This is a genomic window from Rhizobium sp. PL01 (assembly GCF_033447125.1).
Taxonomy (GTDB): domain Bacteria; phylum Pseudomonadota; class Alphaproteobacteria; order Rhizobiales; family Rhizobiaceae; genus Pararhizobium.
The window spans coordinates 170317-226913 of sequence record NZ_JAWQUM010000010.1; the positions used below are offsets into that span (position 1 = coordinate 170317).

The 56597-nt window shown below is 58.7% G+C and carries 52 protein-coding genes and 8 pseudogenes (2 of these 60 only partly in view); 21 read left to right on the top strand and 39 right to left on the bottom strand.

Annotation, left to right across the window (positions count from 1 at the left end; translation table 11 throughout):
- The 14 genes and pseudogenes from R6X40_RS22700 to R6X40_RS22765 form a co-directional block, all read right to left on the bottom strand.
- A protein-coding gene (locus R6X40_RS22700; RefSeq protein WP_318416284.1) for a sugar ABC transporter permease crosses the window boundary here: on the bottom strand, nt 1-421 show its start. It extends 461 nt beyond the left edge of the window; the window shows 421 of its 882 coding nt (coding positions 1-421); the start codon lies at nt 419-421; its stop codon lies beyond the left edge, outside the window.
- A gap of 145 nt (nt 422-566) precedes the next feature.
- A complete protein-coding gene (locus tag R6X40_RS22705) occupies nt 567-1895 on the bottom strand; it encodes an ABC transporter substrate-binding protein (protein WP_318416286.1) in 1329 nt (442 codons plus the stop codon).
- A pseudogene (locus R6X40_RS22710) lies at nt 1892-3393 on the bottom strand (putative N-acetylmannosamine-6-phosphate 2-epimerase). The gene R6X40_RS22705 and the pseudogene R6X40_RS22710 overlap by 4 nt, the downstream one beginning before the upstream one ends.
- A gap of 138 nt (nt 3394-3531) precedes the next feature.
- A complete protein-coding gene (locus R6X40_RS22715) occupies nt 3532-4425 on the bottom strand; it encodes a GntR family transcriptional regulator (protein WP_318416288.1) in 894 nt (297 codons plus the stop codon).
- A 386-nt stretch (nt 4426-4811) separates the two neighbouring features.
- Nucleotides 4812-6248, bottom strand: a complete 1437-nt coding sequence (locus R6X40_RS22720; RefSeq protein ID WP_318416289.1) for a DHA2 family efflux MFS transporter permease subunit — start codon at nt 6246-6248, stop codon at nt 4812-4814.
- A complete protein-coding gene (locus R6X40_RS22725) occupies nt 6245-7372 on the bottom strand; it encodes an MFS transporter (RefSeq protein WP_318416291.1) in 1128 nt (375 codons plus the stop codon). Before R6X40_RS22725 ends, R6X40_RS22720 begins: the two co-directional genes overlap by 4 nt.
- 12 nt (nt 7373-7384) lie before the next feature.
- Nucleotides 7385-7510, bottom strand: coding sequence for a hypothetical protein (locus tag R6X40_RS22730; RefSeq protein ID WP_318416292.1), 126 nt, complete (start codon nt 7508-7510; stop codon nt 7385-7387).
- A gap of 87 nt (nt 7511-7597) precedes the next feature.
- Nucleotides 7598-8626, bottom strand: a complete 1029-nt coding sequence (locus tag R6X40_RS22735) for an aliphatic sulfonate ABC transporter substrate-binding protein (protein WP_412178445.1) — start codon at nt 8624-8626, stop codon at nt 7598-7600.
- A 34-nt stretch (nt 8627-8660) separates the two neighbouring features.
- The gene (locus tag R6X40_RS22740; RefSeq protein ID WP_318416296.1) at nt 8661-9530 is read right to left on the bottom strand and encodes an ABC transporter permease; all 870 of its coding nucleotides are present in this window, start codon (nt 9528-9530) and stop codon (nt 8661-8663) included.
- Between the two features lie 36 nt (nt 9531-9566).
- Nucleotides 9567-10403, bottom strand: coding sequence for an ABC transporter ATP-binding protein (locus R6X40_RS22745; protein ID WP_318416298.1), 837 nt, complete (start codon nt 10401-10403; stop codon nt 9567-9569).
- Nucleotides 10404-10423: 20 nt separating this feature from the next.
- Complete coding sequence (locus R6X40_RS22750; RefSeq protein WP_318416299.1) at nt 10424-10750, bottom strand: ferredoxin family protein; 327 nt, start codon at nt 10748-10750, stop codon at nt 10424-10426.
- Nucleotides 10747-12387, bottom strand: coding sequence for an FAD-binding protein (locus R6X40_RS22755; RefSeq protein WP_318416301.1), 1641 nt, complete (start codon nt 12385-12387; stop codon nt 10747-10749). The genes R6X40_RS22750 and R6X40_RS22755 overlap by 4 nt, the downstream gene beginning before the upstream one ends.
- Before the next feature lie 63 nt (nt 12388-12450).
- The gene (locus tag R6X40_RS22760) at nt 12451-13038 is read right to left on the bottom strand and encodes a thioredoxin family protein (protein ID WP_318416303.1); all 588 of its coding nucleotides are present in this window, start codon (nt 13036-13038) and stop codon (nt 12451-12453) included.
- A gap of 407 nt (nt 13039-13445) precedes the next feature.
- Nucleotides 13446-13561, bottom strand: a pseudogene (locus R6X40_RS22765) (DDE-type integrase/transposase/recombinase); the annotation flags it as partial.
- 154 nt (nt 13562-13715) lie between these two features.
- On the opposite strand from R6X40_RS22765, the gene R6X40_RS22770 reads away from it, so the two are divergent.
- Complete coding sequence (locus R6X40_RS22770; protein WP_318416305.1) at nt 13716-14039, top strand: hypothetical protein; 324 nt, start codon at nt 13716-13718, stop codon at nt 14037-14039.
- A 609-nt stretch (nt 14040-14648) separates the two neighbouring features.
- Here R6X40_RS22770 and dhaL read toward each other — a convergent pair.
- Nucleotides 14649-15269: pseudogene (gene dhaL, locus R6X40_RS22775) on the bottom strand (dihydroxyacetone kinase subunit DhaL); the annotation flags it as partial.
- A 235-nt stretch (nt 15270-15504) separates the two neighbouring features.
- Between dhaL and R6X40_RS22780 the strand changes: the two are divergent.
- Together R6X40_RS22780 and R6X40_RS22785 are read left to right on the top strand one after the other, a co-directional pair.
- Nucleotides 15505-16551: an NAD(P)-dependent alcohol dehydrogenase gene (locus R6X40_RS22780; protein WP_318416307.1), complete on the top strand. Its 1047-nt coding sequence runs from the start codon at nt 15505-15507 to the stop codon at nt 16549-16551.
- Nucleotides 16552-16790: 239 nt separating this feature from the next.
- A pseudogene (locus R6X40_RS22785) lies at nt 16791-17132 on the top strand (hypothetical protein).
- Here the strand turns inward: R6X40_RS22785 and R6X40_RS22790 are convergent.
- Nucleotides 17129-17447 (bottom strand): annotated as a pseudogene (locus tag R6X40_RS22790) (ThuA domain-containing protein); the annotation flags it as partial. The pseudogenes R6X40_RS22785 and R6X40_RS22790 sit on opposite strands and share 4 nt — an antisense overlap.
- Nucleotides 17448-17559: 112 nt before the next feature.
- Complete coding sequence (locus tag R6X40_RS22795; RefSeq protein WP_318416511.1) at nt 17560-18579, bottom strand: LacI family DNA-binding transcriptional regulator; 1020 nt, start codon at nt 18577-18579, stop codon at nt 17560-17562.
- Between the two features lie 267 nt (nt 18580-18846).
- Here R6X40_RS22795 and R6X40_RS22800 point away from each other — a divergent pair, with 267 nt between their 5' ends.
- From R6X40_RS22800 to R6X40_RS22830, 7 genes are all read left to right on the top strand, one after another.
- Nucleotides 18847-20184 carry an ABC transporter substrate-binding protein gene (locus R6X40_RS22800; RefSeq protein WP_318416309.1) on the top strand — a complete coding sequence of 446 codons (1338 nt, stop codon included), beginning with the start codon at nt 18847-18849 and terminating at the stop codon, nt 20182-20184.
- Nucleotides 20185-20287: 103 nt separating this feature from the next.
- Complete coding sequence (locus R6X40_RS22805) at nt 20288-21235, top strand: sugar ABC transporter permease (RefSeq protein ID WP_318416311.1); 948 nt, start codon at nt 20288-20290, stop codon at nt 21233-21235.
- Nucleotides 21232-22173 carry a carbohydrate ABC transporter permease gene (locus R6X40_RS22810; RefSeq protein WP_318416313.1) on the top strand — a complete coding sequence of 314 codons (942 nt, stop codon included), beginning with the start codon at nt 21232-21234 and terminating at the stop codon, nt 22171-22173. Before R6X40_RS22805 ends, R6X40_RS22810 begins: the two co-directional genes overlap by 4 nt.
- Nucleotides 22170-22358: a hypothetical protein gene (locus R6X40_RS22815; protein WP_318416315.1), complete on the top strand. Its 189-nt coding sequence runs from the start codon at nt 22170-22172 to the stop codon at nt 22356-22358. The genes R6X40_RS22810 and R6X40_RS22815 overlap by 4 nt, the downstream gene beginning before the upstream one ends.
- Nucleotides 22359-22361: 3 nt before the next feature.
- On the top strand, nt 22362-23459 hold the full coding sequence (locus tag R6X40_RS22820) for an ABC transporter ATP-binding protein (protein ID WP_318416317.1): 1098 nt from the start codon (nt 22362-22364) through the stop codon (nt 23457-23459).
- The gene (locus R6X40_RS22825) at nt 23452-24447 is read left to right on the top strand and encodes an ABC transporter ATP-binding protein (RefSeq protein ID WP_318416319.1); all 996 of its coding nucleotides are present in this window, start codon (nt 23452-23454) and stop codon (nt 24445-24447) included. Before R6X40_RS22820 ends, R6X40_RS22825 begins: the two co-directional genes overlap by 8 nt.
- 10 nt (nt 24448-24457) lie before the next feature.
- Nucleotides 24458-26077: a dihydroxyacetone kinase subunit DhaK gene (locus R6X40_RS22830; RefSeq protein ID WP_318416320.1), complete on the top strand. Its 1620-nt coding sequence runs from the start codon at nt 24458-24460 to the stop codon at nt 26075-26077.
- 273 nt (nt 26078-26350) lie between these two features.
- On the opposite strand, the gene R6X40_RS22835 is transcribed toward R6X40_RS22830, so the two are convergent.
- The 4 genes from R6X40_RS22835 to R6X40_RS22850 form a co-directional block, all read right to left on the bottom strand.
- Nucleotides 26351-27304 carry a sugar ABC transporter substrate-binding protein gene (locus tag R6X40_RS22835; RefSeq protein ID WP_318416322.1) on the bottom strand — a complete coding sequence of 318 codons (954 nt, stop codon included), beginning with the start codon at nt 27302-27304 and terminating at the stop codon, nt 26351-26353.
- A gap of 393 nt (nt 27305-27697) precedes the next feature.
- The gene (locus R6X40_RS22840; RefSeq protein WP_318416323.1) at nt 27698-28348 is read right to left on the bottom strand and encodes a GntR family transcriptional regulator; all 651 of its coding nucleotides are present in this window, start codon (nt 28346-28348) and stop codon (nt 27698-27700) included.
- A gap of 81 nt (nt 28349-28429) precedes the next feature.
- Nucleotides 28430-29362 (bottom strand): 2-hydroxyacid dehydrogenase, encoded by a 933-nt coding sequence (locus R6X40_RS22845; protein WP_318416324.1) that lies wholly within the window; start codon nt 29360-29362, stop codon nt 28430-28432.
- 96 nt (nt 29363-29458) lie between these two features.
- Entirely contained in the window at nt 29459-29863 is a 405-nt protein-coding gene (locus R6X40_RS22850; RefSeq protein WP_318416326.1) for a VOC family protein, read from the bottom strand.
- 199 nt (nt 29864-30062) lie between these two features.
- Between R6X40_RS22850 and R6X40_RS22855 the strand changes: the two genes are divergently transcribed.
- The 3 genes from R6X40_RS22855 to R6X40_RS22865 are packed head-to-tail and all read left to right on the top strand — an operon-like array spanning nt 30063 to nt 32350.
- On the top strand, nt 30063-31019 hold the full coding sequence (locus R6X40_RS22855; RefSeq protein WP_318416328.1) for an alpha/beta hydrolase: 957 nt from the start codon (nt 30063-30065) through the stop codon (nt 31017-31019).
- Nucleotides 31020-31025: 6 nt separating this feature from the next.
- Nucleotides 31026-31946, top strand: a complete 921-nt coding sequence (locus R6X40_RS22860; RefSeq protein ID WP_318416330.1) for a dihydrodipicolinate synthase family protein — start codon at nt 31026-31028, stop codon at nt 31944-31946.
- Nucleotides 31943-32350: a RidA family protein gene (locus R6X40_RS22865; RefSeq protein WP_318416332.1), complete on the top strand. Its 408-nt coding sequence runs from the start codon at nt 31943-31945 to the stop codon at nt 32348-32350. Before R6X40_RS22860 ends, R6X40_RS22865 begins: the two co-directional genes overlap by 4 nt.
- Nucleotides 32351-32402: 52 nt before the next feature.
- Here R6X40_RS22865 and R6X40_RS22870 read toward each other — a convergent pair whose 3' ends face one another.
- Together R6X40_RS22870 and R6X40_RS22875 are read right to left on the bottom strand one after the other, a co-directional pair.
- Nucleotides 32403-33011 (bottom strand): malonic semialdehyde reductase, encoded by a 609-nt coding sequence (locus R6X40_RS22870; RefSeq protein ID WP_318416334.1) that lies wholly within the window; start codon nt 33009-33011, stop codon nt 32403-32405.
- Between the two features lie 42 nt (nt 33012-33053).
- Nucleotides 33054-33836, bottom strand: a complete 783-nt coding sequence (locus R6X40_RS22875) for a glutathione S-transferase family protein (RefSeq protein WP_318416336.1) — start codon at nt 33834-33836, stop codon at nt 33054-33056.
- 106 nt (nt 33837-33942) lie between these two features.
- Here R6X40_RS22875 and R6X40_RS22880 point away from each other — a divergent pair, with 106 nt between their 5' ends.
- The 5 genes from R6X40_RS22880 (at nt 33943) to R6X40_RS22900 (ending at nt 38150) form a co-directional block, all read left to right on the top strand.
- Complete coding sequence (locus tag R6X40_RS22880; protein WP_318416338.1) at nt 33943-34866, top strand: fumarylacetoacetate hydrolase family protein; 924 nt, start codon at nt 33943-33945, stop codon at nt 34864-34866.
- 58 nt (nt 34867-34924) lie between these two features.
- Nucleotides 34925-35923, top strand: coding sequence for an ABC transporter substrate-binding protein (locus R6X40_RS22885; protein WP_318416340.1), 999 nt, complete (start codon nt 34925-34927; stop codon nt 35921-35923).
- A gap of 27 nt (nt 35924-35950) precedes the next feature.
- Nucleotides 35951-36493 carry a VOC family protein gene (locus R6X40_RS22890; RefSeq protein WP_318416342.1) on the top strand — a complete coding sequence of 181 codons (543 nt, stop codon included), beginning with the start codon at nt 35951-35953 and terminating at the stop codon, nt 36491-36493.
- A gap of 68 nt (nt 36494-36561) precedes the next feature.
- Nucleotides 36562-37326: an ABC transporter permease gene (locus R6X40_RS22895; protein WP_318416344.1), complete on the top strand. Its 765-nt coding sequence runs from the start codon at nt 36562-36564 to the stop codon at nt 37324-37326.
- Nucleotides 37327-37349: 23 nt separating this feature from the next.
- Nucleotides 37350-38150 carry an ABC transporter ATP-binding protein gene (locus R6X40_RS22900; RefSeq protein WP_318416346.1) on the top strand — a complete coding sequence of 267 codons (801 nt, stop codon included), beginning with the start codon at nt 37350-37352 and terminating at the stop codon, nt 38148-38150.
- A gap of 109 nt (nt 38151-38259) precedes the next feature.
- On the opposite strand, the pseudogene R6X40_RS22905 reads toward R6X40_RS22900, so the two are convergent.
- The 5 genes and pseudogenes from R6X40_RS22905 to R6X40_RS22925 form a co-directional block, all read right to left on the bottom strand.
- A pseudogene (locus R6X40_RS22905) lies at nt 38260-38424 on the bottom strand (IS6 family transposase); the annotation flags it as partial.
- A gap of 48 nt (nt 38425-38472) precedes the next feature.
- Nucleotides 38473-38738: pseudogene (locus R6X40_RS22910) on the bottom strand (IS3 family transposase); the annotation flags it as partial.
- Between the two features lie 785 nt (nt 38739-39523).
- The gene (locus R6X40_RS22915; protein WP_318416347.1) at nt 39524-41068 is read right to left on the bottom strand and encodes a DHA2 family efflux MFS transporter permease subunit; all 1545 of its coding nucleotides are present in this window, start codon (nt 41066-41068) and stop codon (nt 39524-39526) included.
- Nucleotides 41052-41558, bottom strand: a complete 507-nt coding sequence (locus tag R6X40_RS22920; RefSeq protein WP_318416349.1) for an isoprenylcysteine carboxyl methyltransferase family protein — start codon at nt 41556-41558, stop codon at nt 41052-41054. The genes R6X40_RS22915 and R6X40_RS22920 overlap by 17 nt, the downstream gene beginning before the upstream one ends.
- A complete protein-coding gene (locus R6X40_RS22925) occupies nt 41555-42607 on the bottom strand; it encodes a type III polyketide synthase (RefSeq protein ID WP_318416350.1) in 1053 nt (350 codons plus the stop codon). Before R6X40_RS22925 ends, R6X40_RS22920 begins: the two co-directional genes overlap by 4 nt.
- A gap of 309 nt (nt 42608-42916) precedes the next feature.
- On the opposite strand from R6X40_RS22925, the gene R6X40_RS22930 reads away from it, so the two are divergent.
- Nucleotides 42917-43402 (top strand): hypothetical protein, encoded by a 486-nt coding sequence (locus R6X40_RS22930; protein ID WP_318416352.1) that lies wholly within the window; start codon nt 42917-42919, stop codon nt 43400-43402.
- 67 nt (nt 43403-43469) lie between these two features.
- Here the strand turns inward: R6X40_RS22930 and R6X40_RS22935 are convergent.
- The 4 genes and pseudogenes from R6X40_RS22935 to R6X40_RS22950 all read right to left on the bottom strand — a co-directional run bounded on the left by R6X40_RS22935 (nt 43470) and on the right by R6X40_RS22950 (nt 46101).
- A pseudogene (locus tag R6X40_RS22935) lies at nt 43470-44140 on the bottom strand (phosphatase PAP2 family protein).
- Between the two features lie 480 nt (nt 44141-44620).
- Entirely contained in the window at nt 44621-45412 is a 792-nt protein-coding gene (locus tag R6X40_RS22940; RefSeq protein WP_318416354.1) for a hypothetical protein, read from the bottom strand.
- 21 nt (nt 45413-45433) lie between these two features.
- Nucleotides 45434-45685, bottom strand: coding sequence for a hypothetical protein (locus R6X40_RS22945; protein WP_318416356.1), 252 nt, complete (start codon nt 45683-45685; stop codon nt 45434-45436).
- Between the two features lie 38 nt (nt 45686-45723).
- The gene (locus R6X40_RS22950) at nt 45724-46101 is read right to left on the bottom strand and encodes a hypothetical protein (RefSeq protein ID WP_318416358.1); all 378 of its coding nucleotides are present in this window, start codon (nt 46099-46101) and stop codon (nt 45724-45726) included.
- Nucleotides 46102-46315: 214 nt separating this feature from the next.
- On the opposite strand from R6X40_RS22950, the gene R6X40_RS22955 reads away from it, so the two are divergent.
- Complete coding sequence (locus R6X40_RS22955; protein ID WP_318416360.1) at nt 46316-46993, top strand: winged helix-turn-helix domain-containing protein; 678 nt, start codon at nt 46316-46318, stop codon at nt 46991-46993.
- Nucleotides 46980-48341: an ATP-binding protein gene (locus tag R6X40_RS22960; protein ID WP_318416362.1), complete on the top strand. Its 1362-nt coding sequence runs from the start codon at nt 46980-46982 to the stop codon at nt 48339-48341. The genes R6X40_RS22955 and R6X40_RS22960 overlap by 14 nt, the downstream gene beginning before the upstream one ends.
- 304 nt (nt 48342-48645) lie before the next feature.
- Here the strand turns inward: R6X40_RS22960 and kduD are convergent, their stop codons facing one another.
- The 7 genes from kduD to kduI form a co-directional block, all read right to left on the bottom strand.
- Nucleotides 48646-49404: a 2-dehydro-3-deoxy-D-gluconate 5-dehydrogenase KduD gene (gene kduD, locus R6X40_RS22965; protein ID WP_318416364.1), complete on the bottom strand. Its 759-nt coding sequence runs from the start codon at nt 49402-49404 to the stop codon at nt 48646-48648.
- Complete coding sequence (locus R6X40_RS22970; RefSeq protein WP_318416366.1) at nt 49388-50470, bottom strand: sn-glycerol-3-phosphate ABC transporter ATP-binding protein UgpC; 1083 nt, start codon at nt 50468-50470, stop codon at nt 49388-49390. Before R6X40_RS22970 ends, kduD begins: the two co-directional genes overlap by 17 nt.
- Before the next feature lie 10 nt (nt 50471-50480).
- Nucleotides 50481-51533: a carbohydrate ABC transporter permease gene (locus R6X40_RS22975; RefSeq protein ID WP_318416367.1), complete on the bottom strand. Its 1053-nt coding sequence runs from the start codon at nt 51531-51533 to the stop codon at nt 50481-50483.
- The gene (locus tag R6X40_RS22980; RefSeq protein WP_318416369.1) at nt 51530-52561 is read right to left on the bottom strand and encodes a sugar ABC transporter permease; all 1032 of its coding nucleotides are present in this window, start codon (nt 52559-52561) and stop codon (nt 51530-51532) included. The genes R6X40_RS22975 and R6X40_RS22980 overlap by 4 nt, the downstream gene beginning before the upstream one ends.
- Nucleotides 52562-52752: 191 nt before the next feature.
- Nucleotides 52753-54021 (bottom strand): ABC transporter substrate-binding protein, encoded by a 1269-nt coding sequence (locus R6X40_RS22985; RefSeq protein WP_318416371.1) that lies wholly within the window; start codon nt 54019-54021, stop codon nt 52753-52755.
- A gap of 78 nt (nt 54022-54099) precedes the next feature.
- Nucleotides 54100-56586, bottom strand: a complete 2487-nt coding sequence (locus R6X40_RS22990) for a hypothetical protein (protein ID WP_318416373.1) — start codon at nt 56584-56586, stop codon at nt 54100-54102.
- Nucleotides 56583-56597, bottom strand: the 3' portion of a protein-coding gene (gene kduI / locus R6X40_RS22995; protein WP_318416375.1) for a 5-dehydro-4-deoxy-D-glucuronate isomerase. The gene runs 822 nt beyond the window's last position; the window shows 15 of its 837 coding nt (coding positions 823-837); its start codon lies beyond the right edge, outside the window; its stop codon occupies nt 56583-56585. Before kduI ends, R6X40_RS22990 begins: the two co-directional genes overlap by 4 nt.

Sequence of the window (56597 nt, forward strand, 5' to 3'; positions counted from 1 at the left end):
CCCAGAGATAGTAGGGCACAGGGCCGGCGAATTCGTGCAGGACAAGGCGGTACATCAGGCCAACGAGGGCCGGGGCCACCATCAGCGGCAGCATCAAGATGGCCATCAGCCAACTGCGCTTCTCAATCAGCGGCGACAGGAAGATGGCGAGGACCAGCCCAAGCGCACATTCCAGCACGGCGGTGAGTGCGCCAAAACGCAGCGAAAACCAGCTTGCCTGCCAGAACGCGTTATCATTCCAGACCGCAGTGAAGTTGGACAGTCCAGTGATGCGCGGTTGGCGTAACGTCTCGAACGATACGTCGGAGATCGAATAGATCAGATTGACGATCGCGGGAAAGCCGAGGAACACGAGTAGAAAAAGCACCAGCGGAGTTGCCAGTAGCCTAAACTCGGAAGAATGGGCTCGGTTGGTATTCATCGAACCAATGTCCGTCTGGGAGCGACTGGATAAGCGATCATCTGGACTCTTCCGTTGGGTAAAAAATTGCTTCGCGCCCAACGCCGCTACGCCGGGGTCGTGTTAGGAATGACAGCGGCGGCGATGCCGCCGCTATCTGTTTTTGCTATTTGAGCAACTCGGTCATACCCTTCTCGGTCTTGGCAAGGGTGTCATCAAGCGACTGCTGGCCGGACCAATAGCCGGTGAACTCCTTGGCCTGCAGCTCGTAGACGGACAGGGCCTTGGCGGAGGTGCCGCCGTTCATGACATATCCGTACTTGGAGGCGAACTCGCCAAGTTTGACGAGGTCGGGCCGCTCCTTGGCGACCTCGGCAACGACACCCGGCGTCAGCGCCGGTGCGCCGTTGTTTCTGGCGTAGGTCAGCGCGGCTTCCTTAGAGGAAAGCCACTTGATGAAGGCCTGGGCGCCGGCCTTGTTTTCAGCGTTCTTGTTGAGACCGAAGCCGAGACCATGGATGTGGGTGAAGCGCCCTTCCGGGCCGGCCGGCGGGGCAACGGTGTCTGTTACTTCAGCAACGGCGGGCGACTTTTCCTTGTTGGTCAGATCCGATGCTGCAGCGTTCCATTGCATCATCGCGGCAACCTGGCCCGATGTGTAGGCGGCATTGGCTTCGGCGAATTCGTAAGACAGTGAATCGCGTGGCGTGGCGCCCGCATCGTAGAGCAGCTTGTAGGTTTCCAGCCCCTTGCGATAGGCATCTGAATTGATTGTGATCTTGCCGGCCTCATCCATCCAGTTACCGCCATATGCGCGCGGTAGCGACTGGAATACCATCATGTTGAACAGCAGGTTCTTGAGCTGCAGGACCGTGCCGTAGCGCGTCGGGCTGTCGGGGTTGACGCCCTGGGTGAAATAGAGCGCAGTCGCTGCGTAATCGTCCCAGGTCCATTCGTCAGGGCTCTTCGGCGCCAGTTTCTTGCCGAGGTGCTTTTCGGAGATCTCTGCATACTTCGCCTTGGCAGCGTCGTCCTTCATCAGGGCGTCAATCAGGTCCGTGCGGTAGTACATGAAGTGCATTGAAAGGTCGGTTGGAACGCCGAATTGCTTGCCTTCGTACTGCATCGTCTTCAGCACGGAATCGCCATAGACGGATGCTGCCTCGCCTGACAGCTCGACCGGCTCCATGAACGGCGCGTAACGGCCAATGGAATAAGTCGCAAGCAGATTGACGTCGAAGGCCTTAGAGCCAGCGGCAAGGTCTGCCTGCAGCTTGTCCCAGAAGCCCTCGCGGTTGAAAAACAGCAGCTCTACCTTGTCGTTTTCAGCGATGCCGGGTTTGGCATTGTAGACGTCGGCAGCGGCGCGCAATGCCGTTTCTTCAGGACCGCCTGGCCAACCCAGCACGGTCACCTTGGCGAATGCGGGGCTTGCCATGAGGCTGGCGATGGCGATGGCGAGAAGGCCGCCTTTTCTGATTGTCGAAAATGTCATGTCAGTTCTCCTCTATGTTGGTTTTTTGGTTGGGTTTTTGCAAGATCGGCGATGCCCACGACGCCGGCACTTTCCCCCAGTGCGGCAGCGTGAATTTTTGGTTTTAGCCGCAGCGGCAGGTCTTCAAGTGCTTGTCGGACAGCTTCAAGATAACCGGGAGCAAGCCCGATGCCGCCGCCGATGACGATGCGGGGAGGATCGAGTGCGAGTTGGATATTACGGCAAAGCTGGGCCGTCTGGCGCGCCGACCCGTTGATGATGATTTTTGCCCATTCTTTCCCGGCGGCGGCGGCCTCGAAAACGTCGCGTGCCGTGGCGCCGGGCCGATGTTGTGCCGCCTGGCTGGCGATCCAGCGGCCAGAGACTTGATCCTCCAATGTGCCGGCCACATGATCGGCTACACGGAACTGTCCGAAATGACCGGCAAGCCCGAACATCGGCTTACCGTTGACGATGATGCCGCCGCCGATACCGGTAGAGATGGTCAGGAAGACCATATCGTCGTTTTGCCCGGCACCAAAACGGTGTTCGCCCCAGGCTGCGGCCTGCGCATCATTAGCAGCGAGAACCGGAACGCCCAAAAGTTGCCTGATTGTCAGGGCTAGCGGAAAATGCTCGGGGATGTCGAGCGTGTTGCGGTTGAGCGCCGACCAGCGGCCATCATCAATAATACCGGTGACGGCAGCACCGACGGCGGCATATTGGCCTTGCCACGGCGTGATCGCTGCGAACAGCGCCTCGAGCCACTGTCGGGGATCGCCGCTGCGCGGCGTCGGCATCTTGCGCGTTTCCAACAGTGTACTGTCCTGCACCAGTGCAGCCAGCATTTTGGTCCCGCCGATGTCGAGTGCGAGGATCCTGTCTGGGTGCGCCATGCCGATCATCCCTTGGCCGAGGTGAGGGTTTCGTCGAGGGCGGCGCGGAACCAGGACGTCACGTGTTCCGGCCGGGTGATGGCGGAACCCACAACGACCGTGAAGGCACCGGCGGCAAGTGCCGTTGCGGCCTGTTCGGGGGTGCGCACATTGCCTTCGGCGATGACGTGGGGAGTGAGCTTGGACACTGACGTAATGAGCGCGAAATCGGGTTCCGTGGGTTCGACCGGACCGGTGTAGCCCGCAAGCGTGGTACCGATAATCTCGGCCCCTTCCGCAAGTGCCTGCTCGGCGTCCGAAATGACTGAGCAGTCGGCCATGGCAATACGGCCATGCTCATGGATGCGGTCGATCAGTGTTTTGGTGTCGACGGGCCGGATGCGCTGGGTGGCGTCATAAGCGATGATATCGGCGCCTGCTCCGGCCAGTGCGTCGACATCGTCAAGCCATGGGGTGATGCGCACCGGCGTGTCGTCGAGGTCGCGCTTGACCAAGCCGATAATCGGCTTGTCTGTGGCATCGCGGACGGCGCGGACATAGTCGGCGGATTCGATACGCAGCCCTGAAGCGCCGCCATCCAGCGCCGCCAGCGCGAAGCCAACGACCATCACAGCATTGTCCATCGCGCCGCCCTTCACCGGCTGGCACGATACGATTAACCCGTTCTTCAAGGCTTGGATGTCAATCGGCACGTCCGGCTCTCCTGTTGTACCGTCACGGTAACAGGACAAGACCAGATTGCAACAGGCCTTTAACTGGTATTATCGCATCAACTCGATGACGAAGTCGTAGATGTCGCCGCGATATTTGGTTTGCGTGAACTCGACAATTTGCCCATCGGCAAGAAAGCAGCGCCGCTCCATGATCAGTAGGCTGGTATCTTCGGGCGTGCCCAGCAGGCGGCGTTCTTCTTCGCTCGCTGGCTTTGCCTGCATGCGCTGCAATGCGCGGACGGGCAGGGCTCCATTTGCTTCAAGATACTCATAGAGCGACGCCTGGATCGCCTGCGGATCCGGCACGAAGAGGGCCGGTAATGTGGCAATTTCAATTGCGATGGGTGTATTGTCGGCCGTCCGCAAACGCTTGAGACGGACGACCTTTTCGCTGCCCGAAATGCCCAGAGCCATCATTTCGGCCGGCGACGGGCGCGAAATATCGCGTGCAATCCACACGCATCCGGGTTCCAGACCGCGCGAACGCATGTCTTCGGAAAAGCTTGTCATCGTGGCAAGCGACTTCTCCAGGCGCGAAGAAACGACCGTCTTGGCGCCGTGACGGCGGTCGAGAAAGCCATCGGAAACCAGCCCGTCTATCGCCTTGCGCACGGTAACGCGAGAGATGCCAAGCGCCTCACATAAGGTGCGTTCACTTGGGATGACAGCGCCACGCCTGATCTGCGCCGCACCGATCGCCGCCTTGATTGCATCTTCCAGCTTGCGATACAGCGGCTCGCTGCTTTTGGCTGCAAGTGCTGTTGTAAGGAAGTCTAGAATCGTTTGATCGCCCACCGGATTACCTGCTGAAGAGAGAGCCTCCTTATGCAAATTTTTTTTCAGCGGGTAAACTGGTATTGTTCTTGTCGAGGTTTTCGTGTGAATTCCAGCAATCATATTCGGCTTAACAAGCACCCCCAGATCATAGGGATCGTGCGACATGGACACTTGCGAGCGAGCCACTACGGTTGAGACGTGTCTATAGAAAGTCTACGCGGACTGCTGCGTTGTGCGTGACTAGAACGCGATATAAATGGAGGCTCGACAGCGCACAGTTGCAAAGTGTCGAATGGAGAGGTTCCGTTAAATCGATAAGGCAGGCAAGATCCATAACTTGCCTTATCAATGTCGATAAGTTCAAGTGACTGATATCAAAAGATGTTTATCTTTGACGGCAACCTTGTATCCGCAGGTCTACGGTTTGTATTCCGTCGCGGTGACGATTTGCAATAGCCGCTTAAACCGGGGATTATTTTCTCGTTGAATAAACGACGAGCCGATTCCTTAGCATTAAGGCGTTCTCTATCCGTGCGGGTTTGAAATAATGGTCAGGTACCCGTGTGACCCGAAACTTCGGCACCAGCGTTGTCGTGCAATCCCAGGAAACTGAGTGATGCAGCCGTCCCAATTGCAGCAATTGCAACAAATGCCCACCGGAAATCAACGAGAGCCAAGGAAGCGCCGCCGCGCCAAAGCTGCGACACGTTGAGCACTGCCGCGGCGACCGCGATGCCAAGCACCATGGAAAGTTGCTGCAGCATACTCGACAGCGTCGATGCCGAGCTTCGTTGTGACGCCGTGATGTCGGCAAAGCCGACGGTATTCAGGGCGGTGAATTGCATGGAACGGGAAAGTCCTGCGACGAACAGCAGTGCATGGATGAATAGCTCCGGTGTCTCCGGTGACAAGACGGAGAACGCCGCGATCGAAGTTGACGCGAGCAGGCCGTTGAAGACGAGAACGGCTCGAAAACCGAACCGGCGCAGAAGCCGGGTTGTAACGGACTTCATCGCAAGATTTCCGGCAAAATAGACAAAGATATAAGTTCCGGTGGCGATCGTATTGAGACCGAAGCCTACCTGGAAAAACAAGGGAATGAGGAAAGGCATGGAATTGATCGCAAGCCTCGACGCTGTACCGGACGACAATGTCGAGAATGCGAATGTCGGGATGGCAAAAGACGAGAGGTCGAGAAGCGGGTTGGGAGTCCTTCGAAAGTGGCGGACGGCCTGTACCGAGAGCAAAAGGCCGACGGAGAGCAATGAGATTACCTGGAGTGCGGTCACCGTGCCATGAGCGAAGCATTCCAGGCCGGCGAGCAGAAGAGTAAGGCCCAGAGCCGAGAGGATGAAGCCAAGGACGTCCAGCCTGCTCGAACCGGTATCTTTTTGCTGCGGCACGAAGCGCCAGACGAGAACAAGGCTGGCGATGCCAATGGGAATGTTGACGAAAAAGTTCCAATGCCAGCCAAAGGCGGTGGTGATGAAGCCACCGAGCACTGGCCCGATAACCGGTGCTATCAAGGCCGGCCACGTGATCAATGCGACGGCATTGACCAGTTCCGATTTAGGCGCGTTGCGCAGAACTATCATGCGGCCGATCGGGTTCATCAAGGCGCTGCCAAACCCTTGGAAGGCTCTGGCCGTGGTGAATCCGGCCAGGGACGAGGATAAGCCACAAAAGAGCGACGAGATCATGAAGATTGCAATTGCAGCCAGAAAGACATTGCGTGCGCCGTACCGTTCTCCCAACCAGCCCGAAAGCGGAATGAAGGCGGCCATCGTCAGCATATAAACTGTTAGCCCGATGCTCATTCCCACCGGCTCGACGCCGAACGATCTGGCCATCTGGGGCAGAGATGTTACCACGATGGTCGAATCGAGCATCTGCATGAAGAAGGAGATCGCGACGACGAAGGCAATCAGTCGCGACTGACCGGGTGATGGGGGCGTTTCGGCGTTCTCTCCGATATTGACGACGGTCATTTGTCGATCCCCCAGGGTTGTTGGTTCGCATGTTTGGAAAAATAGACGCGTTGGACCGTGGGGATCGTGAAAACGATACCAACCAGGAACATGCCTGCAGCAAGGCCAATCAACACCTTGAGGTCGAACCAATGCGCTGCATAGCCGATCAGAAAGGCGCCAAGTGCGGGTCCCGCGCGGAAAACCAGGGTGTAAAGGGCCAGAACGCGGCCACGCATCGCCGGCTCGCTCATCGTCTGCGCCATGGTTTGCATGCCGATATTGCAGACGACGTGAAAAAGGCCCGCAGACGCAATCAGCGGCAATGCGAAGCCGAGCGTATCCGTCAGTGAAAAAAGCGTCAGCGACAGGGCGATGCCACAGGCTGCCGCAAACGTGATGCGCACCGACATACCCAGCGTACGCTTTTTCAACATCCAGCCGGCACCGAACAGCGCACCCACACCCTGCGCGGCCATCAGCATACCGAGTGTATCGGGCCCTCCCTCGAAGGTGCCGCCGGCCAGTGCGGGGAAAAGTTCGGTGAAGGGCCGGGCCAGAAGAGAGAAGGATAGGGTAAGCGCAAACAGGACCGCCACATGTGGGGTCCGAAGAATATAGCGGTAGCCTGAGACGATATCACCCGTGAAATGTGATGATCGCGCTGCAAGCCCCGGCCGATCAATCCACGGCCGGACATGCAAAAGGACGGCCATGATGGCGATGAAGGAAACGGCATTGAGGAGGAACACGTCGCTGACGCCGGAATGTACCATCACGAGGCCGCCGATCATCGGACCGATGCTTCGAGCGATGTTGGCAGCGATCGAGTTGGCCGCAATCGCCTGCGAGACGCGTCCGTGAGGCGCGAGTGCGCCGGTCACCATCATTCGGGCCGGCTGGTTGAAACCTTGCAACGTTGCATCGATCACCGCCCAGGCCAGCAGGAGCCACGGTGAAACGACGCTGACCACCACCAGCAGCCAGATGAGGCAGGAGTTTGCCATGGCGAGCACTTGCGTCAGCCAGATCAACCTGTAGGGATTGCTCCGATCGGTTACCGTTCCGGCAAGCGGCGCGACCCACAAGGCGGCAATAAGATCGGAGAGAGCAATCGTTCCGACCCACGCGGCTGACGTGGTCAACTCCCACACAAGTCAGCCGACCGCCGCCTTCTGCATCCAGTCGCCTGCAAAGCTTACGCATTGGGCGATGGAAAATAGAATGAAGTTGCGGCTTTGAGGCTCGGGCGTCAGTGGCTGGTCGGTTACAACGGATGTCATGAACGTCTTGGAATGCAGGAAGCTAAAAAACGTCTTCGCCGGGCTGCACGCAATGCAGACCGGCGAAGCCGAAACGGTGCAGCGATTTTACTGGTTAGAATCGACCTCCTTGTAGGCCGCATCGAGATAGCGCGTATTGACCCATGTATCGTATTTTACCGAGCCCTTGAGCAATTTGGCTTGCAGCATAAAGGCTTCTTCATCCTTCAGCGCCTGAATGGCCTGGGGCGTAATGCGCGGGTCCTGGTAGAATTTGCCATCCGCGTAGGTGGTGCGCACCGATTTTTCCGAAGTCTTTGTTTCTTCAACGAAAATCTTGATGGTGTCTTCAGGATTGGCGTCAGCCCAGCGTGCAAGCTGGATGTCGACCTTAAGCAGGCGCTTGACGAGATCGGGATATTTCTTCGCGAATTCGCCGTTCACGGAGATGATGAAGGGCGCCGACCATTCCGGATACTTGTTGCTGTCGAGGATGACGCGCGCTTCGCCTTTTTCGACAAGCTTGGATGTCGAGTTGTCGGATTCGACGACAGCATCGATATCACCCCGAATCAGCGCCGGACCTGACGCGGCAAAATCGAGGTTGAGCGGTTCGACATCGTCCGTGGTGAGGCCCGCCGTCTTCAGCGCCTTGGAGAACACCGAATGGCGAACAGTACCGGCCAGAAAAGCCACCTTCTTGCCCTTGAGATCAGCGACCGTCTTGATCGGCGAATCCGGCGTGACGATAATCGTGGTTGACGAGCTCTTGGTGAAGCTCGAAAGGCCGATTGCTTGGACATCGGCGCCCAGGGCCGCGGCGCGCAGGGCCGGATTGTTGCCGGTGTAGGTCACCTCGATTGCTCCGGTCGCAAGTGCGGTCAGGGCCTCAGATCCACCATTGGTGAAAGCGACCAGTTCGACTTTGATGCCGTCCTTGGCGAATTCTTTTTCGAATGCGCCGCTATGGCGGCCCAGAATGAACTTCAGGTGACCCGGCGCCGTGGTGCCGATGCGGATAATATCCGGCTTGTCTTCGGCAAGGGCTGCGCCTGAGAGCATCGAGACGCCGAGAACGGACAAGGCCAGACCCTTCAGCAGGTTGCGGCGCAGTTGGGTGAAGGTAGTGCTCATGATCGTCCTTTGACGGTTGTTTATGGGGTCGGGGAATTCAGTGCGGAGATGCTTCCGATGGGCTCTTCCAGCTGGTCGCCCAGCGCTCGAACCACACGAGCAGGTAATTCACGATCAGGCCGATGAATGTCATCGTCAGGATGCCGGCATACATGTCGGCCGTTTCCATCATCAGCTGGGAGTTTTGGATCAGGTATCCGAGGCCGGATTTGGCCGCGAGCATTTCAGCGCCTATCACTGCGAAGATCGAGGATTTCACCGCAAGCCGCGCACCGGCAACGATATGCGGAATGCTGGCAGGAAGGATGACCTTGCCGAACAGGTCGAGATCGGATGTCCCCATGGACCGGGCAGCCTTCAAAAGCAGTGGATCAACCGACTTCACGCCGCTGATGGTGTTGATCAATAGGAAGAAGATCGACGAGTAGAACGTGATGGCGATCTTGGAGGCTTCCCCGATACCGAGCAGGAGAATGAACACCGGTAAAAGGGCAAATTGCGAGGTGTTGCGCAGCGTCTGGACGAGAAGGTCTGACACCTTTTCGAAGGTTGAATACCGCCCCATCAGGAAGCCGAGCGGGATAGCGAAAACAAGCGCCAGTGCAAAGCCGATGAAGGCGCGCTGGAGGCTGATGCCGATATTGGCTGACAGCGTGCCGTCCAGCAGCATCGCATACCAAGCAGTCAGAACCTCGCTCAGCGGCGGAAAGAAGATCGCATTGAGCCAGCCAAGCCGTGGTGCGATCTCCCAGAATATGAAGAACGTTATCAGCAATGGGACGCCGTATCCAAACGTGCCCAGATGCAGCGCGCGGCTTTTCCGGCGCGCGGGTGCTGCTTTAAAGGTGTCACGAGACCGCAACGTCACTGCAGGCACGAAGCCGGATTTGTCAGTTATAAAAGCCATCTTGGCCTCCCATCATCTTGAAGCAGCGTCTGGTCTTCAGGCCGCGTAGGCGGGCGAAAGCGCCCAGTCCTTCTGCGCCTTGTTCACTTCGTCTCGCAGCGCTTCCCAGATGCGGCCGCGATGGCCGTTGAACGCGGTGCTTGAGCGGATATCGCCGTCGCGCGGACGCGGCAGATCAATGTCGAAGATCTCTTTGACCTGGCCCGGGCGGGCGGTCATGATGACGATCCGGTCGGCGAGGTAGATAGCCTCGTCGATCGAGTGCGTGACGAAAACCACGGTGGTGTTGATCTTTTCCCAGATGCGCAAAAGCTCGCTCTGCAGGATTTCCCGGGTCTGGGCATCGAGCGCTGCGAAGGGCTCGTCCATCAACAGCACTTCCGGATCGGCGGCGAGCGCCCGGGCAATCGCAACACGCTGCTGCATGCCCCCGGAAAGCTGGTTGGGAAACCGGTCTTCGAAACCGGACAGACCGAAGAGCGATAGGAAGTAACGTGCCTTTTCAGTCCGTTCGCGCTTGCCGACGCCGCGCACTTCCAGCGCATATTCGATGTTGGCGAGGGCAGTGCGCCAAGGGAACAGGGCGTATTGTTGGAACACGTAGCCGGTCTTCGGATCGGGCTTCGTAATGATCTTGCCGTCGATCTCGACCTTGCCACTGGTTGCCTGTGTCAGGCCGCCGATGACGTCCAGCAGGACCGACTTGCCGCTGCCGCTCGGGCCGACCAGGGTGACGAACTCGCCTTTGCGGATCGTTAGATTGACCCCGTCGAGCACGGTGACGCTGTCGGAGGCTTGGCCGTCGATGGTCACGAACTGTCCGGGCTTCAACGGGAATGACTTGTGGACATCGGTAACTGTGATGCGGTCCATAACTTTGGTCTCCTTCGATCTCAGACTTGAGCGACGCGGATGCGGTGGGTCGGGTCGAATTGGGTGCCGTTGGGTTTGCCGCGCTTCCAACCGAGCGCGCGGGAATAGCTGCCAAACAGCGCACGCTCCTCGATCTCTGCCTCAGTGATGGCGACTGGCCCGTCGGCATACTCGGCCACGTAAAGCGCATCTGTCGGGCAGTAGATCTCGCACAGGAAGCACGTCTGGCAGTCGTCCTGCCGGGCGATCACCGGAACGCCATTGGTCATGTCGAAGACATTGGCCGGGCAGACTTTGACGCAGATGTCGCATTCGATGCAGCGGCTTTGCGAGATCACCTCGATCATGATGCACGTTCCTTGCCGTGGCGTGCGGGTGGGGCTGCCTGCACGCGGATATCGTCGGTGCCGCTGACGAGGATGGGGCGGGTGAAAGCAGGATTGTTGGCCGTGAAATCTGCACGCCGATGCATGCCTCGGCTTTCCTGGCGCGCTAGCGCCGCGTTCAGCGACCAGCGGCCGGTTGCGGCAATCGCCGCGGCCTCTCGGGCGCGGTAGCGATCGACGCCGGTGCCGGCCAGATGATGACGGACATCACACCACAGCATGTCGAGGGTCTGCCGGCTTGCTTCAAGGCGATTGCCATCACGAAAATAGTTTTTCTCAAGCGGCAGGACTTCGGCCTGTACGGCAGCGATGACCTCCCTCGCCGTCATGCCGGGTTTCGTCGTGCCAACTGGTCGCAGGCCCGCTTCGCCGAGTGGCCTGGAGATCGAGCGAAAAACCGTCCTTTGGTCGTGGCGTTTGGCAAATTGCGATGCGCCCTGGCCGGACCACCAGCCGCTGGCAATCGCCCAAGATGAGTTGACGGCTCCGCCGCCAGACATCGCACCGGTCATATTCTCGCGGCTTGCCGCATCGCCCGCCACATAGAGAGCGGGCACGTCGGTGCCGCAGTCGGAGGTCGCAACGCGAATACCGCCGGTGCCGCGCACCGTGCCCTCCGCCTTGAAAGTGACGCGGAAAAGATCCTTGAAAGGGTCAATCCCCATACGCACATAGGGCACGAAACAATTGGGCTGACCTTGCCGAAGCCAATCCTGCAATGCAGGCTCTGCCTGATCCATCCGCGCATAGACTGGAGCCTCGATCATGGCCCGGGCTATTTCCTTTTCGCGCTCGCCGATGCCGTTGCGCAGAGGTTCACCATCGCTGGTGAGGATCGCCGTGCCATCCTGGCGGTAGAAGGTCGCCCAGCGGAAGGGCAGACCCTTATTCAGTGACGAGCCGTGTGGCGCAAGCGTGTACTTGCCGGTGAATTCCATGCCGGACAGGATCGCGCCCGCTTCCGCCGCCATCAGGTAGCCATCGCCGGTCAGGCCCGTGGCTCCGAGGATACGCTCATGGAAGGCGCAGCCGCCGGTCGCAAGCACCACAGCGCGCGCATCGACACGCCAGTCGCGATTTCGTTGGCGATCGACCCCCGCGGCCCCGGTTACGGCTTCGCCGTTGGAAAGGAGTTCAAGCGCCGGATGGTGGTCGAGCACTGTGACGCCGGCCAGAAGCACGCGGCGGCGCATGAATGCCATATAGTCCGGCCCACGCAGATTGGCGATATAAAGCTTGCCATCGTCCTCGCTCGGGAAGGGATACCCCCATTCGACGAGCTTCAGGAGGTTTTCATAGGCTCGGTCCACACACCGTAGCATCCAGCGGGGATCAGCCAAGCCAGCGGTGCGCTGCCATCGCCGTTCGACGATCTGGGCGCGATCCTCGCCGGGTGCCACGCACCATGTTCCGGTGTTGGACGGTGCCGTTGCGCCGCTGGTGCCTAGATACCCCTTATCGGCCAACACCACCTTGGCGCCGTTTTCGGCCGCGGCAAGCGCCGCCCACGCTCCGGAAGGGCCACCGCCAATGATAAGGACATCTGCTTTCAAATGAAGAGGATCGGACCCGCTAGGATCTTTCTGTTGCAACGACATTCCGTATCTCGACAACTGTTCCGGGGGAGGGGCGGCGGCATCTCTGCCGCCGGCTTCATGACTTCAGGCGGCTTGCGAAGACCAAGACGGTTCGTTACCCGGTTCCCACTTGATATTGCAGCCGATCGAGGGAATCTGATTGTTTGCCGGGCGGGCGCCGGAAAGCACGGCATCCACTGCAGCACGCAAATCGGCGCCGGTGACGTCCTTGCCGTTGGCTGGTCGGGCATCGTCGAACTGGCCGTGATAGACTAGCTTGCGGTCGGCATCGAAAAGGAAAAAGTCTGGCGTGCAAGCGGCGCCATAGGCCTTGGCCACGTCCTGAGAACTGTCCTTGAGGTAAGGGAACGTGTATCCGTACTGTTCGACTTCCTGACCCAGCCGCTCCAGCGTTTCTTCCGGATGGGCCGCCGCATCGTTGCTGTTGATCGCGATAATCTGTAGCCCGTTGGCTTCGTATTGGCGTCCGAACTGAGCAAACGCTTCACGAAGAAGAACAACGAAAGGACAGCGATTGGAAATAAAGGCAACAAGCAATGCTGGCTTGTCGGAGAAATCCGTCAGTCGATGAATCTGACCCGCTGCGTCGGACAGTTCGAAGTCAACGGCTTTGACGCCAATTGCGACGGGATTGGATTGCGTTCTGGGCATGATGTCCTCCAAATAATGAGCGCAGAAAAAAATTATTGATATAGTCTATGGGTATTATAGATTTTGTCTTGGGCGAAAGATTCTGCGTTTCGCTTCAGAAGGAGAAGAGTTTTTCAAAACGGAGCGTATCCCGGAAAAACCACGATCATGGCTGGGCTGCCGTAAGTCCAATTGGAAGAGGCCCCAAAAGCCATGGTTTAGCGTCGCCTGACGTGATGAAAGACGTCTCTCTTCGCAGCGCTGAACGGCAATCTTACGGCTCGAACACTGATCACCAACAACCTGGAAAAGCGCAGTTTTGCCGAATTTCACTCGGTCGGCCGCTTCTCGCACGTTTAAACCGGCGATCATGGCGTGCCGCGACCGCTTCTGTCGTTTAAGAAGCCTTCACATCAGCCATTTGGCGGCCTTGTATTGCGGGGGCTCTGCACCAGCACGTCGAGAATGACGCCGTCCTGGTCGGCAACCCACCAGAGCCAATGGTCCTGCGCGCCAATGAGATGACGACCTCGTCGAGGTGCCAACATTTCTCACCAAGCGTCGGACCGCTTGCGGATTTCGCCGGCAAAGTGCCGCCTGAGAACGGCGGTTTTTTTGTGTTGATAGGAAACTTTTCTCTGTGTGCCGAGTTCACATCGGCTTGGTTCACCTGGAGCCATCACTGCAAAGGACACATAATGAGAAAGACCATCCAGACCATCGGCGCGGCCACAATCGCAGCCATTGTCGGGTTAACGACCTTCACTGCAGCCTCTGCAGTACCACTCGCACCGGCACTCGCTACGGCGTCGAATGTCGAGCTTGCGCAGTATAGACATCACGATAAGGGTAAGCCGGATTGGAAGCGAAATGATCGCCGACATGACCGCGTCGATCGGCATGAAAAGCGCCGCGGCTACTGGAATGGCCACCGTGGCTATCGCGAACACCGCCGCGGTTACCGACGACACAGCGACGGGTACTATTACGCTCCAGAAGTGTTCAAGCTTTACATCCGATAAAAGCCTACTCAGGTCACTGGCCGTCGTCCTTCTTCAGGGCGGCGGTTCTTTTTTGCTTGAACATTCGCATCCTTTATTTCGGTCGCGCGTTGTCTGAGGGCAAGTGGGAGAGGAGTTCGTGATGCAAGGCGGCAGTAAAAGCACCGGTAAACGGTACCTATCTGGTCGGGGAAACGATCTTGAGGATTATTTTGCAGAACTTGAAAGCGATGAAGGCAATCCGCACGACGGTGTTTATCCGACGGACAGAATCTTAAAACGCGCCGACGGTCTCTCAGCTTCTGAGGAACTGCGCCGGTTGACTGTCTATGTTGTCCATCTTCGTGACCGCATGTCAGGCATGGTGGGCTCGCGCGAGAATGCGCAAACTCCTAGAAAGGTGTCTGGTTTAGCGGCTGCTCTTGCCGGCTTAACGGCAATGATCGCAATATACGCATCAATTACGGCTGTTACCGCTGTGAAAAGGCGTCGATAAGCCGAGATTTCCGTTTGCAACAACGCTTGCGCCGGGGCCCAGCGCATCGTGATGGTATTTTCGGCGCATGGTAAAAGGTCTGGAAGCGTGTTGACTGAAAATCGTAAAAAATGCGTGTCTTCAGCGATGGGGGCATCGACAAGGCTTTTCATCATGGCTTGAAGGATGATCACCGCAGATGCAGCTCCCGGATCTGTATGGCCGAGCGAGCGTTCGCCAAGCCGGGCTGCTCTTCCTCTGGCTGCGACCATTGAACGCTTGGCATTGGCGCCGGCCGCCGCTGCATCGGGAAGGTGCGTCCATGTAGCGAGAGCATCTGCGCCGTTCGAAAGTGCCTTCATGGCGTCCTCTGTTGCCGGAAGCCACGCATTCAACATGGTCTTGTCGCCGCGCTGTCCGTTTCCGCGCTCGTGTATGCCGGACGTCATCGCTTCGATCGTCGCGACCTGGTTTGGCAGCGAACATAATTGTTGCTGCTTTTAGAAAAGCACTTGCATAGAGTGGGCGCGGTCGATGTTCCCAGAGCGTTCAGGAATGCCGCGGCAGCACGTGTAACCACGGCGGAAGCGGTCGCAACGTCGAGGTCCATGCTGGATAGTTCATTCTTCACAGCATTGAATCCGAGTGACATGGTGATCTCCGTGGTCCGCACCGCCGATTGCCACATCCAGAGCAGTCAGGTGGTTCCTCTGGGCATCGATGGCTGAGGAAATATCGCTGAACGTGGTCTCTCTGTTTCTTGCTAAAGCCTCCACAGACGTCGGATCTACGAATCCGGCAGAGCGATCAATGGCGTCGTCATCACCGCAGATGATGGCCGGCATGATTCTTCGATACAAATACACCGTTGAAAAGACAACGTTATTTTCTTCTCGCCGTTGCGGCGAGGGTAGACGGCATGGCCACACCAGCCGATTCCGGCCTTGCAACACGCTGGGGCGGATATATCCTCGGCTTTGGAAGCAGAAACAGATCAATGGATAGATGAAAATGGCAATGCAGCGTTCACTTGTTTTAGAACGTCAGCACGAATTGACGCTTCGTGATATCGACTTGCCGGCGAGCACCGGACCCGGGCACGTGAAAATCAAGATCCATACTGTTGGCGTATGTGGTTCAGATGTTCACTATTACACCCATGGCAAGATTGGTCCCTTTGTTGTCAATGAGCCCATGGTGCTCGGACACGAGGCCGCAGGCACGGTGATCGACGTCGGGGACGGCGTAAGCCATTTAAAGGTTGGTGATCGTGTGTGTATGGAGCCGGGAATTCCCGATCCGAATTCCAAGGCAAGCCGGCTTGGGCTGTACAATATCGATCCGGCGGTTGCTTTCTGGGCAACGCCTCCTGTCCACGGCGTTCTGACATCTGAAGTCGTTCATCCAGCAAACTTTACTTTCAAGCTGCCGGATAATGTCAGCTTCGCTCAAGGCGCCATGGTCGAGCCCTTCGCAGTGGGTATGCAGGCGGCGACCAAGGCTAAAATCATGCCGGGCGATACGGCTGTCATCCTTGGCGCAGGACCGATCGGCACCATGGTGGCAATTGCCGCACTTGCCGGGGGGTGTGCACGTGCGATCGTGGCGGATCTCGCCCAGCCGAAGCTTGATATCGCCGCCCGGTATCAGGGCGTCATCCCCGTCAATATCACCGAAACGGAGCTCGCCTTGGAAATCAACCGGTTGACCGATGACTGGGGCGCGGACGTAATCTTTGAATGCTCTGGTTCGCCAAAGGCCTGGGGGACGATCATGCAACTCGTTCGTCCTGGCGGGGTGATCGTTGCCGTTGGTCTTCCCGTCAATCCCGTTGTCTTCGATGTGTCGCTAGCCACCACCAAGGAAGTCCGGATCGAAACGGTGTTTCGTTACGCCCACCAGTACGAGCGCTCGATCGCACTGCTCGCATCGGGTCGTGTCGATCTCACTCCATTGATCTCGGAAACCTTCGCCTTCGAAGACTCAATCAAGGCGTTCGACCGTGCGGTCGAGGCACGGCCGACCGACGTCAAGCTGCAGATTGTCTTGGAGACGTGACATCAATCGAGGGCGCGAAAAGAGTTGCGTGAACTGTATCGGGCTACAACAGGGAGATCTATCAGCGACCAAGGCACGCCCTCGGCGAGAGTTTACGGGCAGCCGGTTCAGATCCTTTCGAGACGACGGATCGGATATCGCCAATTGCCTGCATCGACGCCGACATTATCTGCGGCGCGCGGTGGAACCAAGCTTTGAAGGGCAAGTTATCCGGTTGACGCATAGGGTGTGATTATGAAGTGACTTCTCGTCACCTCCCAGTCGCCCTTGGTGCCACACCATCCTTGGCACTGACGCGTGTGAATCCGCTTTCGATAACGTGCGAACAATCCCGGGATACCGTCCACCAGCGTGGTGCAGTAATCTTCCGCTGGACCTCTCCTGAAGGCCTGCCGCTCTACGATCGTTTCATTCGCAACAGCTGATATTGTGATGCCAACCAGTATGCAGAGTGGAAGAATATCCCTACACGCGACGATCCAACTTGCCCTGTTTTAAATTGCCAAAACATAGACAACTTCGACGGACTGTTCATCGTACCGGAGCATTCATTGTCGTTGACACTGCGTGCTCGACGTTAGAAGCGCTCTCCTATACTCAAGTTGCAACACAATTTCGCTACCGGGACGGCCCAATTTGCACCGAGGCGGAATATCGGTCTGATTTCCGAAACGTTGAACTCCTTGGCTTGGTGTCCGAGCCACAAATAAAAGACACGTCCCTTGCCGTATTTGCGCTTCCACACGGCCGGCATGACGACGCCGTCGATACAGTAGGCATGCTTGCCGGAAAAGGTCGTTGTCGCCAGCACTTCATTCGAGGGGGTGACGTGCATGTAATTGCTCAGAGTTATAGGGGAAGTCGACAAGCCCTGTTGCGTCGGTGGGCTGTGCAATGACCCGCCCACAGGCAGCGAACCGCAACAGCGCTGTTTCGCCGACAAGTCTTTGGACCGTTTTCGCAGGCGTGCTGTGACAGGCTGACATCACTTTCACTGGCTGGGCCTGCTTAAAGGTTTTCCTTCAGCAAGACCTCAATTCTGATCTTTTCCTGGGCTGCGATCGGGTCGCGCAGGTCGGCGCGGGCGCGCATGATGCGGATGGCGCTGCGGACGGCGTGACCGGGGTCCTGTGCGATGATTGTGTCAATGCGGCCGTTGCGCAGGGCTTCCTCGCTGAAGGGTGTCCGCTCGTGGACGACAACGGTCACTTTTTGCAGGTCGGCATGTTGCGATATCGCTGAAACAGGGACCCGGCTTTCCGGACTGAGAATATAGGCTGCCTTGATGTCGTGGTTACGCTCGACGACATTCTGGATGATGGCCGCCGCCCGGGTCTCGTCGCCGTAGGTTTCGAGGGACGGCAGGGCTCTGAGGTGCGGGAATTGTTCGTTGATGATGCTGTCGAAGCCGCGGCGGCGTTCGATGCTGTCTCGCGCCACCATGGTTTCGGCGACGACCATGATCTTGCCGGGCTCCTTGCCGAGGAAACGGCCAATGATCTTGCCGGCCGTCGCACCCGCCGCAAAGTTGTCGACACCGACAAAGTCGGCAGCCTTCAGCTTCTCCTGTCCGGACAGGAACTGCACGAGATGAATTCCGCGCATCATCAGACGGTTCAGTGCGTCGCGTACCTGGGGTGATTCCGGCGCCATAACTGCGACACCATCGACCTCTGTTTCGATCGCAGCCAGATGCCGTGAGAGATGATAAGGGTCGTCGGTTGCAATCTGATCGACAGTAATCTCTGTCAGATCGGATTTGAGGGTCCGGCTTGCTTCCGCCACACGCTGAAGCAATTCCTGCAGATACTGATCCCCCTTGCTCGGCAGGACAAAGCGGAACCGGTAGATTTTATTGCGGGCGAGGGCCACAGCCGCAAGGTTGCGAACGAAGCCAATTTTTTCAATTGCTTCATGAACTTTCCGCGACGCCCGGACGCTGACATTCGGCCTGTCGTTCAGCACACGATCAACCGTGGCCAAGCTAACGCCTGCGGCGTCCGCCAGATCCTTCGCAGTGGGTCGTATCATCTATTTTCTTCCGTGTTTCCCAGTTGTCCCAACCACGTTTTCCAACAGTATGCGCAAAAAAGCAAGAAATTGAAGTGCGCACCTCAAAATACTCTTGCATTGAGGTGCGCACCTCAGTTATATCATGTCAACGACGGTCGACTGAGGAATGAAGCCGGTTGTTGGAGGGGAGGGCGGCTTGATGAGTGCGTCCTCGGTCGCGCTCGCCGAGAGCGTTCAGACACATGCCGATGGAGGTCGGAGTGTCGCATGGGAGGAGATTTCATGACGAATTCATATGTGAAGTCGGCACTGGCTGCTGGCGTTGTGACCGGGCTCATGTCGCTGGCAGCGACAACGTCGGCGCAGGCCGAAGACTTGACCTTGTGCTGGGCCGCTTGGGATCCGGCCAATGCACTTGTGGCGCTCAGCAAGGATTTCGAGGCCAAATCCGGCCATAAGATGAGCTTCGAGTTCGTTCCCTGGCCGAATTTCGCAGACCGCATGCTCAATGAGCTGAATTCCGGCGGCAAGCTGTGCGATCTGATGATCGGCGACAGCCAGTGGATCGGTGGCGCGGCCGAAAACGGCCAGTATGTAAAGCTCAATGACTTCTTCGACAAAGAAGGCATCAAGATGAGCGATTTCATTCCGGCAACTGTGACCGGCTACTCCGAGTGGCCAAAGGGAACGCCAAACTATTGGGCGCTTCCCGCCTTCGGTGACGTCGTCGGCTGGAGCTATCGCAAGGACTGGTTCTCGCGGCCCGAACTGCAGGCCGAGTTCAAGCAGAAGTATGGCCACGATCTTGCCGTTCCGAAGACATTCGAGGAACTGAAGCATATCGCGGAATTCTTCCAGGGCCGCGTGATCGATGGCAAGACGGTTTATGGCGCCGCGATCTATACCGAGCGCGGTTCCGAAGGCATCACCATGGGTGCGATGGATGTGCTCTACAGCTACGGGTTCGAATACCAGAACCCCGACAAGCCCTACGATCTCGAAGGTTTTGTCAATTCGGAGAAGTCGGTCAAGGGCCTGGAATTCTACAAGGAACTCTATGACTGCTGCGCTCCTCCCGGATCATCCGACGCTTACATGTCGGAGAATATCGACGCCTATAAATCCGGCCAGGTCGCACTGCAGATGAACTTCGCGTTTACCTGGCCTGGCATCAACGCCGACCCCAATGTCGGTGGCGACAAGTCGGGCTATTTCCCGAACCCGGCCGGCCCTGACGGCAAGCAGTTTGCTCAGCTTGGCGGCCAAGGCATCTCAGTCGTTGCCATCTCCGAAAAACAGGCTGCCGCACTGGAATACATCAAGTGGTTTGCGCAGCCTGACGTTCAGGCCAAATGGTGGCAGTTGGGTGGTTACTCGGCGCTGCGCGCGGTCGTCGAAGACCCGGGCTTTGCCAAGAGCCAGCCCTACGCTCAGACCTTTCTCGATTCCATGGCGATCGTGAAGGATTTCTGGGCCGAGCCTTCCTATGCTTCGCTGCTGCAGGCGTCCCAGAAACGCTTCCACAACTATGTCATTGCCGGGCAGGGCACGGCAAAGGACGCGCTTGATGGCCTGGTCACCGATTGGAAGGCCATCTTCGAAGACGAAGGCAAATATTAGACGCTGACCGCGTGCCCTCCGTGCGGTTTGGAGTGTCTGTGCAGGACCGGCTGTTAATCAGCCGGTCCTGCGAACAAGCCTGCTTATGATTTAGGGGAATACCATGCTCGATTCATCGGTCGATCAGGCCGTGGGCGACACTGCGCCCGTCGTGTCCAAACGCAGTCAAGGGCTTTCGGACAGAACGATTGCCTGGCTGTTTGTGGCGCCATCGATCTTCCTTTTGCTCGCCGTGAATATCTTTCCTTTGATATGGACCGTTCGGCTCAGCTTTACCAATTTCCGCGTCAACCGGCCGAATGCCGAAGTCCAGTTCGTTGGCCTGAAAAATTACATCAGTGTCCTGACCGACGGGGACATTTGGCTGACGATGCAGGCAACCGCCCATTTCCTGATCTGGACGATCGTCCTTCAGGTTCTGATCGGCTTCGCACTGGCCTATCTGATCAACAAGAAGTTTCGCGGCAACGACATGTGGACGACAATCATCGTGCTTCCGATGATGTTGAGCCCCGCCGTCGTCGGGAACTTCTGGACCTTCCTCTACCAGCCGCAGATCGGTCTGTTCAATTATGCCGTCGGATACCTCGCCGGGGCCGACCCCTCGAGCTTTTCGATGATTGGTGATGTCGCGCTGGCTCCATGGGCTATCGTTATCGTCGATACCTGGATGTGGACGCCCTTCGTTATGCTGATCTGCCTGGCCGGTCTGCGTTCCATCCCAAGCAGTATCTATGAAGCAGCTGAATGCGACCGCGCCAGCAAATGGCGGCAGTTCTGGACGATCACCATTCCCATGGTTCTGCCGTTCCTGATGCTGGCGATCCTTTTCCGCGGCATCGAAAACTTCAAGATGTTCGATCTCGTGGTGCAGCTGACCGGCGGTGGCCCTGGATCGATCACCGAACTGACGTCGATCAATCTCAAGCGGGAAGCTTTCGAAAAGTGGCGCACAGGCTATGCATCGGCCTACGCCGTCATCCTTTTCGTCACGGTTTTCGGCCTCGCGTCGATCTACGTCAAAGCCCTGAACAAGGTGAAACAAAGATGAGCAGCTTCTCCGTTACAGAACCTTCGGGTCGTCAAAAATGGGTCGCCGGAACGCTTGTCGTCGTCTACGCCCTGATTACCATTCTGCCACTCCTGTGGATCATCGCCACAAGCTTCAAGTCGCCATCCGACGCCATCGCCTATCCGCCAAAAACTTTCTTCCAGCCGACCCTTGAGGGCTATGTCAACCTGTTCACCACCCGCACGCGTGCGACTGAGCAGGACCTCAAGGAGCTCGGAGAGCCGACGACCTGGTACGATCGTATCGTGCGCAAGGATGGTTTCGTGATCGCAGGGCCATCGCGGTTCATGGAACGGTTCTCGAATTCGATGATCATCGGTTTCGGCTCGACTGTTCTGTGCATCGTGCTTGGCACGGCTGCAGCCTATGCATTCTCGCGCTTCAAGGTTCCGCTCAAGGATGATCTGCTGTTCTTCATCCTGTCGACACGCATGATGCCGCCCATCGCGGTCGCCATCCCGATTTTTCTAATGTTCCGGTCGCTCGGGCTCAACGACACCCATGCCGGCATGATCCTGCTCTATACGGCCGTCAACCTGTCGCTGGCCGTCTGGCTCCTCAAGGGGTTTATCGACGAGATACCGATCGAATATGAAGAGGCGGCGCTGATTGATGGCTACACGCGCTTACAAGCATTCTACAAGGTCGTCCTGCCGCAGGCCATGACCGGCATCGCGTCGACTGCGATCTTCTGCCTGATCTTTGCCTGGAATGAATATGCTTTCGCCGTTCTTCTGACTTCGGGCACCGCGCAGACCGCGCCGCCGTTCATCCCCACCATCATTGGCGTCGGTGGCCAGGACTGGCCGGCCGTGGCGGCGGGAGCGACGCTGTTTCTCGTGCCCGTCATGATCTTCACGATTGTCCTTCGCAAACATCTGCTGCGTGGCATCACATTCGGAGCTGTTCGCAAATGACCGAATTCATCAAAGGATTGCGCGGGTTTCGGCGCGGCGCCTGGGAGATGGTCGCATCGGTTCTCATCGCGCTCGGCGTCTTCATGCTGATGCAACCCTTCGCACTGTCGCTTTACTCCTCCTCTTTCATTGTCACGCTGGTGGGCACGGTGATGTTCATCATTGTCAGCCATTTTCCGGAGTAACCCATGGCACAGATCAGAATTGAGAACGTGCGCAAGGAATTCGGCGCATTTACCGCGGTTCAGTCCTCCTCGTTTACGGTCGAGGACGGCGAGTTCTTCATGCTGCTCGGACCATCCGGTTGCGGCAAGACGACCACCTTGCGGATGATGGCCGGCCTGGAGCTACCGACCAGTGGAGAGATCTATATTGATGGCGAGGAGGTCGGCATGAAGCGGGCCAGTCAACGCGATATCGCCTTCGTCTTCCAGATGTTCGCGCTCTACCCACATATGAATGTGCGCAAGAATATTTCCTATCCGCTGCTGAGCCAGGGCATGCCTCGCGCCGAGGCCAGGGCGCGGGTGGAGGAGGTGGCGCGTATCCTCAAGATCGAGGGTATCCTGGACCGGCCGGTCGGCGGATTGTCGGGCGGTGACCGGCAGCGCGTTGCACTTGGCCGTGCCATCGTGCGGCGTCCCAAGGCTTTTTTCATGGACGAGCCGCTTGGGGCACTCGATGCGGAGTTCCGCGAGCACATGGCGGAGGAACTGCGGGCTCTTCACGACCGTATCGGCGCAACCACCGTTTACGTCACCCATGACCAGCTGGAAGCCATGCAGATGGGCGACAAGATCGTTGTCATGAACCATGGGGTCGTCGAACAGTTTGGCAAGCCGCAGGACATCTATGACTGGCCGGCAACCAAATTCGTCGCCAAATTCATCGGTTCGCCGGCGATGAGCTTCTTCGATTTCGACGGAATGATCGATGCCGGCAGCGATGTCATTGATCTTTCCGGACACAAGGTGAAGGTTCCCAAGTCGCGGCAGGGCGCCAAAGGCACGCTTACGATGGGGGTCAGGCCGGAACATATCCGCTTTTCCGACGCGTCGGATTATCGCGGCCGGGTGCTTGCCACGGAATATCTCGGCACCACGCAGATCATCACGCTGGCAACGCCCAACGGCGAGATCAAGGCGCGCGCCTCCTCTAAACAATCCGTCACATTGGGAGAGACGATTGGTCTTGCATTTGATCCTGGAACCTTGACAATTTTTGGCCACGCAAAGGGGCAGGCCCTGCTTTCCGAGGCCAACGAGAGGGTTTTGCGCCATGGTTGAGGTCGTTCTTGAAAACATCACGAAGAAATTCGGAGATCACGCCGCGCTCGACAATATGTCGCTGAGAATACCAGGCGGCTCTTTTGTCGTTCTGTTGGGGCCGACCGGAGCGGGAAAGACAACGACGCTGCGCATGGTATCCGGCCTCGATAAACCGGACAGCGGTGATATTTATTTCGCAGGGCGCTCCGTCAGGGATCTCACGCCCGCCGAACGCAATGTCGCGATGGTGTTTCAGCAATATTCGCTGTATCCGCATTTGACCGTGCGCCAGAATCTTGAATTCCCGTTGAAATCGCCGTTGCTCAAAACGCCGAAGGCGGAGATCGACCGGAAGGTCAATTCGATCGCAGAGATGCTGCAGATCTCTCATAAGCTCGACAACAAGGCGACCAACCTTTCGGGCGGTGAAATGCAGCGCGTTTCAATCGGGCGCGCGCTGGTGCGCAACCCGCAGATCTATCTGATGGACGAGCCGCTCAGCTCGCTCGATGCCAAACTCAGGGCCGATCTGCGCATCGAACTCAAAAGCATCCAGGCAAACTCGGGCGCGACCTTGCTTTACGTCACCCACGACCAGATCGAGGCAATGACGATGGCGACGCATATCGGTGTCCTTCACGAAGGCAGGCTGGTGCAGTTCGGGTCGCCGCGCGACATCTATGAGAGCCCGGTGAGCCTCTATACGGCGACCCGGCTTGGCCAGCCACGGATCAACGTGCTTGCAGCCGACACATTCCCCGGCTCGCCCGCAAAAGCAGTCAGCATTGGGTTGCGTCCGGAGCATATCACGCAAGGAAGCGGTCAGGAGGCAGAGGTGAAACGCGTCGAGCATCTCGGCGATCAGACACGCCTTCATCTGGTTTTCAAGAACAACAACATCGTTACCGTTACCGACGCCCACACCAGGCTGAAAAGCGGCGACATCGTCAAAATCCAGCCGGACAAGCCGCTGTACTTCGACGCGGACGGCATGCGCTTAGGTTAAGGGAACAGATATGGCACAGTTTATCAACAAGCGGGAAGACGTGGTCACCGAAGCGATCGATGGCCTCCTGGCCATCAGTGGCGGCTCACTGGTGCGCCTTGATGGCTATCCTCATATTCGCGTGGTTTTGCGCGGCGATTGGGACAAATCGCAGGTGGCGCTGGTGTCCGGCGGTGGCTCCGGACACGAACCTGCCCATGCCGGCTTCGTCGGCAAGGGAATGCTGACCGCGGCTGTGTGCGGCGATGTGTTTGCCTCGCCAAGCGTGGATGCTGTCCTGGCGGGTATCCTGGCGGTCACAGGTCCCGCCGGCTGCCTGCTGATTGTCAAGAACTATACCGGCGACCGTTTGAACTTCGGACTGGCCGCAGAGCGCGCCCGCGCCTTTGGCCTGAACGTCAACATCGTCATCGTCGGGGATGACGTCGCCTTGCCCGAACTGCCACAGGCGCGTGGCGTCGCCGGCACGCTCTTCGTGCACAAGATTGCCGGCGCTCTGGCAGAAACAGGCGCTGATCTCGCGGCGGTGACAACAGCCGCCCGGCGCGTCAGCGTGGGTACAAAAAGCATCGGCATGTCTCTCGATACATGCACGGTTCCCGGATCCCCCAAGGAGGATCGCATCCCCGCAGGCATGGCCGAACTTGGCCTCGGCATCCACGGGGAGGCGGGTGTGGAGCAAATTGCATTCGTCGACGCAAAATCGGCGATGGCGGCTGTTGTCAGCAAGCTGGTCAACGCCATCGAGGACAGGCCGCATGTCGCTCTCATCAACAACCTTGGCGGCACCTCCGCCCTGGAAATGTCGGTATTGACCCACGAACTGATCACCTCGTCGATCGGCAACCGGATTTCCCACGTGGTCGGTCCGGCTCCAATGATGACCTCGCTGGACATGCGCGGCTTCTCGCTCTCCCTCTATCCTGCTGACGAAGCGGAGCTTAAGGCGCTGGGCACACCGGTTTCCATGGCGGCCTGGCCTGGTTTGCATGCCGTCAAGCCGATCCGGATCGAAATGCTGCCCGATGGTTTGACGCCGATCACGCCGCTGCCATCCGAGCATAAGGACACGCGCGACTTCATCGTCAATTGCTGCAGAGTACTCATCGCAGCGGAAGAGGATCTGAACGCGCTCGACGCAAAATCAGGCGATGGCGACACGGGCTCGACCCTTGCGGGGGCGGCACGCGCGCTCATCAATGCCATCGACCGCCTTCCCCTGTCGGACCACACGCAACTCTATCGCGCCATTGGCCAGGAATTGAGCCAGACGATGGGCGGCTCATCCGGCGTTCTGCTCGCCATCTTCTTTGCGGCCGCCGGAGACGCCGCCTCCAGCGGCTTGCCGATGGCTGATTCCCTGAAGGCGGGGCTTGCCCGCATGCAGGAAATCGGCGGCGCGCATCTCGGTGACCGGACGATGGTGGATGCGCTTTCACCAGCACTCGATAAATTGGAAGAGGGCGTCCGGTCGGCGGCCATCGCGGCGAGGGATGGTGCAAACCTGACGGCAAAGATGCTCAAGGCCAAAGCCGGCCGCGCTGCCTATATCAATGCGAAGCAGCTCGAAGGTCACATCGATCCCGGCGCGGAGGCCGTGGCACGCCTGTTTGAACATCTGGCGGCGTGAGTCTAACAATGATTGCGTGCTGGTAAACACGCACCGGAGCCATCCATGATGATTGTATAGCCATCGAAAACTTTGGAAATCTTGCCTAGAGCATAATCGCAGACATCCACCTTGCGCCATCACACGAAGCGGTTTTCAAGGCCCCGTTCGTCTCTTGGCCCAAAATAGTTCAACCCCGTCAAAATATGACGGGGTTGATCGGCGCCTTAGGCCGCCCAACTGATGCGGGTGCCTTACTTGTCGGTCCTCCGAGCCGCAGCTATCCTGCTGCTATTACGGCTGGTAGTCGGCCGGAGCGATGATCTTGCTGAAGTCGTAGGACGCAACTTTCTCCTTGGTGACCAGCAGTGCTGGCGCTTCGATGCGGCCGAGTACCTTGCCGCCTTCGACAGCAGCGACAGCTTCCCGCATGGCGTCGCGGCCCATCGATACGGCCGGTTGCAACGAAGCGCAGGTCAAGGTGCCGTTCTCGAGTGCTGCCCGTGCCTCGTCGTTGAGGTTGGACGTTGCGACCTTGATTTTGTCGATCGTTCCGGCCGCTCCCAGCGACTTGATGGTTTCGACGGCCATCGTATCGGCCGCCGTGAAGATGCCGTGCATCTCAGGATGGGCAGCCGACCAACCGGTTGCCGCAATACCAGCATCCTTGGCGCCGCCAGCCTTTTCGTCGATGATCTTAATGTCCGGGAAGTCTGCCGCCATGGTGTTCTTGAAGCCGGTGACCCTGAGCTTGGCCCAGATTTCATCTGGCCCAGCAAACAGCCCGACCTCACCCTTGCCACCAATCGCGCGGCCGATGCAGATACCCTGCAGGCGGCCCATGCCGATATTGTCAGCTCCAACGAAGGAGGTCAGGCGATCGGATTTCGGCGGCACCGAAAGCGCGATGACCGGAATGCCCTTGTCAATGGCTTCCTCGACCGCCGGTCCAACGGCTGCGGCGTCAGCGGCGCCGATGATGATGGCCGCAACCTTCTTGTCGATGAATCCACGGATCTGCTCGATCTGCAATTCAGCCTTGTCCTTGGCGTCCCCCTTGATGATCGTGTAGCCCCTCTCCTTGCCAAACTGATCAACGCCATAAAGCCCGGCCTTCCAGAAGGGCGAGGCAAAATATGGAACCGTCACCCCAATGGTCTTTTTCGTGTCCGCATTCGCCGGTGCAGCCGATACGCCTGCTGCCGCCAGTGCCAATGCCAATGTCATATACCGTGCATTCTTGCCCATGATTTCTCCTCCAGAATTTGGGTGATGAATTTTGTCGGGGAGCGTCACAAACGCCCATCAACATCAGGTATCCAATACAGATACTATGTATGCACAAACCCAATTGGGAATGCAAATAGATAAATGTGCACATTTTCTATTGTTTTGACCGCGCGTCTTTCACGGCGGATCGCGCTCTGCAATGCAAGCCGTTTGCTGCCAAGACGTTGACCGCACAGCCCTGAAAATTGGCGCGCGTGCGGGTGCACCAATGGTGCACCGCATCTGCATTCAGGGAAGGGGAGATCAAAAACTATCGACGCGGTCTGCCTGAAGACGCAGCAAAGCACACAGCCGCGTCGCCCTGTCGGACGGACGCGGAAAACTGTCAGTCACATCTGACGTTGGGAGGCTCTATTGGCCCGCCGCGGCTGCGAAACGCCGCATCACGCCGGCACTGAGGCGGGCGCTGTGTTCGGAGAGCGCCGCAAAGGCCCCTGCCGCATCGTTGGCCCGGATGGCGTCGACGATCTTTTGGTGTTCGTCGAGCGACTGCTGCAGCCGCACGTCGGCCGGCCCGGCCTGTTGTTGGCGGAAGGGCGCCAGGCGAGCCCGCAATTCGACCGCCATGGCAGCGATCGTGACATTGTGCGCACCCCGGCATATCGCGTCGTGAAATTTCCGGTTGATATCGCGGCAACCATCGAGATCTTGGTTATCGACGCATGCGGAATATTGGCGATGCAGCTCATAGAGCTGCTCGCGCTCCATCGCCGTCATGCGCTGGGCTGCCATCCTTGCACAGGATGCCTCGATCTCGCCCTCGGCCTCCAGCATGTCGGCCATCCGGTCCGTGTCGATCCGCGCGACGATGCCGCCCCGGCGCGGGTTCATCTCGATCAGGCCACGGGCACCGAGCTCGCGCAAGGCCTCGCGAACAGGAGTGCGCGAAACGCCATATTTTTCGGCGATCACCTTTTCCTCGAGCTTCTGGCCGGGAGGCATGGAACCCTTGGCGATCTCCTCCGCTAAGGCGTGATAGATCTGAGAGGCGATAGTCGTCATGCGCGTGGCTTTCCAGTCTTCACGACAAAATGCGATTTGCCCCGACGGCAAACCCAAACCGATTTAACGACAGCCTTGGACTTATGCAAGTTGGGCGATCAACGGATCGCCTGCAAGGCAGGATCGAAGATTGTGCATCAGGGTGTCGATCTGTGCTTTTTCCGCTGCCGGCGATCGTCCGGCCATATGCGGGGTGAGAACGACGTTGCCCAGCGTGCGCAGCCGCTCCGGCAACACCGGCTCACCCTCGAAGACATCCAGTCCGGCGCCCGCTATGAGGTTGTTTTCAAGCGCGGACACCAGTGCATCCGTGTCAACCACCATACCACGCGAAACATTGATCACGAAACCGTCGGGTCCAAGTGCATCGAGGACGGCCTTGTTGACCAGATGCCGCGTCGATGGTCCACCCGGGCAAGAAACCACCAGAAAATCGCTGTTTTCAGCAAGGGCGGCGGTGTTGGAGTAAAACGGCCAGGACACGTCGAGCTTGCCGAGCGTCGTATAGCCAATGTGCATGCCGAAGGCTTCTGCGCGCTTGGCGATCGCCCTGCCGATATTGCCCAAGCCGATAATACCGAGCCTTGCACCTGACAACGTCGGCCGGGGGGAGCGTATCGAGGCCCAGGCACCGTCACGCAAGGCCCTGTCGCGCACACAAATCTCGCGCGACACGGCCAGCATTAACGCCAGCGCGTGGTCGGCGACCGTCTCCATGTTGGTGTTTGGTGCATGGGTGACGTGCACGCCCCGCCGCCGGGCGGCATCGATATCGATATTCTCGTAGCCGGCGCCAAATGAGCAGATCAGCTTGAGGCCTGGCAGCTTTGCCATGTCGTCCGCCGAAAGGCCGGTGCTGCCATTGGTAACCACCGCTTCCACGGCGCCGCTGTCGAATTCCGGTGACCCGCTGCCCGGTCCGCCGGGCAGCGTGGTCACGTCGTAAAGGCTGGACAGCTGCGACAGGCAGGTGCCGGAAACCGGTATTGTGACCAGTAATGTCGGTCGCTTCATTGAAAAGTCTCCAGCCTTGACCATTGTTTTGTCATTCCGGACGGGCGTCCAGGCCTTGCGCCGGCGCGCTGTCCGCGCTGGCGCAAGAGGGCCTGATTACGCCGCGTTGACGTTCTTGACCGCGCCCTTCCAGCCATTTTCGGTAACGTCGAAAACGATGCCTTCAGGGGTCTTGTACTTGACCTCATAGAACACGTTCGGGTCTTTTTCCTTGCGGCCAGCCATATAGGAGCCGCCCGCATCGCGCACGAGCTTGTCGGTTTGCTCGACAGAATCGACCCACATGCCGAAGTGGATGAGGCCGTTATAGCCCTTCTCGGTTTCAAAGCCTGGCACAGGCTCTTCGCCGAAGTTGAGCAAGGCGACGTTCATGATGCCGTCCGTCATGTAGACGCCGCGCATGGCCTGGCCGGCGCGGGTCATGCCGAAGGCCTTTTCGAAGAATTGAGCAGCAGCTTCCGGGTCGGAGACCGCGATAGCGAGATGGCGCAACTTTGCCATGGGAAATTCCTTTCTGACGATGATGAGCTGGAGGCGGGATGCATCCGGCAACACAAACATAAATCGATCTTGTGTATGCAAATAATCATCTTTGTATGCATATAGGTTGTCAAGTGTGTTTTTGAGTGTTATCCAAATGCACAATGAAGTGCAGCGGGCTGTATAAGTTTGCGCGCACCGGCAGCAGTTGGAGGCATAGATGCGGTTTGCGGGATTGTCGGTCGCCGATCAGGCGCGGTTGGATGCGGTGGGCAAGGTCTGGAACGACGATCTCGCGGCAAACCGAAAGGTCGTGCTCGACATCTACAGACCACATGTCGAAGCAAGGGCCACTGAAGCCTCTCTCACTGTCCACCGCGACATTGCCTATGGTGCTGACGATGCCCACCGGCTTGATGTCTTCGAGAGTGCGCGAACCTGCTCTGGCGGACGACCTCGCCCGGTTGTCGTTTTTGTCCACGGCGGCGCCTTCACGCGCGGATCGAAAAGCGCCGATGGGCTCATCTATGACAATGTGCTGCGCTGGTTCGCTCGGCAGGGTCTGGTGGGCGTCAATATTGAATACCGGCTGGCGCCAAAGGCGCAGTACCCGGATGGCGCCCGTGACGTGGCTGCGGCGATCGACTGGATCTCCAGCTCCATCGGCGAGTACGGCGGCGATCCGCAATCGATCCTGCTGATCGGCCATTCCGCCGGAGGTTGTCATGTTGCCGGCTATCTCTTCGATCCTGCCGTGGGGCGCATGCCCAGTCCGGCGGTCAAGGGAGCGGTGCTTGTCAGCGCGCGGTTACGCGCAGACCAGTTGCCGGACAATCCGAACGCGGAAAACGTCCGGAAATATTTCGGGTATGATATCGCCACCTATGAGGCGCGATCTCCGGTCATTCATGCGGGATCCGTTGATCTGCCGGTCTTCGTGGCCGTTGCCGAGCACGAGAACCGCTACATCGATGCCTATGGTGCCGAATTCGTTCAGCGTCATGCGCTGCGCAGGGGCAAAGCCCCTCGCTTTCTTCAGCTGAACCGGCACAATCACACATCCATCGTCGCGCATTTCGATACGCGCGAGGAGGAGCTTGGACGTGAGATTATGCGCTTCGCGCTGGAAGAATGCGGCCTTTTTCCCTGCGGTCTTTCCTGTCAAAATCGAAAGTGAAGTTACATGAGCCCGGATCTGCTTTCCGTCTACGCCCCCGTCCTTACGCCCTTCAATTCAGACCTTAGCTGCAACACGGCGAAATTCATCGAACATTGCCGCTGGCTCGTCGCGCAGGATGCAGGCCTTGCGATCTTCGGCACCAACAGCGAGGCGGCATCCCTTTCGCTGCGCAAAAAGAGAAAGCTGCTGGACAGCGTCGTCGAAGCGGGCATTCCGGGAAAAACCCTGATGCCCGGCACCGGTGCCTGCAGCCTTGAGGAAACCATCGAACTGACGTGTGCCGCCGTTGATGCCGGCGCGCCCGCAGTACTCGTATTGCCGCCGTTCTTCTTCAAGCCGGTCACGACGGATGGCCTTGCCCGGTACTATGGCAGCCTTATCGAGGCGGTCGGTTCCGACCGGCTGAAGATCGTACTCTACCATATCCCGCAATTTACTGGCGTTCCCATCACCATTGAATTGATCGAAACGCTGCGCCGGCGCTATCCGGCCAATATTATCGGCGTGAAAGACAGCTCCGGTGATCGCGACAATCTCAACCGTTACCTGGAGATAGGCGATGGCTTCCGGGTTTTCCCGGCATCGGAAATCCTGCTCGGTGAAACGATCGGACGCGGCGCTGTCGGCTGCATCTCCGCGACGGCCAATGTCAATGCCCGAGCCATGGTCGATGCCGTCTTGGCAAGCGCCACGGTTGGCGCAACCGAGGCCTTCGCTGCTGTCGCTCCCGTACGCTCGCTGTTTCAGCAGTTCCCGATGATCCAGGCCATGAAAGTGGCGCTTGCCCGGCATAGCGGCGATGCCAGCTGGCGTGCGGTGCGCCCACCCTTGGTCGAGCTTGATCAGCAGGCGGTACAGAAATTCATCGCGGCATCGACTGAGATCGGCTTCAAGCCGTGGTCGGCCGCGCTGGAGAACGCATGAGCGTAGAAGCGACAGGACGAGCCAAGCCGCTCGCCAACTATCCCTATCTGCGGCAGGCCGGAGGGTTGTTGTTCCTCTCCGGCGTCAGCGCCCGTCAGCCGGATGGGACCATCGCGGGGGTTGTCCGTGTTGACGACGGAACGATCAGCTATGATGTGGCGGCGCAATTACGGGCTATCCTGACAACAATTACGGCGACGCTGTCATCGAATGGCAGCCGGTTTACCGATCTCGTCGATGTGACCATCTACCTGACGGATATGGCCGACTATCGCGCCATGAACGGCGAATATAACGTGTGGTTTGGCCCCGATGGCCCGGCCCGCACGACTGTCGGGGTGAAAGAACTGCCGCATCCCGACATGGTGGTCGAGCTCAAGGTCGTCGCCAGCGCCGCCGTGTGAAATCTCTGCTGCCTGATCAGCCCCCGGCGGCCACCGCCGGGGGCTTTTTCCGTCAGAGAACCTGGCAGGCTTCGTCGAAGGAAAGGCGAGGGTGGCGCGCAAACAATTTTGCCATATCGCCATGACCAAGACCGCACAGGAAATTGACCCGCAGCTGCGTGTCCGGGAAAAAGATTGAATCGAGCTGCTTGCCGTTGAAGCCCGAGATCGGGCCACAATCGAGCCCAAGCGCCCGCGCGGCCATCATGTAGTAGGCCGCCTGCAGCGTCGCATTGCGAAATGCCGTGTCCTCGACAAGGTGCGGGTTGCGCTCGAAAAAGCCTTTACCATCCGTATGGGCAAAGAGGAAAGGCAGGCGATCGGCAAAGGCGAAATCGGTCGCGAAGATCGCGACGACCGGGCAGGTCATGATCTTTTCGACGTTGCCAGCAGCGAGCGCCGGCTTCAATCGCTCCTTTGCCTCATCGCTCACCAGATAAACGATCCGCAACGGCGAGCAGTTCATGCTTGTCGGCCCCATCCGGGCCAGATCGTGGATTTGTTCGAGGAGCGCCGTATCCACCGGCCGATCAAGCCAGCCGTTCTGGCTTCTGGCGGTTAAAAACATCCGGTTAAGTAGCGTCGTATCCGGCTGGATGGGATGTCCTGTCTGATGGTCCATCGTGTTTCCTTCTTCCATGTTGGTCTATTGAGCCGCGCCTTTTTAAAGGGCAGCGGCGATCAGTTCTGCGACCAGTCTACGGTCGACGAGGGGATCCGGCCGGTCCCCAAACGGACCCTGCGCTATGCGAAAGCTTGGTCTGGTGCGCACGGTCTCCGCCCAAAGTCTTGTGTTTGGAAAGGCATCCAGCAGCGTGTCCATCGCCAGCCGGTCCAACCGATCGATGAAAGCCGTCATCGCCACATCCGCGAGCGAATAGGTATCATTCGCCAGCCATTCGCTGTCCTGCAGCGCGTTCTCCATCTCCAGCAGAACCGACCGCATTGTGACAATCGATGCGATAATTGCCGCGCGGTCGATCGGGGCGGTGGCGGCTGCGCGGTAGGCGTCGGCCCGCGCGGTCACGGGATGCCGGGCCATCACAGTTTCGAGATGTCCCGGCGGCAGCTTTTGAACCCGGGCTTTAAGGATCAGGTTGAAGGTGGGCGGACGCACGGCAGGGTGAACCACGTTGTCTTCCATCGCGGTCCAGCGCCGGACACTTTCACGTCCGCGTTCGCCGGCAGGCAGCAGCGCGCCATTGCCGATCTCGTTCAGCCACTCGTTAATCCGGGATGATTCCACAAGGACCACATCGTCACACCGCAGCGCGGGCACCAGTCCCAGCGGATTGATGGAGAGATAGTCGGCCTGAAGATTGTCGAATGCTGCCAGATCCACACGGCGCGAAATCCAGGGGAGATCAAGTTCCGCAAGGCCAATCCGGCATTTCAGCGACTGGATCGATCCCCATTCATGGAAAAGCTCGATCGTTTCCGCACCCATTTTCGCGCCGCCTTTCGTCAGTGTGTGCACTAATGCGCTTGACAAGCATACACAAAGAAGAAATTGTATGCAACAACGATACCGACAGCATGAAAGGAGATAGCCAGTGGTTTGGCATGCACTCGGACAGAGGATCATCAGGGAAAAGGTAAGCCCGGTCGTTGTGACCGAGCAGGGCGTTTATGATCTTGAATTGGTCGCCCGCGTTCTTGGCCGCCCCGGCGAGGCCTGGGACCGTTGGGTCGCCGGTGGTGTAGCCGGCATGCTCGACGCCTGGTTGGATGTTGAGCCGGCACTGGCCGCCCTTGCCGACACGCTCGCCGAAAGCGGTCCGAAATTCGAACCGTTGGGAACGGGGACGAAGCTTTGCGCGCCCTATCGTCCGAGCCGGATCTTTGCTACCGCTTCCAATTATGTCGAGCATGCGCAGGAGATGGGGACGGTGCTAGCGGCCAAGTCCGAGAGTCAGCCCTTCGTGTTCATGAAGGCAGATTCCTGCGTTATCGGTCCCGATGAGGCCATCATCCTGCCGGCACGCGCCGAAAAGGTCGATTGGGAGGTCGAACTTGGTGCGGTTCTCGGAATCGGCGGCCGCGATATCCCGGTTGAAAAGGCGCTTGATCACGTTGCAGCCTATACCGTCGTCAACGACATCACGTCGCGCGACCTGACACGGCGCACCGATTTTCCGTTCAAGCACGACTGGTTCCGCGGCAAGAGCTTCGACACATTCGCGCCGCTCGGTCCCTGGCTCGTTCCGGCCGATTGCATCGGCGACCCGCAGGCGCTGCGCTTGACGCTCGACGTCAACGGCAAGCGCAAGCAGGACGATAGCACCGGCTCGATGATCTTTTCCGTGGCCGAACAGATTTCCTATCTGTCGTCGATCCTGACGCTGCGGCCCGGCGATCTTATCGCCACCGGGACGCCGGACGGCGTTGGCATGGGAACCGGCGAATTCCTGAATTCCGGTGACGTTGTGACCGCCGCCGTCGAAAAAGTCGGCGCGATCACCAACCCGATCCGGTAGATCGGGGTCGATACATAACAAAAACGCCTGTCATGGCAAAACTGAGGAGGACAGTAGTATGGCTAGCATGTTTGGAAAATCGCTTCGGCTGACGGCGTTGGCCGGAGCTCTGGCATCAATGATATCGGCAGCTTCGGCCGCCGACAGTATCTCGTTCAATATGTCCTGGTTGCCGCAGGGGAGCGTTGGAGGCGTTCTCGTTGCCAAGGCCAAGGGCTTTTATGACGAGGCAGGTCTCGACGTATCCGTCTACCAGGGATACGGCGGTCAGCGTACCGTCAACGAAATCGACCAGGGCCTGTTCGATATCGGCTACGGCGATCCGGTCAGCGTCATCCTCAACCGCGCCAATGGCGGCAAGGCTGTGTTTGTCGGTTCGATCAACACTGTCTGGCCAGGCGCGCTCTGCTACCTCGAAAAAGAAGGCGAAGCGGCCCCTAAACTCGCTGATTTTAGCGGCAAGTCGGTCGGCGGCGGTGCAACCTCGCCGGTGCAGAACATCGTACCGACCTGGCTCGAGCAAAACGGCCTGCCGAAAAACCACCTCAAGCTGCTGCGCATGAACCCGGCCGTCATCACCTCGGCGTTTCTGGAAGGCCAGGTCGATCTCGCCGAGTGCTGGGAAGGCGCCAGCCTGCCAATCCTCAACGAGAACGCCCAGGAAACCGGCAAGAAGATCGGCATGATCAAGTACCGTGATTTCGGCCTCGACATGTATGGCAGCGGTTTCGTCACCACCGAGGCGCTGTTGACCGAAAAACCGCAGGTCGTCGACAAGTTCCTCGACGCGTCCTATCGCGGTTACGAATACATGGCGCAGCATCCGGATGAAGCCGCCGATCTGATCGTCAAGCAGTATCCGACACTGAAGAAGAGTGTCGTGCTCAACCAGATCCAGCAGATCAATGCGTTGGTGCGTGACCCGCATGCCGAAAACAAAGACCTGGGCTTCGTCCGTGCCGACCGCATGGAAAAGACCATGGGCTTCGTACGCAATGCCTTCGTCGTCGACGACAGCATCAAGACGGCAGACCTTTACCGCAATATCAGCCGCTAAGGCTGGCTCAACTCCGGGAGGAGGAACATGAAGAAGAAGATCAACGTCAGGAAACTGGGCCACATGGTCCTGATGGTCCGCGACATTCAAAAGTCCGTCGAGTTCTACACCAGTATCGTTGGATTGGAGGTCTCGGACTGGATCGAGGACAAGATGGTCTTCCTGCGCGCAGGCTCAGACCACCACGACCTCGCCTTGTCACAGCTTCCGGCGGATTCGCCCGATAGGGACGACCTGCCGAAGTACACGCGGCCTGGCCTTGAGCATTTTTCCTACCTGGTCGACAGCCTGGAGGACATGGAGGCCGCAGCCGAAATGCTGCAGGAGCGTGGCGTCGAGATCGTTCGCGGTATCGGCAAACACGGGCCGGGCGCCAACTGCTTCCTCGTGTTCAAGGATCCGGACGGCAATAATTGCGAGATCTACTGCGACATGATCCAGGTCACGGAAGACAATCCGCATACGCCACAGGTCTGGGAGCGCAACATCGACGCCTTTGACCAATGGCGCTTCAAACGCTTCGTCGTGCCGCCACCGCATCAGGTGATCAAGGACAAGCAGGGGCAATAATCCCCAAGGCGCCGGCCACGGCCGGCGCCTTTTCACCACGGATGCCAACACGTTCTTTGGAGGCCTATATGCCAGGCGTTAGTTCGCGACTTGCCGCTTATTCGCAAGTCGTCTTGTTTTTCGGTGCTTTTCTACTTTTCTGGGAATACGGCGTCCGATATTTTGAAGTCAAAAGCTACATTCTGCCGCCGATCTCGTCGATCGCCTTCGCTGTCTGGGAATCCAGAAATGAGATCTTCGAGCACTCAATGTACACCTTGGCCGAAGTGCTGATCGGCTTTATCGCAGCCGTTGTTGTCGGCGTCATGCTGGGTATGGTCGTCTACATCTCACCGTTTGCCCAGCGCACCATCTATCCGCTGGTTACCGCCCTCCAGACGACGCCAAAAAGCGCACTTGCCCCATTGATGATCGTCTGGTTCGGCTACGGCTTCATCTCCAAGGTGGCGATGGCATTCCTCTTTGCCTTCTTCCCGATCGTTGTTGCGACGCTCGGCGGCTTCGCCGGAACGGCAAAAAACCTCGAGGAGCATTTCCGCGCTCTCAATGCCGGTCCATGGCGAACCTTTACGACGCTTCGCCTGCCGAGTGCGCTTCCGAGCTTTATCGACGGCTGTCGCGTTGCCATGCCGCTTGCCATGATCGGCGCGATCATCGGTGAACTCGTCGGCTCCGACCGTGGCCTTGGAAACCTGATCATGCTCGGCACGGCCTCGACGCGCACTGACCTCGTGTTCGGCTGCATCATCGTCATCACGATGATTTCGCTGGCGCTCTACGCCCTGATCGAGTTTGCGGCAAAGTCCGTCTGGTGGCGGGGTATCCAGGTATGAATGTTACTATTCGGGAGGAAAAGATGGTCGCGACAGCTGCAACCGAAGTGCCGCGCGCAGCCGAAGAACAGGCCGCCAATCACATCGAAGCGATTGGGCTCAACAAAAACTTCGGTGCGTTCAAGGCTCTTGAAGACATCAACTTCACCATCAAGAACCAGGAATTCGTGTCGGTGCTTGGCCCCAGCGGCTGCGGCAAGAGCACGCTTCTGCGCATCATGGCGGGGTTGATCCCCTATGAGACCGGAATTGCCAAGATCAAGGGCGAAAAGGTGTTGGCGCCACGACCCGATATCGGCGTGGTCTTCCAGACCAACAACATGCTTCCCTGGTTGACGGTGCGCGGTAATGTCGAACTCGGCGCGCGCATCCGCAACATGCCGGCCGCCGAGCGTGATACCGCCGTCGACAAGATCCTTGAGGTCTTGTCGCTGACCAAGTTTGCCGACGCGCATCCGCATCAGCTATCCGGCGGCATGCGCCAGCGTGCGTCGATTGGCCAGGCACTGGTTCTCGACCCTCCGGTATTGTTGATGGATGAACCCTTCGGCGCGCTCGATGCATTGACCCGTGATAAATTGAACGTCGAACTGCTGCGTATCTGGCAGGAGCATCGCAAGACCGTGATGCTGATTACTCACAGTATCGCCGAAGCCGTCTTCCTGTCTGACCGTGTGCTCGTCATGACCGACCGCCCCGGCAAAATTGTCGATGAAGTCATCATCGACCTGCCGCGGCCGCGCAATGCCGCGACAACACGCGCCATGCCGAAATTCGGCGAATATGTCGCCTATCTCGGCAAGGTGATGGGCGTCGCAAGCTAACTTTGAGTTTTTTCAATAGGAAAGCTTAGCTAGAATGGGTTTTGATCACCCCTTGGCAAGAGTTCTTGCCAAGGGGTGCCTAGAAGAGATGATGGCCCTTGGTTGCGTCCCAGTGACGCACTATCTGGTGCGAGACGATGATGCCACGGGCCGCCAACAGATCTTCAACCATTCGAAGGCTGAGCGGAAACCGAAAGGACAGCCAGACGAAGTGGGCAATCACTTCGGCCGGAAACCGATGGCGGCGATAAAGCGGACCAGAGGCTTGTATCATGCCGCATGATCGCAGAGCTCCATCCCCGACCGATTAACATTACAATACCGGCGGTCTAGCTCCGCCATGGTGAAAAAGTCCGAGGCTTTGCGCAAAATCTCGTTGGCCTGACGAGGTTCGCGGTTCGCCCGCTCAAGCGCCTTCATCGTCTCGGCCAAATCGCTCGGCAGGCCTGCCCGTTGCCGCTGTCGACCTCGGTCTTCTTCACCCCATTCGTCGAGTGTGGCCGGCAAGCAGCCGGTCTTGGCCGCGATAGATGAAACGGCAGCTCAGTGCGACGGATGCTCTGCTTCGTGATCCAGAACCGTGCGGATCGCACACTCACGGACTTCAGGTGAAGACTTCTTGGTTGGTTTAGTCGCTCCACGTTCTCAGAAGTTGGGGCCTCCGGCAAACCCGGTGCGGTTCACATTGACCGTCACCAAGTAACACAATCCCGCTGTCGACAGTTGCATGCCCCTTGAGGATCACGTCGCAAATCCCCGAGGGTGCATCACATAAACAGGTCATGTTTCCATTGAGAACGCCAAACTCTTTCTCGCTGTCGCAGCGTATGGTTCACTGGCTGACGGCAGGACTCGTTTTCTTCAACCTTTTGCTTGCAAACGGCGTGAATGCTTGGAACCGTAGCATCAAAAAACCGGTGCGGCAGCCGCCGATCAGGTGGCGGGCACCAACATCCGCGCTTATGTGAAGATCGCCATTCTGGTTCTCGTCGGTCTCCGTCTCGTTTTTCGGTTTGCTCACAAAGTAGCGCCATCACCCTCTCAACAACCTGCGCTTTTCACTCGGGTATCCAAGATCGCCCACGGGCTTCTCTGTGTGCTTCTGCTTGCAATGCCATTGACCGGTATGACAACCTGATACCTGATACCTGATACCTGATACCTGATACCTGATACCTGATACCTGGTACCTGGTACCTGGTACCTGGTACCTGAGCTACGGCGGAGCAGGCGGCGTGCAGGCCGACATTTTCAAGGTCGCCCTCTGGCTGCTGATTGCTGGCCATGTTCTGGGCGTGCTGGTCCATCAATCGTACTGGAAAACAAACATTTTTCGCCGAATGATGGTAGAATAGTTCTTCAAGCCGCAGCGATCAGGCTGCCGGCGCTACGCGTCGTGCAAGCGGCAGGCATAGTATTGCGCAGGCCGTCAGAACCGCAATGACCATCCACGCCTCGTTGAGCGCCTGAACCGTTGCGGCTGTCTGCAGCAGAGGATCGAGCATTGCCATCGTCGCCTCGTCGAGGCCCCCCTTGTGTTGGGCCACGGCCTGCAACGGCACGCCGATGAACGCCGCCGCATCGGCATCTCCCACTTGCAGGCGTTCAAGAAGCGTGCGTCCAAGAGGTTCGGAGCGCGTATAGATGGTCGTGTCGATCAAGGCAATGCCGATCGCGCCTCCGAGATTGCGCATCAGATTGAACAGCCCGCTCGCGTCCGGAACCCTGTCGGGCGAGAGCGTTCCGAGCGCCAGTCGGGTCGGGGGCAGAAGGCAGAACATGATGGCGATGCCGCGTACGACCTGCGGCCAGAACATCGCATCGTAGTCTGAACGTGGGTCCTGAAAGGCGCTCATGGCAATGCCGATCGCAAAGAGCGTGAAGCCTGCTGCAGACAGAAGCCGAGCGTCAACGCGCTTCTCGAGGGCAACTGCAATTGGCGCGGTCACAAGCTGCGCAATCCCGGTCACGAGCATGGTCATGCCGATCTCAAGCGCGTTGTGCCCTCTGACGAATGCGAGGAAGACCGGCATGAGATAGACCGATCCGAACAGGCCCATACCCAGAACGAAACTGAGGATAGAGCCGACCAGAAAGTTTCGATCGCGAAAATTATTGAGGTCGACGAGTGGGCGTCTCCGGCCCAGAGAAAGCCAGACAAATCCACAACCGGTGACGATCGAAACGCCGAGCAAACCAGAGACGTAAAGCGAGGTCCAGCCGCTGGTCGGCGCCTCCTTGAGGGCGAGTTCCAATGATGCGAGGGTTCCAGCCATCATCACCAGAGAAACCCCATCCAGGTTTCGAAGCTCCGAAGTATCGACGGCTTCGCGCGGCAATGTGATCATGGCGACCAAAGCGGCAACAAAACCTGGGATGACATTGATGAGGAAAAGCCAATGCCAGGAATAGGTTTCCGTCAGCCAACCGCCGACGACAGGTCCGACGGTCGGTGCCAGCACAGCAAGGACCCCGGCGATCGTGGTGGCGATGGCCTGACGGTCTTTTGGGAAAAGGATGAAGACAGCTGAAAAGACAGACGGGATCAGTGTTCCTCCGGAAAACCCCTGAAGAACGCGCCAGGCGACGAGCCCGCCGAAGCTGCCGCTCACGGCACATCCGGCCGACGCAATGACGAACACTGTCAGCGACGTGACGAACAGCCAGCGCATCGTGAGGAGCCGGGTGAGAAACCCGGTCAACGGTATCGCGACCACCTCGGCGATGAGGTAGGCAGTCTGAATCCAGCTCATCTGGTCCGGATTGATATCAAGGGCGGATTGGATGGTCGGAAGCGAGGTCGCCACCACCTGGACGTCGAGAATTGCCATGAACATGCCTGCGCACATCGCCACAAAACCCGTCCATACCAAGACGGGTCGCGTTGCCAAATGCGGGAGATCAGGCCTGTCTGCCATGGGACGCCCCTGAAAGAGCCGCATTCTCGGACCTGATGCGAATTGTTAGGATCAGCGCATTGGCGATCGAGAACATTACCGCGTAGATCGGCATGCCAAAGCACAAAGGGAGAGCCGCGATCTCTCCCATCACCACGACATAGTTCGGATGGCGCAGCAAACGATAAGGTCCGGCAGCCACCAGCGTCTCACCCGGCACAATGATGATCCGTGTCGTCCAGCGCCGGCCCAGTGTCGATAAAGTCCAGACCCGTAAAACCTGAAGGCCCGCGAAAACCGCGACCCAACCCAGGTGCAGCGGGGCCTTCCAGGCAAAAAGCCACAGACCGCCAAGCCAGACGGCATGCAATCCCACGATGAGAGGATAATGGGACGCGGCGACTTCGAAGGCTCCCCTGGCAGTCAGTGTACGCGTATTGCGTCTGGCCAGCCAGAGTTCCCCTAGCCGTTCAAGTGTCACCGCTATCAAAAGCAGGATTGACCAGATCATGCCGCAGCCTTCAGCGACACACAGCTCAGCGTAAACCCCGGTCCCATGGCCGTGAGCAAGGTCCGGCGCGGTAATCCAGTGGAGATTAAGCGATCCAGCACGAATAGCGCCGTCGGGGAGGACATGTTCCCGTAGTCCGACAGCACGTCCCGTTCATGGTTGAGAGTGCCTTGACCGAGATCCAGTGCGGTTTCCAAGGCATCGATGACCTTTGCACCGCCGGGATGACAGGCGAACCGGTCGATGTCATCGGTCGTCAGACTGGACCGGGCCAGGATGGATGCGATCGCCGGCTGAATGTTTGTTTCGGCGAACGGTGGTATGGCACGATCGAAAATCACGCCAAGACCCTCCGGATCGACGCTCCATCCCATGATATCCAACGTGTCCGGCCAGGTATGCTGACCGCTCATCTCGACCTCGGCAAGGCCGTGATCCGTCACACGCAGGACACATGCTGCAGCACCGTCGCCAAACAGGGCGGTGGCGACGATGTTGGCTTTTGTCAGCTTGTCCATTCGAAACGCCAACGTGCAGGTTTCGACCGCGACGAGCAAGACGACTGTTCCAGGACGCGATGCCGCCAGTCGCGAGGCGATCGACACGCCAGAGACACCACCAGCGCAGCCCAAACCGAATACCGGTACCCGCTCGACATCGTCTCGAAACCCGAGTTGACGGCTCACGCGCGCTTCCAGGCTTGGCGTCGCAATGCCGGTCGATGAAACGGTGACGATTGTGTCGACATCCGCTGCGCAGATATGTGCGGCCTCGAGAGCCTTTGCGGCGGCCGAGGCAAACAAGGCGCTGGCACCCTCGATATAGGCGTTGTTCCGATCCGGCCAGCCCGACGTTTGCAAATACCAGTCGATTGGACGCACGCCATACCGTCGCCGGATGCCTGAACTTTCGAAGACTTTTGCCAGTCGCTCGAAGTCGGCAAAGCGAGATGAAAAAGCCTTGTGCGATGCGCGCGCGGCATCGCGTTGATCGATGATGTAGGGAGGCACAGCAGTACCGATTGAGACAAGCTTTACGGATTCCATCATGAGATGACCTGCAAAGGCGCGCTTCAGAGGTTTGGGGCCGGCTGCGCCGTGGCAGGTCCAGCATTTAAACGCAGCGACGGTTTCAAAGGTTGCACGACCGGCTGTTTAATTTAAAGTTTTTCTAAAATAGCGGCGAGTGATTTAGTTGCTGCCCATCAAGTGCTGGGATTTGAACTTAGCCAAGAGGGGGCTTCGCCGATCCCTCTTGGCCAGTGTTCAGGTCACACGGCGTCATCCGGAGTGCCGCGATTCCACCCTAATGGAGATTTACAACAGGTCACCGCGAGGCCAGTGCGCAAAGGACCGACAATGAGCACATCGCTTGGCAAGGGGTTAAGGGCACTGAGTATTCCGTTTGCCGTCGCGGTTTTGTTCGACGCGCCAGCGTTCGCAGAATGCCGATCACCACTCAATCACCCTGAGTGGCCGGCGATCGCCCGATCAATTGCCAGGCTCCCATTGTGCGAACAGATTCCAATTGGCCCAAATCAGACCGCCAGCTTCAAGCTCGCTTCGGTGGAGATCTGTTCTTTTCCGAGTGGTGTCAGTACGCTCTCAGCAAGGGCACTGTTGACATGTGTGTCCGATTCCGAAGACCTCATTCAGTTGCCACAGCTTGATAGTGAAGTTTTGGCCACCGTGTCCCTTGATACCGCTGCATGTCGGATTTTGGATTCCGATATCCAAATCAACGGAGAAATCGGTGCCCTTCTGTCCGGTCTCGAAAATACTCAACAAACCGCGCGAGACTGGGCGCAATCCCAATTATCGCGGCTGTGTGCTTTGCAGCGATGAGGCTAACCCTATCAAATGCCTGGTGAATACCGATAACGATAAACTATGTTAACCCATTCGGCCCGCTTCACCTGCTTTTATCCGCGCCGCCATTCGAGTAGCGCCGCCCGACTAACCAGCATACACTTGCCCATACGGCTCCGGCACACCATCCGGCGAGAACGTCGGTCGGATAATGGACGCCAAGAGAGATACGGCCAAGACCGATGGCGAGGGAAAGAAAGATGGCTAGCGACACGGTATAAATTCTGACGGCGCGCCGCTCTTGCGTTTGCGACGTAATCGCTGCGAGCGTCAATTAGGTGACCGCTGAAAGCATAGCGTGACCACTCGGCAAGCTGAAGTCGTTCACATCAGCGAGATGGGCGACAATGTCTGGACGGGGACGTGCCACACCCAACTTCAGCGCCTGACTGACCAGCCAACCGCCAACCACGGACAGAGGCAGGAAGATTGCCAAGCGGCGCCGTTGCGCTAAGACCAGGTATCCGACCGCTGCGAGGGTCACGAGCGTCAGTACGGTTGTTCCACCAAGGCTCGTGACATCGCCAACGGCACGGCCAACCCAGCTCGGACAATCGGAAGTGACGGGCCTCCCGATTGCCTCAGCGAGAGCAAGATGGCCTCGTCGATGCCCCGCGTCTCCCCTTCGAGAACCTCGCGCGCCAGTTTGAAAAGAAACAACGTACCGCCGGAAATAACGCTGAACAAAATTAAAACGATGAGTTCAAAGGCCATTATCCGCTCGATCAACAGGCGACTGGCACCGCGCAATCAATGCATGACGATCCCTTTTTTGACTGTGGTCACAGCATAGCTCCGATTGATTTAACGACTTTGCTCTGCAAATGACGCCTACCCGTGTGTTGGGAAGAGCAATGTGGCGACAAGACTGAGGAGGATGAGCGAAGAGATCGTTCCCAACCTGTTCTTTCAGGAGGCGGCGATCAGAAAATCACCTATGGTTGGTTTATATGGGCAGGCAAGGTAAGGACGACGACCGACTGGAACATAACCGTTTTCGGAACTGCTTTCCCGTTGTAAGCGACGCGGATGAGCATCAGACCTATCAAGAATTTTCAGATGGCGCCGTGCGCCGGACCAGGTTCCATCACCATTTGAGTGACGATCGTGGCAGTCCTGCCAAGGGGTGTCCGCGGGGTATTCCATATGCGCCGATCTTGAAGAGGCTCAGGCCTTCATGGCCGGAGCCTCCCGTCAGGACTTGAAGGTGTTCCCTTCAAGGGTTTTTTCCGGTTCATAGGATGCGGTCATGTAAATGACCGTCGCAATGATGATGCCGAGGAACATCGCACTGGTGACGATCGTGCCGCAGCCAAGCCCGCCATATTCCCTGGGCTGGGATAGGAGATCGCCGATCGACGCGCCCATCGGGCGGGTAAGGATATAGGCAAGCCAGAATGCCAGGATGCTGTTGAGTTTCAGGACATAATAGGCAGCGGTGATGGCTGCGATGATCACGGCAAAGATAATAGCGGTGACGAGATAGCCGAACTCGAACTTCTCGGCGACCAGATCGCCGGCGGACGTTCCCAGCGCGAAGGTGAGGAGAATGGCCAACCAGTAGAAGGCTTCACGCCGTGTCGTGTAGATAGAATGGATGGAGAGCGTCTTCTCCATCGCGTACCAGATGGCGAACGTGACGGCCAAAAGTAGGGCGAAGGCAATGGTGTTGGTTTCAAGCGGAACGCCGAGATTGTCGACGAGATTGTCGGTCACCAGCGTGCCGACGACGCTGATCAGCACCACGGCCAGCCAATATGCCCAGGGAATGTAACGTTTCTGGGCGAACTGCAAAACGAGTGCAACCACCAGCACCGCTGTCATGATCAGCGACGTCGCAGTCAGGCCCAGACCCATGTTGACGGCAAGATAGTCCGCCGCCGTCTCGCCCATCGTCACGGCCATCAGCTTGATCAGCCAGAAGTCGACGGTGACGCGGGGAACACGGTTGAGCAGACCTGGCGCGGGAAAGGATTGTTGCAACATTTCTTGGCTCCACCGGTTCGGTTATTTGCCCATCGCAGTCATGGCTTCCTTGAAGAAGTCATTGGCACGGTTGTCGTCGTCGGCGTTGCAGCGATCGATGCCCTTGGTGATCAGGTCATCGACCTTGGTGGTATCGGCATCGCTGAGCTTGGCCGCAGTCCGGGCGGCACGCACATCTTTCAGGGTTTCCTCGCATGGCACCTTGGCAAACACGGTGGCGGGAACGAGGATGGCGAGTGCACCGATGGCGACGGCAGTGATGAGGGATTTCATGGGTGGTTCCTTCAGGGGCATTTTGGAGGGCGCGGAGATTAGTCGGCAACGGGGTTTTTCAGGGTATCGATCAGCGCCGATACCGTCGCCGTCACATCAGTAGCTTTGGGCTTGCCGGTGCGAAGGGAGGTGATCGCGGCATCCGCAGCGTCGTCGATCACGCCCCATTCATCGATGTTTTTCGGGCGCATCGTCGGCTCGGCCTTGTCCCAGGCCGTTTCGAAATCGGTCATCCGTTTCCCGGCAGCCTTGAGGTCACCTTTGTCGACAAGCACGAGCGTGTCGCTGGCAATCGTCTCAAGCGATGTCAGGTCTCCGAGCGGCCCCATGGGCTGGCCCGCATAGGCAACGTCGAGTATGGGAGAGAGGAAAACTGGGGTGGCAAGCAGAGCCACCAGCAAAGACCATTTCTTCATTCGGGACATCTCCGGTGTTCGTCGATTGACGCTTCTTCGGAGAAGACTTTTGGGGGTCTCAGTTTACGCGCACTTTGCTGGAACTATACCAATCCGTAAGGTGACAAAAAATCAACACAGTACAAAGTCGGCGGAGCCCGCTAAGGTTGAGACACATGAGCTGGAGCCAATCGCGGTGACACAACGGCGAGGCCGAACCGTGCGAGGACAACAGATGCGCATTCTGCTGATTGAGGACGACGGTAAAACGGCCGAATACGTGTCCCGGGGGCTCGCGGAAGCAGGCCACACGTGCGATGTCGTCAACGATGGCCGCGATGGTCTCTATCAGGCAACGCGTGAACCGTATGATGTTCTTGTCGTCGATCGCATGCTTCCCGGTCTGGACGGCCTGTCCGTCATCAAGGCGGTTAGAGCCGCGCAGGTCAAAGTGCCGGCGATCTTCCTGACCGCCATCGGTGGCGTGGACGACAGGGTCGAAGGGTTGGAGGCAGGCGGTGACGACTACCTGGTCAAGCCATTTGCGTTTTCCGAGCTGTTGGCAAGATTGAACGCACTTGCCCGCCGCCCACGCGCCACGGAGGAAAAGACAGTTTTGCGCATTGCCGATCTTGAGCTTGACCTCATCAAGCGGCATGCCAGCCGGGCGGGGCAGGTGATCGATCTGCAGCCAAGAGAGTTCACGCTTCTTGAAGTACTGATGCGCGGCGACGGGCGGGTGCTGACCCGCACCATGCTGTTGGAACTGGTCTGGGACTTTCATTTCGATCCAAAGACCAGCGTCGTCGAAACCCACATCAGCCGCTTGCGCTCAAAGATCGACAAACCTTTCGAGGTGCAGTTGCTGCACACGGTGCGCAACACGGGATACAGCATCCATGCGCCGCGCTAGGCTTTGGCGCTCAACGCCTTTTCGCTTAGCGATGACCTTCGCGATGGTGTTCGTCGTCGCCTTCGTCATCACGGGATTTGTCACCTATCGGTTTTTAAAACAGGAACTGCTTCGGGAGCTCGATTCGTCCATCCTGGAAATCCATGCCTTGGTGTCCTCGACGTATGCCGCAGACGATCTTGAAGACCTGATTTCGACAGTTAACACCTATGCCCAGCTGAATGAGGCCGACCAGCGCATATTCTCTGTCATTGATGCCGATGGCAAAGAAATAGCAGGCAACTTCTCTGGGAAGAGCTTGCCCGACGGCATTTCCAGCACGTCCTCCAAGGACATTGGTATCAAGGGGGACGTCGATTATCGCGTGATATCAGCATTGATCGGCGACAAACGGCTTATCGTCGGCCAGAGTTTCAACCAGACTGACCGGTTGGAAAACATCACCTTCATCAGCTTCATCTGGGCAACGGTGCTTGTGATCGGGCTTGCCGTCATCGGTGGTGTGGTGCTGGCGGCCAGAGTGCAAAGACGGCTCGACGGCATCGCCAACGCCATGGCGGCCGTATCGCATGGCCAGCTTGACGCCCGGGTGCCGTTGCATGGCAATGGCGACGATATCGACACGGTGTCAAGCCAGATCAATCAGGCGCTCGACCGGCTTTCAATCCTGATGGAGACGATGCGGCAGGTTAGTTCCGACATTGCCCACGAACTCAAGACTCCATTGAACCGCTTGAAGATGCAAGCCGAAAACGCGGTCAGTAGTGAAGAACGGGGAGAGCCGGTGACATCAGCGCTGATCGGGGTTCTGGATGAGGCTAATCAGATCAATGCGACCTTCGAGGCCTTGCTGAGGATTTCGCAGATCGAGGCAGGCGCGCGGAAAACCCGGTTCCGGCAAACTGACCTGACCACGCTGTTGACGTCGGTTGTGGAAATATATGCCGATGTCGCCGAGGATAGTTTTATGACCCTGACGACATCGATCGATCGATCCACAGAGTGCCTGGTTCTCGGCGACCAGGAGCTGCTGACCCAGATGTTCGTCAATCTGATCGAGAATGCCATCCGGCATTGCCCTAAAGGGACACGTATCGAGGTCTCCCTGGAACGAACCAGCGAGCACGCCGTGGCCACGATCGGCGACAATGGTACCGGCATTCCTGCCAATGAACGCGACATGGTGTTCCGGAGGCTCTATCGGTTGGACAAGAGCCGGATGACGTCGGGTAGTGGCCTCGGTCTCAGCCTGGTCAGCGCCATTGCCGACCTGCACGGCGGGCGGGTTATGCTGGTGGACAACAATCCAGGTGTTAGGGCGGAAACTGTCCTGCCACTCTTGCCATAAGGATCTCGGTAATAGGTTTGGATACCCGGGCCGACGGGAGGCGCCGTTGAGACCATGGACGCGTTCGGGCGGTTACAAAACACCTTCGCCTCGCCTATGCGGAAGATCCCGGCCCGGCTGAAGAGCCAATTATGGATGCCGGTTGATTTGAAACCACTCCGATTGACGAGGATAGGTGAGAGCCATGTCGCATCTATGCTGCGATCGGCCTGCGCTTCACCGGCGTCGCGTTTTCATGCCTCACATCTGCCTCTCGATTCGGCAAAGCTGTTCAAAGATTCGCACAACAAGGCCGCAGGTCCTGTTACCGGACCAGCCAGCCGCCATCGACCGGCACGGTGATGCCGGTGACGTAGCCTGAGGCGGGCGACGCGAGAAACAGGACGGATGTGGCCAGATCATCCGGCGCGCCCCAACGGCCCATCGGGATGCGGGCGGAAATCTGGGCATTGCGGTTGGGGTCGTTGCGCAGCGCCTCTGTATTGTCGGTTGCCATATAGCCGGGGGCGATAGCGTTGACTGTGATGCCGTGCGGTGCAAGTTCGTTGGCCATCGCCTTCGTCAGCCCGGCAATGCCATGTTTGGAGGCGGTATAGGCGGGAACGCGAATGCCGCCCTGGTAGGATAGCATCGAAGCGACATTGATGATCCGTCCAAACTTTTTTGTCTCGACCATGTGTCGGGCAGCGGTCTGCGACAGCAGAAAGGCCGATTTCAGGTTGACATCGATAACATCGTCCCAATCCTGTTCGGAATGATCGAGCAGATCGGCACGACGGATGATGCCGGCATTGTTGACGAGGATATCAACGCCGCCCAGTTCGGAAACGGCCGCGCTGATCACGCCCCTGGCATCGAATTTCTGTGAGAGATCGACTTCAAGCGCATGAAAGCGGCGACCGGTCTGGCGGATGGCTTCGGCTGTCTCCGGCATCGCGCTGGAGCCGAGAGCGGCGATATCGGCGCCGGCACGAGCGAGCGCCAGGGCCATGCCCTGGCCGAGGCCCGTTCGAGCGCCGGTGACCAGCGCCACCTTGCCAGAAAGGTCAAATAGCGTGTTCAAGGCGCAGGCCCTCCTCGTTGAACAGGTGCAGCGGAGCCGAGGACAGCGAAAGGCGGATATCCGAGCCCGGTGTCAGGTTATGCTGCCCCTGCGCAACCACCAGGATTTTCTGACCGGCGACATCGGTGTGAACGATGGTTTCGGAGCCAAGCGCTTCGACCAGCCTGATCTTGGCTAGAATTCCGTCATCGCCGGTACCGATCGAAACATGCTGCGGGCGAACGCCCAGCGTAATGCGGGAGCCGCCGGCAAGGCCGTTGCCGCTCAAAGGCAGTTCCAGCCGGTTGCCACCGGCGAAAGTTGCAATGGCCATGCCGGAGGACGGTTCCACCGAGCCTTCGAGGAAATTCATGTGCGGCGAACCGATGAAACCGGCGACGAAACGGTTGGCCGGTGTGTTGTAGAGTTCCATCGGCGTGCCGATCTGTTCGATGCGGCCGGCGCGTAGCACGACGATCCGGTCGGCAAGCGTCATTGCCTCCACCTGATCGTGGGTGACGTAGATCATCGTTGCCGACAGCCGGGCATGCAGGGCTGCCAGTTCGGCGCGGGTCGAGCCGCGCAGTTCAGCGTCGAGGTTGGAGAGCGGTTCGTCGAGCAGGAACGCAACCGGGCGGCGCACGATCGCGCGGCCGATGGCGACGCGTTGGCGCTGACCGCCGGAGAGTTGGCCGGGGCGGCGGTCGAGGTACTGTTCGATCTCCAGCATACGGGCGGCCTCGCCAATGCGCGTTGCGATCTCGGCCTTCGGCATCTTGGTGTTCTCCAGCCCAAAGGCGAGGTTTTGGCGCACGCTCATATGCGGATAAAGCGCATAGGACTGAAACACCATGGCAAGGCCGCGATCGGCGGCGGGGGTGCCGTTGACCACCTTGCCATCGATGGCGAGCTCGCCGCCGGTCGGTTTTTCAAGCCCGGCAATCATGCGCAGAAGCGTTGACTTGCCGCAGCCGGACGGGCCGACGAAGACGACGAGTTCGCCATCGGCGATCTCCAGGTTGATGCCATGGAGCACGTCGATCGAGCCGAACGACTTTGTGACATTGGTAAGTTTAATGTGACCCATGATGCACCCTTTATTTCAGGCCGGTTCCGGCGATGCCGGTGGTGATGAAACGCTGCAGGAAAAGAAAGACCAGAACCACGGGGATCATGGTCACGACGGTCATCGCGAGGATGAAGTGCCATTGCACGTTGAGTTCGCCGGAATAGATGCTCAAGCCCACCTGCAGGGTATAGAGCTCCTTGCGAGACAGAACGATCAGCGGCCAGAGGAAGTCGTTCCAGCGCCAGACGACGGAGAAGATGGCAAGCACGGCAAGCGCCGGTGCCGTCAAGGGCAGGATGATACGCCAATAGATCTGCCATTCCGATGCCTTGTCCATGCGGGCGGCGTCGAGCAGTTCGTCGGGGATCGTCAGCATGTACTGACGCAGAATGAAGACGCCGGTCGGCGTCGCTACCGTCGGCAGGATCACGCCCCAGAGATTGTTGAACAGGCCAAGCGCTGAAACGATGGAATAGAGTGGCACCATGATCACCGACAGCGGCACCATCAGCGTCGCAAGGATCAACAACATCGCGAAGGTGCGGCCGCGAAACTCATATTTGCTCAGCGCAAACGCGGCCATGGAATTGACCACCAGCGTGATCAGTGTTGCCATCACTGTCACGAAGACCGAGTTCCAGAGATAGCGGACGAAATCGAAGTGGGTGAACGGCTCGGTATAGTTTTCGGTCGCAAAAGAAATCTTTCGGACCGGCGTGCGCTTGGCGATGTTGACCTTGACGATGTTGGCCGGTTTGGTGGGATCGACCATCTGGCTGACGGTGCCGATGCGCCGGACTTCCGCCAACGTCGCCGTGCTGCCGTCCTCGAGCGCTACCGTGTAGAGATCGAGCGGTTTGTCGTAACCTTCGACCGCCACCTTCTGTGTCACATAGGGCAGGATCGTTGGCGGAAATTCGGCGAGGGCTGCTGGCGATTTGAAGGACGATGCGGTCAGCCAGACGGCCGGACCGAACATCACGAACAGGCCTGCGACCAGCCAGATCCAGGTGACAATGTCCGTCCAGTGCCAGCCTTTGCCGCCCTTGCGGCGAAACAGGAATTCGGTGACCCGGCTCATTTCTGGGCTCCCTTCTTGTCGCGGGAACGGCTAAGGCCGAGCTGCACGAGGGTGAGAATAACCAGCACCAGGCCCATCAGGATCGAGGCGGCGGCGGCAAGGCCGGGATTGCGCAGTTGCGCTGCAAAGCCGGTCTCGTAGATATATTGCGTGACGAAGAGGGTGCTGGTGCCCGGGCCGCCGCCCGTCAGCACGTAGACTTCATCGAAGATCTGCACGGCGCGGATCAGCACCAGAACAATGACGACGAGCAGGTTGGGCATCAGCAGCGGCAGGGTAATGCGGATAAAGACGCGCATGGCCGGCGTGCCGTCCATTTCGGCGGCCTCATAGAGATCCTTCGGAATGGCCTGTAGGCCAGCCAGGATGATCAACGTGTAGAAGCCCATATGCGCCCAGATCGATACGCCAACGGCGGCGGCAAAGGCCCAGTTGCGGTCGTTCAGCCAAACATGTGGCTCGAAACCGACGCCGAAAAGACCGAAATTGAGCAGGCCTTGGCGTTGCAGGATCCATTTCCAGATCAGGCCGACGACGACGGGCGACAACAGCACCGGGAAGAAGAACACCGCTCGCCAAAAGCTGCGGGCCATCAGGTCGCGGTTGAGGATCAGCGCGGTGATCAGCGACACCGCGATCATCAGCGTGACCTGCAGAACGACGAACCAGCCGGTATTGCCCACAGCCGTCCAGAAGGTGTCTTCGGCGCAGGTGTTGGGGTTGAGATAGTTCGAGCAGTCGAACAGCCGGGCGTACTGATCTGCACCAACGAAGGTGCGGTCCGAAAGAAACAGCGCCGTGCCACCGGTCATGGAATAGGCGAAATTGATGAAAAACGGCAAAAGCACGAAAATGCCGAAGATCAGCATGTTCGGCATGAGGAAGAACACCGCCATGCCGCCGAGGCCGAAGGTTTTCTGGACCCAGCGCAGAGGAACATCTATCACGCCCATCGCAAGGCGGATCGGCATCAAAGCTGTCTTCCCCAAGCTCTGGCTCTGGCCCGTCCGGATGGGTACGTCTGCCATCGTTAATCACTTCCCTTCTCGCCGCCAACCTCGTGTGAGGTCCTGCAGCTCAGCCAGCGGATGCGCTGCTCAAACCCTGATTCATCGTCTCGAAACTGTTGCGGCCCGGCTCGCTCTCGAACGCTCTTGTACCGAACAGTCTGCGGGCGGCAGGACGGAATATCCTGTGCTGCCGCCCGCGTATCGGTGTTTTAGAGTGCCGAGTCCTTGACCTTGGCGGCGATATCCGCGTCGATGCGGGTGTAGGCCTCATCAAGCGTCATTTCGCCGGCGGCGGCCTGGCTCACACGGGTGACCAGTGCGCCGTAGATCGTGTCAGACCAAGCCCAGCCGGGCAGTTTGCGGGCGAGCTCAGACAGGACGGTGGACGCCGTCACGAAGATGCCAAGGGCTGCCTTCGCCTGCGCATCATCCGTCTTGAAGTCCAGGCCCTTTTCGATCACGCCCTTGTGGGCAGGGAGGAACAAGGTGCGCTCGGAGAATTCCTTCACGACCGGTTCGCTTGCCAGGTAATCCATGACCTTGGCGACGTCTTCCGGGTTCTTGGTGTATTTGATCGCCACCAGACCGGCACCACCGGGCATGCCGGTGCAATTTGCCGGGCCGCAGGGGCTGCCGGTTGCCACCCAATCGAAATTTGTGCCGATCTTGGACGAGAAGTTCGGCACCTGCCAGGAGCCGGAATAGTAGAAGGCGACCTGGCCGTTGATAAAGTCGTCGGCGCCTGCGCGGTAGGTCGACCCGGCTGCCGATACCCAGACGTCCTTGCTCATCGTTCCATCTTCGATCCAGCCGATGAACTTGGAAATGAACGCCTTGGAGCCCGCATCGATCGGTGCCGGCTTGCCGTCCGCGCCGATATAGTTGGCACCAAAGGCGACGCCAGGCGCTGTCAGCCGGTGACCGGACCGGTCGAGCGCCATCGGGAACGGCAGCTGCTGGCTCTCGGCCACCTGCTTTGCAGCCTTTGCCCAATCATCCCAAGTCGCATCCTTGCCGGGCATGGCCACACCCGCCTGCTCGAACAGGGTCTTATTGGCGAAGCCGCCGGTCAGCGTGATCTGCGTCATGAAGCCGGAAATCTGGTCGCTGCCATCAGGGCGCATCCAGTCAGCCTGATCGCCAAAATTCCTGTCCCAATAGGCGGCATCGGCAACCAGCGGCCGCAGGTCGAGCCAATGCTTGCTCAGTGCCTTCAGATTGGTGACGCGGGCGATATCCGGGCCGTCGCCGGCTTCGAGCTGCACCGGCAACTGTTCGCGCACGACGCTGTAGGACACGTTGTCGATGACGACCTTGATGTCGGGATTGTCCTTCATGAAGCGATCGATGAGATCCTTCAGGACCTCGCCTTCGATGCCATCGGAATACCACATGATACGTACGTCCCCAGCAAGCGCTGCCGTGGAGGTCAAAAGCCCGACGGCGAATGCCGCGAGCATGGTGTTTGTCCTGGTCATTGTCTTCCTCCTCCTATGTGCGAGCCTTCTCCTTGCCCGCATTTGAATGGACGCCGGCTTCTCCCTGCCGGCGCTGCGTCATCCGTGTGCGGCCAGCATGGCGATCTCGCCTGCGACCGTGAAATCCCTTGGCACGATCGTCCGGCCTTCGGCCTCGACTGAGCCATCCTTGCGGAAGGTGACCGTTCCGTAGTCGGGATCTTTGACCACCAGTGAACCATCCGCCGTCTCCGCAACGGCGAGCGCCGCGAACTTGGTTTCCACCGCTCCAAGGTCCGATGCTTCGCAGACACGGACAATCCAGCGGGTCGTCTGGCCGTATTGGCGCAGTTCCGCGTTGGCTGACGGACCTGTGGTCACCGGTTGCAGGGCAGTGCTGCCAAGCAGGATCACCCCGCCGCCACCGCTACGGGCCATGGCAAGCCTTCCGCGCACGCTGCTCTCGTCGAATTCGGCGACCGGGAACCAGGCGTGGCTGAAATCCGGCTGCTCCTCGAAGGTCGAAAAGTCGAGTACGGCCAGCCCCCGGTATTGGTGGGCGCGAGGGAGGGTGCCGCAACCACCCCAGAAGGACGGCCGGCCGTACCCGAACTGAATGGTTTCGCCGGGGTGGTTGATCCAGACCGCGGCTTCGGGCTTTTTGCCGAGGCGAAGATGCAGGATGGTCTCCTGATAACCCCACTCGTTCCAGCGATAATGGGCAGCCGAGCCCATGGCAAATTCCCGACCCTTGTAGTGATAGAGGGCGGCGAAACGGTCTTGCCCTTGCGCAAACCGCCACTCCTGATGCTCGTCCGCCTGGTGGCTGGCAACGGCAGAGAGGCTTTCCGGCAAGATCAATCCGTGATCGCGCAGACAGACGGCCAGTTGCGGCAAGGCGTGAACGCGGCGGCCATACCATCCGGCGCCCCAGAGCAGGCGGGAAACGCCGGACAGTTCCAGCGAGCGGCCGGCGCAGAGCGTGTGTTCGTAGGAGCGGCCTTGCGCTGCGGTGACCATGCCGTGGTGCGCCGACCGGGCGATGACTTCGCAGAGACGCACGATGCCTTTTTTAGCGCGCTCGGCGATATCGGCGTCGGGCGACAAGGCGGCAAGCGCCGTCAGGCCCTTGAGGTCGATGGGAAAGTAAGGCGCTGAGTTGAACTCTGCCATTTCCCAGGCCTCGAAATGATCGAGCCAGGCGCGAACGCGGGCAGCACCGACAGCGCTTTGCTCGGCGCCTGAGCGGCCGGAGCGGGCGAAGGTGTCGCCAGCCAAGAGATGTCCGGCGAGGTACGCGGAGGTGTGGAACAACAAGGCGTGGTTTTCGGAGAAGTACCACTGTACGTCATTGCCGGGCTCGTCCATCCAGTAGCGGAAATCCAGGATGGCGCGATCGATGCGGTCGCGGGTTGCCGCGCCGATGTCGTTACCCCACACCGTACGGGACCAGATTAATGGAACGAGGGAGAAGTCGGCGCAATCGTGGCAATCCTCGATCGATGGCAGGATTTCCTCGATCATCGCGTCGGTGTCGGCGCCGCCTCGGCCGCTTGCCAGCCGCGCGAAGGCCCGAACCGTATCGCGTTCGGAGAACTCCGAGACTTCGTCAAGCGCCTCGGTGATGCGCGCAGCGAGGGGTGCCAGTGCCGCGCCCTGACGCGCCGTGTGGCAGATTTCGATCCCGAGCGAACGCGATGCGACGAAGCCGCCGGCCTTGAGCGTGATGCGGAAATGGCGGAAATCGGCGGGGGCCTTTTCCGAAGGGCCTATCACCAAACGCGCTTCGCCCGCCTTGAGTGCGAAGTCGTAATCGACATGTTCGGTTGACATGAAGTCGCCCTCGATCGTGACGTTGACCGCGACGTCGACCGGCAAGGGCTCGGCGAGTAGCAGCGTGATATCGCCGTCGAAATAGGCCGTGCGGTCGAAGTGCATGTTGTCGAGAGCAGCCTCGATGGTCTCTGCCACCTTGCCATCGATCGGCACGGGAACGGCGACGCTTGCGGCTGGCCCGTCAAGGTAATCCAACTGGAAGAAGTAGCGAGCATCGCGTTCGGCGAGATCGTCGAAAAAGATGGCGACTTCATTCAGCCCTTCCACGAGTGGCAACTCGAACTCGGCTTTTGCCTCGAGATTTCGGCTATAGGGCGCCATCCAGCCGGCTTCGGTGCCGTTCACCCAGAGAACTGCGCCACCGCAGGTGCCGAGGCAAACCTTGGCGGTTCCGGCCTTTTCGACGGCGATGAATGTGCGGGCGAACGTGGCAAGCCGGGTCGGGCGGAACCAGAAGCCGGAGAGATCAAGGCGCGGCGAACCGAACGGCAGCCACCAGCGGGCAGCATTGAATGCGCCACGCACGTCCGGCCGTTTGCCGCGGTAGGTCTCGGCAAAGATCGTGCGGCAGGGATATTCGTGCGGGATGAAGTTCTTGAGCTTCGTGATGAAGAAGAAGGGGTCCATCTCGCCCTTCATCGCGGCGTCGGGCACGTCAAAACGCTCTTCGGCAATCGTTCCGAGTTGCCAGTAGCGGATGGGGTCGCCGGGGGTCAATGCGCGGTTCATCGAGGATTTCATCGGGGTCATTTCAACTCTGC

What these genes read in the sequence shown, in the direction of transcription:
- R6X40_RS22825 (WP_318416319.1), top strand. Translation starts at nt 23,452, where the DNA reads ATGGTTGAGGTCGTTCTTGAAAACATCACGAAGAAATTCGGAGATCAC.
- R6X40_RS22860 (WP_318416330.1), top strand. Translation starts at nt 31,026, where the DNA reads ATGAGCCCGGATCTGCTTTCCGTCTACGCCCCCGTCCTTACGCCCTTC.
- R6X40_RS22820 (WP_318416317.1), top strand. Translation starts at nt 22,362, where the DNA reads ATGGCACAGATCAGAATTGAGAACGTGCGCAAGGAATTCGGCGCATTT.
- R6X40_RS22955 (WP_318416360.1), top strand. Translation starts at nt 46,316, where the DNA reads ATGCGCATTCTGCTGATTGAGGACGACGGTAAAACGGCCGAATACGTG.
- R6X40_RS22875 (WP_318416336.1), bottom strand. Translation starts at nt 33,836, where the DNA reads ATGGGTGCGGAAACGATCGAGCTTTTCCATGAATGGGGATCGATCCAG.
- R6X40_RS22755 (WP_318416301.1), bottom strand. Translation starts at nt 12,387, where the DNA reads ATGTCGTTGCAACAGAAAGATCCTAGCGGGTCCGATCCTCTTCATTTG.
- R6X40_RS22730 (WP_318416292.1), bottom strand. Translation starts at nt 7,510, where the DNA reads ATGACATCCGTTGTAACCGACCAGCCACTGACGCCCGAGCCTCAAAGC.
- R6X40_RS22975 (WP_318416367.1), bottom strand. Translation starts at nt 51,533, where the DNA reads ATGAGCCGGGTCACCGAATTCCTGTTTCGCCGCAAGGGCGGCAAAGGC.
- R6X40_RS22885 (WP_318416340.1), top strand. Translation starts at nt 34,925, where the DNA reads ATGGCTAGCATGTTTGGAAAATCGCTTCGGCTGACGGCGTTGGCCGGA.
- R6X40_RS22845 (WP_318416324.1), bottom strand. Translation starts at nt 29,362, where the DNA reads ATGAAGCGACCGACATTACTGGTCACAATACCGGTTTCCGGCACCTGC.
- R6X40_RS22840 (WP_318416323.1), bottom strand. Translation starts at nt 28,348, where the DNA reads ATGACGACTATCGCCTCTCAGATCTATCACGCCTTAGCGGAGGAGATC.
- R6X40_RS22770 (WP_318416305.1), top strand. Translation starts at nt 13,716, where the DNA reads ATGAGAAAGACCATCCAGACCATCGGCGCGGCCACAATCGCAGCCATT.
- R6X40_RS22850 (WP_318416326.1), bottom strand. Translation starts at nt 29,863, where the DNA reads ATGGCAAAGTTGCGCCATCTCGCTATCGCGGTCTCCGACCCGGAAGCT.
- R6X40_RS22805 (WP_318416311.1), top strand. Translation starts at nt 20,288, where the DNA reads ATGCTCGATTCATCGGTCGATCAGGCCGTGGGCGACACTGCGCCCGTC.
- R6X40_RS22780 (WP_318416307.1), top strand. Translation starts at nt 15,505, where the DNA reads ATGGCAATGCAGCGTTCACTTGTTTTAGAACGTCAGCACGAATTGACG.
- R6X40_RS22720 (WP_318416289.1), bottom strand. Translation starts at nt 6,248, where the DNA reads ATGACCGTCGTCAATATCGGAGAGAACGCCGAAACGCCCCCATCACCC.
- R6X40_RS22750 (WP_318416299.1), bottom strand. Translation starts at nt 10,750, where the DNA reads ATGATCGAGGTGATCTCGCAAAGCCGCTGCATCGAATGCGACATCTGC.
- R6X40_RS22800 (WP_318416309.1), top strand. Translation starts at nt 18,847, where the DNA reads ATGACGAATTCATATGTGAAGTCGGCACTGGCTGCTGGCGTTGTGACC.
- R6X40_RS22835 (WP_318416322.1), bottom strand. Translation starts at nt 27,304, where the DNA reads ATGGGCAAGAATGCACGGTATATGACATTGGCATTGGCACTGGCGGCA.
- R6X40_RS22925 (WP_318416350.1), bottom strand. Translation starts at nt 42,607, where the DNA reads ATGATGGAATCCGTAAAGCTTGTCTCAATCGGTACTGCTGTGCCTCCC.
- R6X40_RS22810 (WP_318416313.1), top strand. Translation starts at nt 21,232, where the DNA reads ATGAGCAGCTTCTCCGTTACAGAACCTTCGGGTCGTCAAAAATGGGTC.
- R6X40_RS22945 (WP_318416356.1), bottom strand. Translation starts at nt 45,685, where the DNA reads ATGAAATCCCTCATCACTGCCGTCGCCATCGGTGCACTCGCCATCCTC.
- R6X40_RS22930 (WP_318416352.1), top strand. Translation starts at nt 42,917, where the DNA reads ATGAGCACATCGCTTGGCAAGGGGTTAAGGGCACTGAGTATTCCGTTT.
- R6X40_RS22745 (WP_318416298.1), bottom strand. Translation starts at nt 10,403, where the DNA reads ATGGACCGCATCACAGTTACCGATGTCCACAAGTCATTCCCGTTGAAG.
- R6X40_RS22970 (WP_318416366.1), bottom strand. Translation starts at nt 50,470, where the DNA reads ATGGGTCACATTAAACTTACCAATGTCACAAAGTCGTTCGGCTCGATC.
- R6X40_RS22855 (WP_318416328.1), top strand. Translation starts at nt 30,063, where the DNA reads ATGCGGTTTGCGGGATTGTCGGTCGCCGATCAGGCGCGGTTGGATGCG.
- R6X40_RS22940 (WP_318416354.1), bottom strand. Translation starts at nt 45,412, where the DNA reads ATGTTGCAACAATCCTTTCCCGCGCCAGGTCTGCTCAACCGTGTTCCC.
- R6X40_RS22895 (WP_318416344.1), top strand. Translation starts at nt 36,562, where the DNA reads ATGCCAGGCGTTAGTTCGCGACTTGCCGCTTATTCGCAAGTCGTCTTG.
- R6X40_RS22950 (WP_318416358.1), bottom strand. Translation starts at nt 46,101, where the DNA reads ATGAAGAAATGGTCTTTGCTGGTGGCTCTGCTTGCCACCCCAGTTTTC.
- R6X40_RS22705 (WP_318416286.1), bottom strand. Translation starts at nt 1,895, where the DNA reads ATGACATTTTCGACAATCAGAAAAGGCGGCCTTCTCGCCATCGCCATC.
- R6X40_RS22890 (WP_318416342.1), top strand. Translation starts at nt 35,951, where the DNA reads ATGAAGAAGAAGATCAACGTCAGGAAACTGGGCCACATGGTCCTGATG.
- R6X40_RS22870 (WP_318416334.1), bottom strand. Translation starts at nt 33,011, where the DNA reads ATGGACCATCAGACAGGACATCCCATCCAGCCGGATACGACGCTACTT.
- R6X40_RS22920 (WP_318416349.1), bottom strand. Translation starts at nt 41,558, where the DNA reads ATGATCTGGTCAATCCTGCTTTTGATAGCGGTGACACTTGAACGGCTA.
- R6X40_RS22760 (WP_318416303.1), bottom strand. Translation starts at nt 13,038, where the DNA reads ATGCCCAGAACGCAATCCAATCCCGTCGCAATTGGCGTCAAAGCCGTT.
- R6X40_RS22900 (WP_318416346.1), top strand. Translation starts at nt 37,350, where the DNA reads ATGGTCGCGACAGCTGCAACCGAAGTGCCGCGCGCAGCCGAAGAACAG.
- R6X40_RS22980 (WP_318416369.1), bottom strand. Translation starts at nt 52,561, where the DNA reads ATGGCAGACGTACCCATCCGGACGGGCCAGAGCCAGAGCTTGGGGAAG.
- R6X40_RS22960 (WP_318416362.1), top strand. Translation starts at nt 46,980, where the DNA reads ATGCGCCGCGCTAGGCTTTGGCGCTCAACGCCTTTTCGCTTAGCGATG.
- R6X40_RS22985 (WP_318416371.1), bottom strand. Translation starts at nt 54,021, where the DNA reads ATGACCAGGACAAACACCATGCTCGCGGCATTCGCCGTCGGGCTTTTG.
- R6X40_RS22715 (WP_318416288.1), bottom strand. Translation starts at nt 4,425, where the DNA reads ATGTCGCACGATCCCTATGATCTGGGGGTGCTTGTTAAGCCGAATATG.
- R6X40_RS22740 (WP_318416296.1), bottom strand. Translation starts at nt 9,530, where the DNA reads ATGGCTTTTATAACTGACAAATCCGGCTTCGTGCCTGCAGTGACGTTG.
- R6X40_RS22865 (WP_318416332.1), top strand. Translation starts at nt 31,943, where the DNA reads ATGAGCGTAGAAGCGACAGGACGAGCCAAGCCGCTCGCCAACTATCCC.
- R6X40_RS22815 (WP_318416315.1), top strand. Translation starts at nt 22,170, where the DNA reads ATGACCGAATTCATCAAAGGATTGCGCGGGTTTCGGCGCGGCGCCTGG.
- R6X40_RS22990 (WP_318416373.1), bottom strand. Translation starts at nt 56,586, where the DNA reads ATGACCCCGATGAAATCCTCGATGAACCGCGCATTGACCCCCGGCGAC.
- R6X40_RS22830 (WP_318416320.1), top strand. Translation starts at nt 24,458, where the DNA reads ATGGCACAGTTTATCAACAAGCGGGAAGACGTGGTCACCGAAGCGATC.
- R6X40_RS22915 (WP_318416347.1), bottom strand. Translation starts at nt 41,068, where the DNA reads ATGGCAGACAGGCCTGATCTCCCGCATTTGGCAACGCGACCCGTCTTG.